The sequence below is a fragment of the Rhodopseudomonas faecalis genome (genome assembly GCF_003217325.1).
Classification (GTDB): domain Bacteria; phylum Pseudomonadota; class Alphaproteobacteria; order Rhizobiales; family Xanthobacteraceae; genus Rhodopseudomonas; species Rhodopseudomonas faecalis.
The window spans coordinates 1-52238 of sequence record NZ_QJTI01000027.1 but is presented as its reverse complement, the minus strand read 5'-3'; the positions used below and the strand labels follow the sequence as shown (position 1 = coordinate 52238).

The 52238-nt window shown below is 64.1% G+C and carries 52 protein-coding genes and 1 pseudogene; 19 read left to right on the top strand and 34 right to left on the bottom strand.

Going from position 1 to position 52238, the window contains the following annotated elements; genetic code table 11:
* Positions 1 to 176 (top strand): annotated as a pseudogene (locus BJ122_RS19690) (IS481 family transposase); the annotation flags it as partial.
* 45 nt (positions 177 to 221) lie between these two features.
* On the opposite strand, the gene recA reads toward BJ122_RS19690, so the two are convergent.
* The 3 genes from recA to BJ122_RS16915 form a co-directional block, all read right to left on the bottom strand.
* The gene (gene recA / locus BJ122_RS16925) at positions 222 to 1310 is read right to left on the bottom strand and encodes a recombinase RecA (protein WP_110782362.1); all 1089 of its coding nucleotides are present in this window, start codon (positions 1308 to 1310) and stop codon (positions 222 to 224) included.
* Between the two features lie 163 nt (positions 1311 to 1473).
* Entirely contained in the window at positions 1474 to 1911 is a 438-nt protein-coding gene (locus tag BJ122_RS16920; RefSeq protein ID WP_245407773.1) for a virulence factor, read from the bottom strand.
* A 402-nt stretch (positions 1912 to 2313) separates the two neighbouring features.
* Complete coding sequence (locus BJ122_RS16915) at positions 2314 to 2643, bottom strand: DMT family transporter (RefSeq protein ID WP_103012555.1); 330 nt, start codon at positions 2641 to 2643, stop codon at positions 2314 to 2316.
* 280 nt (positions 2644 to 2923) lie between these two features.
* Here BJ122_RS16915 and BJ122_RS16910 point away from each other — a divergent pair, with 280 nt between their 5' ends.
* The gene (locus BJ122_RS16910; RefSeq protein WP_110782360.1) at positions 2924 to 3124 is read left to right on the top strand and encodes a hypothetical protein; all 201 of its coding nucleotides are present in this window, start codon (positions 2924 to 2926) and stop codon (positions 3122 to 3124) included.
* A 57-nt stretch (positions 3125 to 3181) separates the two neighbouring features.
* Here the strand turns inward: BJ122_RS16910 and BJ122_RS16905 are convergent, their stop codons facing one another.
* Both BJ122_RS16905 and BJ122_RS16900 read right to left on the bottom strand, forming a co-directional pair.
* On the bottom strand, positions 3182 to 3364 hold the full coding sequence (locus BJ122_RS16905) for a hypothetical protein (RefSeq protein WP_110782359.1): 183 nt from the start codon (positions 3362 to 3364) through the stop codon (positions 3182 to 3184).
* Positions 3365 to 3473: 109 nt separating this feature from the next.
* A complete protein-coding gene (locus BJ122_RS16900; protein WP_110782358.1) occupies positions 3474 to 3662 on the bottom strand; it encodes a hypothetical protein in 189 nt (62 codons plus the stop codon).
* A 287-nt stretch (positions 3663 to 3949) separates the two neighbouring features.
* Between BJ122_RS16900 and BJ122_RS16895 the strand changes: the two genes are divergently transcribed.
* Positions 3950 to 4282, top strand: coding sequence for a hypothetical protein (locus BJ122_RS16895; protein WP_110782371.1), 333 nt, complete (start codon positions 3950 to 3952; stop codon positions 4280 to 4282).
* A gap of 198 nt (positions 4283 to 4480) precedes the next feature.
* Positions 4481 to 4831: a hypothetical protein gene (locus BJ122_RS16890; protein ID WP_110782357.1), complete on the top strand. Its 351-nt coding sequence runs from the start codon at positions 4481 to 4483 to the stop codon at positions 4829 to 4831.
* A 1093-nt stretch (positions 4832 to 5924) separates the two neighbouring features.
* Here BJ122_RS16890 and BJ122_RS19340 read toward each other — a convergent pair.
* From BJ122_RS19340 to BJ122_RS16865, 5 genes are all read right to left on the bottom strand, one after another.
* Positions 5925 to 6089 carry a hypothetical protein gene (locus BJ122_RS19340; protein WP_181418977.1) on the bottom strand — a complete coding sequence of 55 codons (165 nt, stop codon included), beginning with the start codon at positions 6087 to 6089 and terminating at the stop codon, positions 5925 to 5927.
* An 82-nt stretch (positions 6090 to 6171) separates the two neighbouring features.
* Positions 6172 to 6498, bottom strand: coding sequence for a hypothetical protein (locus tag BJ122_RS16880; RefSeq protein ID WP_347337815.1), 327 nt, complete (start codon positions 6496 to 6498; stop codon positions 6172 to 6174).
* An 808-nt stretch (positions 6499 to 7306) separates the two neighbouring features.
* Entirely contained in the window at positions 7307 to 7990 is a 684-nt protein-coding gene (locus tag BJ122_RS16875; RefSeq protein ID WP_110782355.1) for a DsbA family oxidoreductase, read from the bottom strand.
* Positions 7991 to 8202: 212 nt separating this feature from the next.
* Positions 8203 to 9135 (bottom strand): SET domain-containing protein, encoded by a 933-nt coding sequence (locus BJ122_RS16870; protein WP_110782354.1) that lies wholly within the window; start codon positions 9133 to 9135, stop codon positions 8203 to 8205.
* Positions 9136 to 9253: 118 nt separating this feature from the next.
* The gene (locus tag BJ122_RS16865) at positions 9254 to 10000 is read right to left on the bottom strand and encodes a TetR/AcrR family transcriptional regulator (protein WP_110782369.1); all 747 of its coding nucleotides are present in this window, start codon (positions 9998 to 10000) and stop codon (positions 9254 to 9256) included.
* Positions 10001 to 10173: 173 nt separating this feature from the next.
* On the opposite strand from BJ122_RS16865, the gene BJ122_RS16860 reads away from it, so the two are divergent.
* Both BJ122_RS16860 and BJ122_RS16855 read left to right on the top strand, forming a co-directional pair.
* Positions 10174 to 11580, top strand: coding sequence for a carotenoid oxygenase family protein (locus BJ122_RS16860; RefSeq protein WP_110782353.1), 1407 nt, complete (start codon positions 10174 to 10176; stop codon positions 11578 to 11580).
* A gap of 303 nt (positions 11581 to 11883) precedes the next feature.
* On the top strand, positions 11884 to 12180 hold the full coding sequence (locus BJ122_RS16855) for a hypothetical protein (protein WP_110782352.1): 297 nt from the start codon (positions 11884 to 11886) through the stop codon (positions 12178 to 12180).
* Positions 12181 to 12214: 34 nt separating this feature from the next.
* On the opposite strand, the gene BJ122_RS16850 is transcribed toward BJ122_RS16855, so the two are convergent.
* Both BJ122_RS16850 and BJ122_RS16845 read right to left on the bottom strand, forming a co-directional pair.
* Positions 12215 to 12937 (bottom strand): DUF429 domain-containing protein, encoded by a 723-nt coding sequence (locus BJ122_RS16850; protein WP_110782351.1) that lies wholly within the window; start codon positions 12935 to 12937, stop codon positions 12215 to 12217.
* 239 nt (positions 12938 to 13176) lie between these two features.
* Positions 13177 to 14829 carry a fumarate hydratase gene (locus BJ122_RS16845; protein ID WP_110782350.1) on the bottom strand — a complete coding sequence of 551 codons (1653 nt, stop codon included), beginning with the start codon at positions 14827 to 14829 and terminating at the stop codon, positions 13177 to 13179.
* A 397-nt stretch (positions 14830 to 15226) separates the two neighbouring features.
* On the opposite strand from BJ122_RS16845, the gene BJ122_RS16840 reads away from it, so the two are divergent.
* Both BJ122_RS16840 and BJ122_RS16835 read left to right on the top strand, forming a co-directional pair.
* Entirely contained in the window at positions 15227 to 15697 is a 471-nt protein-coding gene (locus BJ122_RS16840) for a hypothetical protein (protein ID WP_110782349.1), read from the top strand.
* 208 nt (positions 15698 to 15905) lie between these two features.
* Entirely contained in the window at positions 15906 to 16109 is a 204-nt protein-coding gene (locus tag BJ122_RS16835; protein WP_027278049.1) for a hypothetical protein, read from the top strand.
* A 222-nt stretch (positions 16110 to 16331) separates the two neighbouring features.
* On the opposite strand, the gene BJ122_RS16830 is transcribed toward BJ122_RS16835, so the two are convergent.
* The 8 genes from BJ122_RS16830 to flgB form a co-directional block, all read right to left on the bottom strand.
* A complete protein-coding gene (locus tag BJ122_RS16830; RefSeq protein WP_110782348.1) occupies positions 16332 to 17327 on the bottom strand; it encodes a Tim44 domain-containing protein in 996 nt (331 codons plus the stop codon).
* A 129-nt stretch (positions 17328 to 17456) separates the two neighbouring features.
* Positions 17457 to 20036, bottom strand: coding sequence for a cell cycle histidine kinase CckA (cckA, locus tag BJ122_RS16825; protein ID WP_110782347.1), 2580 nt, complete (start codon positions 20034 to 20036; stop codon positions 17457 to 17459).
* A gap of 139 nt (positions 20037 to 20175) precedes the next feature.
* Positions 20176 to 21246 (bottom strand): flagellar biosynthesis protein FlhB, encoded by a 1071-nt coding sequence (gene flhB, locus BJ122_RS16820; protein ID WP_110782346.1) that lies wholly within the window; start codon positions 21244 to 21246, stop codon positions 20176 to 20178.
* A gap of 11 nt (positions 21247 to 21257) precedes the next feature.
* Positions 21258 to 22028, bottom strand: coding sequence for a flagellar biosynthetic protein FliR (fliR, locus tag BJ122_RS16815; RefSeq protein WP_027278053.1), 771 nt, complete (start codon positions 22026 to 22028; stop codon positions 21258 to 21260).
* Between the two features lie 88 nt (positions 22029 to 22116).
* The gene (locus tag BJ122_RS16810; RefSeq protein ID WP_103012543.1) at positions 22117 to 22380 is read right to left on the bottom strand and encodes a flagellar biosynthetic protein FliQ; all 264 of its coding nucleotides are present in this window, start codon (positions 22378 to 22380) and stop codon (positions 22117 to 22119) included.
* Between the two features lie 61 nt (positions 22381 to 22441).
* Positions 22442 to 22771 carry a flagellar hook-basal body complex protein FliE gene (gene fliE, locus BJ122_RS16805; RefSeq protein WP_027278055.1) on the bottom strand — a complete coding sequence of 110 codons (330 nt, stop codon included), beginning with the start codon at positions 22769 to 22771 and terminating at the stop codon, positions 22442 to 22444.
* A 14-nt stretch (positions 22772 to 22785) separates the two neighbouring features.
* The gene (flgC, locus tag BJ122_RS16800; protein WP_110782345.1) at positions 22786 to 23211 is read right to left on the bottom strand and encodes a flagellar basal body rod protein FlgC; all 426 of its coding nucleotides are present in this window, start codon (positions 23209 to 23211) and stop codon (positions 22786 to 22788) included.
* A 30-nt stretch (positions 23212 to 23241) separates the two neighbouring features.
* Positions 23242 to 23649 (bottom strand): flagellar basal body rod protein FlgB, encoded by a 408-nt coding sequence (flgB, locus tag BJ122_RS16795; protein WP_110782368.1) that lies wholly within the window; start codon positions 23647 to 23649, stop codon positions 23242 to 23244.
* Positions 23650 to 24015: 366 nt separating this feature from the next.
* Here flgB and BJ122_RS16790 point away from each other — a divergent pair, with 366 nt between their 5' ends.
* Both BJ122_RS16790 and fliP read left to right on the top strand, forming a co-directional pair.
* Complete coding sequence (locus tag BJ122_RS16790) at positions 24016 to 25185, top strand: flagellar biosynthetic protein FliO (RefSeq protein ID WP_110782344.1); 1170 nt, start codon at positions 24016 to 24018, stop codon at positions 25183 to 25185.
* Complete coding sequence (gene fliP, locus BJ122_RS16785) at positions 25182 to 25943, top strand: flagellar type III secretion system pore protein FliP (RefSeq protein ID WP_110782343.1); 762 nt, start codon at positions 25182 to 25184, stop codon at positions 25941 to 25943. The genes BJ122_RS16790 and fliP overlap by 4 nt, the downstream gene beginning before the upstream one ends.
* Before the next feature lie 45 nt (positions 25944 to 25988).
* On the opposite strand, the gene BJ122_RS16780 is transcribed toward fliP, so the two are convergent.
* The 5 genes from BJ122_RS16780 to fliL form a co-directional block, all read right to left on the bottom strand.
* Positions 25989 to 29891, bottom strand: coding sequence for a tetratricopeptide repeat protein (locus tag BJ122_RS16780; RefSeq protein WP_430694795.1), 3903 nt, complete (start codon positions 29889 to 29891; stop codon positions 25989 to 25991).
* Between the two features lie 111 nt (positions 29892 to 30002).
* Entirely contained in the window at positions 30003 to 30749 is a 747-nt protein-coding gene (locus tag BJ122_RS16775) for a MotE family protein (protein WP_110782341.1), read from the bottom strand.
* Positions 30746 to 31282: a DUF6468 domain-containing protein gene (locus BJ122_RS16770; RefSeq protein WP_110782340.1), complete on the bottom strand. Its 537-nt coding sequence runs from the start codon at positions 31280 to 31282 to the stop codon at positions 30746 to 30748. The genes BJ122_RS16775 and BJ122_RS16770 overlap by 4 nt, the downstream gene beginning before the upstream one ends.
* Positions 31279 to 32484, bottom strand: a complete 1206-nt coding sequence (fliM, locus tag BJ122_RS16765) for a flagellar motor switch protein FliM (RefSeq protein ID WP_110782339.1) — start codon at positions 32482 to 32484, stop codon at positions 31279 to 31281. The genes BJ122_RS16770 and fliM overlap by 4 nt, the downstream gene beginning before the upstream one ends.
* Positions 32485 to 32499: 15 nt before the next feature.
* Positions 32500 to 33000 (bottom strand): flagellar basal body-associated protein FliL, encoded by a 501-nt coding sequence (gene fliL / locus BJ122_RS16760; protein WP_027278064.1) that lies wholly within the window; start codon positions 32998 to 33000, stop codon positions 32500 to 32502.
* Between the two features lie 350 nt (positions 33001 to 33350).
* On the opposite strand from fliL, the gene flgF reads away from it, so the two are divergent.
* From flgF to flgH, 4 genes are read left to right on the top strand one after another with little or no spacing between them, the layout of a single operon-like run.
* Positions 33351 to 34115, top strand: a complete 765-nt coding sequence (gene flgF, locus BJ122_RS16755) for a flagellar basal-body rod protein FlgF (RefSeq protein ID WP_110782338.1) — start codon at positions 33351 to 33353, stop codon at positions 34113 to 34115.
* Positions 34116 to 34135: 20 nt separating this feature from the next.
* Positions 34136 to 34924: a flagellar basal-body rod protein FlgG gene (gene flgG / locus BJ122_RS16750; protein WP_110782337.1), complete on the top strand. Its 789-nt coding sequence runs from the start codon at positions 34136 to 34138 to the stop codon at positions 34922 to 34924.
* Positions 34925 to 34932: 8 nt separating this feature from the next.
* Positions 34933 to 35967: a flagellar basal body P-ring formation chaperone FlgA gene (gene flgA / locus BJ122_RS16745; protein ID WP_430694794.1), complete on the top strand. Its 1035-nt coding sequence runs from the start codon at positions 34933 to 34935 to the stop codon at positions 35965 to 35967.
* Positions 35968 to 35972: 5 nt separating this feature from the next.
* Positions 35973 to 36731, top strand: a complete 759-nt coding sequence (gene flgH / locus BJ122_RS16740; RefSeq protein WP_110782366.1) for a flagellar basal body L-ring protein FlgH — start codon at positions 35973 to 35975, stop codon at positions 36729 to 36731.
* Between the two features lie 277 nt (positions 36732 to 37008).
* Here flgH and BJ122_RS16735 read toward each other — a convergent pair whose 3' ends face one another.
* The 3 genes from BJ122_RS16735 to BJ122_RS16725 all read right to left on the bottom strand — a co-directional run bounded on the left by BJ122_RS16735 (position 37009) and on the right by BJ122_RS16725 (position 42571).
* Positions 37009 to 38415 (bottom strand): methyl-accepting chemotaxis protein, encoded by a 1407-nt coding sequence (locus BJ122_RS16735; RefSeq protein ID WP_110782336.1) that lies wholly within the window; start codon positions 38413 to 38415, stop codon positions 37009 to 37011.
* A gap of 110 nt (positions 38416 to 38525) precedes the next feature.
* Positions 38526 to 40226, bottom strand: coding sequence for a methyl-accepting chemotaxis protein (locus BJ122_RS16730; RefSeq protein ID WP_110782365.1), 1701 nt, complete (start codon positions 40224 to 40226; stop codon positions 38526 to 38528).
* Between the two features lie 203 nt (positions 40227 to 40429).
* The gene (locus BJ122_RS16725; protein WP_110782364.1) at positions 40430 to 42571 is read right to left on the bottom strand and encodes a TonB-dependent receptor; all 2142 of its coding nucleotides are present in this window, start codon (positions 42569 to 42571) and stop codon (positions 40430 to 40432) included.
* Positions 42572 to 42974: 403 nt separating this feature from the next.
* Between BJ122_RS16725 and BJ122_RS16720 the strand changes: the two genes are divergently transcribed.
* Entirely contained in the window at positions 42975 to 44408 is a 1434-nt protein-coding gene (locus tag BJ122_RS16720) for a DUF1254 domain-containing protein (RefSeq protein ID WP_245407770.1), read from the top strand.
* A gap of 125 nt (positions 44409 to 44533) precedes the next feature.
* Here the strand turns inward: BJ122_RS16720 and dksA are convergent, their stop codons facing one another.
* Entirely contained in the window at positions 44534 to 44899 is a 366-nt protein-coding gene (dksA, locus tag BJ122_RS16715) for an RNA polymerase-binding protein DksA (protein WP_085979391.1), read from the bottom strand.
* Positions 44900 to 45111: 212 nt separating this feature from the next.
* Positions 45112 to 45525, bottom strand: coding sequence for a flagellar assembly protein FliX (locus BJ122_RS16710; protein WP_110782335.1), 414 nt, complete (start codon positions 45523 to 45525; stop codon positions 45112 to 45114).
* 307 nt (positions 45526 to 45832) lie between these two features.
* Between BJ122_RS16710 and BJ122_RS16705 the strand changes: the two genes are divergently transcribed.
* From BJ122_RS16705 to BJ122_RS16690, 4 genes are all read left to right on the top strand, one after another.
* A complete protein-coding gene (locus BJ122_RS16705) occupies positions 45833 to 46966 on the top strand; it encodes a flagellar basal body P-ring protein FlgI (protein ID WP_110782334.1) in 1134 nt (377 codons plus the stop codon).
* Entirely contained in the window at positions 46966 to 47310 is a 345-nt protein-coding gene (flgJ, locus tag BJ122_RS16700) for a flagellar assembly peptidoglycan hydrolase FlgJ (protein ID WP_110782333.1), read from the top strand. The genes BJ122_RS16705 and flgJ overlap by 1 nt, the downstream gene beginning before the upstream one ends.
* A 17-nt stretch (positions 47311 to 47327) precedes the next feature.
* The gene (locus BJ122_RS16695) at positions 47328 to 47822 is read left to right on the top strand and encodes a hypothetical protein (RefSeq protein ID WP_110782332.1); all 495 of its coding nucleotides are present in this window, start codon (positions 47328 to 47330) and stop codon (positions 47820 to 47822) included.
* Between the two features lie 194 nt (positions 47823 to 48016).
* A complete protein-coding gene (locus tag BJ122_RS16690; RefSeq protein ID WP_245407769.1) occupies positions 48017 to 48343 on the top strand; it encodes a hypothetical protein in 327 nt (108 codons plus the stop codon).
* Positions 48344 to 48490: 147 nt separating this feature from the next.
* Here the strand turns inward: BJ122_RS16690 and flaF are convergent, their stop codons facing one another.
* The 4 genes from flaF to BJ122_RS16670 all read right to left on the bottom strand — a co-directional run.
* Entirely contained in the window at positions 48491 to 48856 is a 366-nt protein-coding gene (gene flaF, locus BJ122_RS16685; RefSeq protein ID WP_110782330.1) for a flagellar biosynthesis regulator FlaF, read from the bottom strand.
* Positions 48857 to 48859: 3 nt separating this feature from the next.
* Positions 48860 to 49237 (bottom strand): flagellar biosynthesis repressor FlbT, encoded by a 378-nt coding sequence (gene flbT, locus BJ122_RS16680; protein WP_110782329.1) that lies wholly within the window; start codon positions 49235 to 49237, stop codon positions 48860 to 48862.
* 192 nt (positions 49238 to 49429) lie between these two features.
* Positions 49430 to 51685 carry a DUF1522 domain-containing protein gene (locus BJ122_RS16675; RefSeq protein ID WP_110782328.1) on the bottom strand — a complete coding sequence of 752 codons (2256 nt, stop codon included), beginning with the start codon at positions 51683 to 51685 and terminating at the stop codon, positions 49430 to 49432.
* Between the two features lie 415 nt (positions 51686 to 52100).
* A partial coding sequence (locus BJ122_RS16670) for a flagellin (RefSeq protein ID WP_146227215.1) occupies positions 52101 to 52238 on the bottom strand: 138 nt, incomplete at its 5' end.

Below are 52238 nucleotides of genomic sequence, written 5' to 3'. Positions count from 1 at the left end.
GCCTCTGGCAGGTGCCACGCGCCTTGCGCGGTGAACGCCTCGCCGTGCGGCCGCTCGACCAGGACGGTCGCTATGGAATCTTCTTCGGATCGTGGTCAGTCGCAACGATCGACTTGACCACGCCCAAAAGTGTCAGTGATGTCCCCGAACAGGTGTCCGACATGTCCCCGGGCTAAACAACAAGCGCGGGCATGACGAGTCAATGGCAGGAACCGTTGGTATTATTCGTCGACCGGCTCTTCGCCTTCGGCGTCGCGCTCGGGCAAACCGGCCAGAATCTGATCGGCAATCAGCCCGGAATTTTGCCGGATCGCGGCTTCGATCTTGGCGGTGACATCCGGATTGCTGCGCAGGAAGGTTTTGGCGTTCTCGCGGCCCTGGCCGAGCCGCTGGCTGTCATAGGAGAACCAGGCGCCGGACTTGTCGACAATGCCAGCCTTGACGCCGAGATCGAGGATCTCGCCCATCTTGGACACGCCTTCGCCGTACATGATGTCGAACTCGACCTGCTTGAACGGCGGCGCCAGCTTGTTCTTCACCACCTTGACGCGGGTCTGGTTGCCGATCACCTCGTCGCGCTCTTTGATCTGGCCGATCCGGCGGATATCGAGCCGCACCGAGGCGTAAAATTTTAGCGCGTTGCCGCCGGTGGTGGTTTCCGGCGAGCCATACATCACACCGATCTTCATCCGGATCTGGTTGATGAAGATCACCATGGTGTTGGACTTGTTGATCGAGGCGGTCAGCTTGCGCAGCGCCTGGCTCATCAGCCGCGCCTGCAGGCCGGGCAGCGCGTCGCCCATCTCGCCTTCCAGTTCCGCGCGCGGCACCAGGGCGGCGACCGAGTCGACGATCAGCACATCGACCGCGCCGGAGCGCACCAGCGTATCGGCGATTTCCAGCGCCTGCTCGCCGTGATCGGGCTGCGAGATCAAAAGCTCATCGACATTGACGCCGAGCTTGCGGGCATAGATCGGATCAAGCGCGTGCTCGGCGTCGATGAAGGCGCAAATGCCGCCCTTCTTCTGCGCCTCGGCGACGCAATGCAGCGCGAGCGTGGTCTTACCGGAGGATTCCGGGCCATAAATCTCGATGATCCGACCCCTGGGCAGACCGCCGACGCCGAGCGCAATGTCGAGCCCGAGCGAGCCGGACGACACCGTCTCGATCTCCATCGCCCGATCGTTCTTGCCAAGCTTCATGACCGAGCCCTTGCCGAACTGACGTTCGATCTGAGACAGCGCGGCGGCCAATGCCTTGGACTTATCCATAGAAGATCCTTCAACGATACGCAGGGCGGATGCGGACATTGGTCGTGCTCCTTTTGAACGGGATTCGCAACGGCCACGGCGGTGGCGCACAGATCTTTGGCTCGGGAGCAATGTACTCTATTTGTTCCCTGTTCGCAATATGTTCTTTTTGGAGAAGCGCCCAGCAACCGAGTTGGCGTTAAGTCACGGAAACCGGCCTGACCTAGCCGGTCTTCGTCGCTTTGGCGGCATCCAACTCCGGCTCCTGTTCCGCGATCGCTGGCAGGAGGTCGTTGTGCTCTTCAATGCGGAGCATCCGAATGTCGCGCACGGCCTTACCGAACCAGGCGTGTTGCTTCTGGAGGTCCTGAACCGCCAGCACGCAATTGACCGGCGTGACATGGTCGTTGCCGAAATAGACACTGCCTTGCTGGCGCGCAAAACCATGCGCCTCAAACACTTTGCGGATGTCTTCGTAGGCGTTGTTGTAGCTGTCGTTGTGGTAATGCGCCTTGAGCGTCTCAATATCGAGATCGAACGCGATCGCGTACATCCGTCCCCCCGCCGGCTTCCTGACACTGTCCCAGAAGCTGTTGTGGCCGAGGCCCGGAACAACCGACAGCTTTGCTTTCTGACCGGCACTCGGACGACGATACTTCATATCGCACTCCTGGGTTGCGGCGATCTTGGCCTAACGAACTGTGCGGCGCTGTTTCAGATTGGATATAGGCCGACGGATTGAAAAAGAAACCGTTGAGATCAAACGGGAATGCGGATCGCCGCGACGGCACATAGGCCACGGCACGCCTCGCCCTTCTCACTCCATTTGACCTCGCCTCGAAAAGTTCCACCTATTGGGACCATCCACCCGCAAGGAGCCCCCAATGGCGATCGATCTGAAAGACCTCGAGCAGCGGCTGAGGAAGCTCGAGCGCGACTAATACCAACGGAAATTGATACCAACCCATCCGCACGTCATGGCCGGGCTTCGTCCCAGCCATCCACGTCTTTGATCTTGCGGCGCTTTCAAGACGGCAGCGGCGGGATTGCTTACGATCGGTCTTCAATGCCCCGCGGCATTGGAGAACAGATTGATGACAATCACGCCGCCGATGATCATCGCGATGCCGCACAGCGCGGCGATGTCGAGCTTCTGCCCCATAAACGCCCAAGCCGCGCCGGCGATCAGCACCACGCCAACCCCGGACCAGATGGCGTAGGCGATCCCGGTCGGCAGCGTGCGCAGCGTCAGCGACAGGAAGTAGAACGACACACCATAGCCGACCACGGTCACCAGCGTCGGCCCGAGCTTGGTGAAGCCGTCCGACAGTTTCAGGAAAGTCGTCCCGATCACTTCGGCGATGATGGCGATCAGCAGAAAAACATAGGTCATCGGCGCTCGCTCGCGGTGTCCCAAAGGCGGTTCCGAGCCATCAGAACCGGTTTGCTTAGTTCAGACGGTAACGCTTTTTCATGACGCGAACCGGAAACGACGCAGCGTGACCACACGCGCTTCCGTGATGATCTTTAGCAGCACTGTTCCTGTAGAAAGCACTGGCATTCGCCCGCCACAGGTTCATACTCACGGCCTTACGGGAAAGCCGCCGCCGGCGATGACCGGCACAGCCAATACAACGCGCGCTCCCGCCACCCAGCAGGGGAGGACGTCGCGCATGACCCAATATCGGGTGCACGATCCTTTGTCATGGACCGCCGCCGAACTCGAGGCAGAGGCGATCCGGCTGCGCCAGGAAGCCAAGACGCTGCCGGGCGGCCTGGAGCGCAACAGCATGCTGATCGAAGCGCGGCATTTGGAAGCCGCCGCGCAGCTCGACGGCTGGCTCAATTCGCCAGGGCTGCAGCCGCCGCGCTGACCAGGGCCCGCTGCCATGGCAGGCGGGGCCCGATCATCACCGCGGCGACAGCGTCGGTCATTTCGCCTGCGGCAGGCTCCAGATGACCGCCAGCATCACCGGCACGGTGATCGCCGAGAACATCAGCCATTTCAGGATGCCCGCCCCGACGCTGCGCCGGAACGCGCGCAAGATCGGATAGGTGGTGATGATCCACGGCAGCACCAGGCCGATCACGACGGCATAGAGATAGAGATTCATCAGGCAGCCTCTCCGGCGTACGGTTCACACGGCGCCAGCTAGCTACAGTCCGCAGCCTCAGCGTCAATTGATCTTTCGCAGCGGCGACCAAACACCGCTGCCGCGGGCTTCACCCCTGTTCAAGCTCCAATTGATTGAGCGCCGTGGCCGGATAGCTGCGGCCATCGGGCGTGATGATCTCCACGTCCCAGCAACCGTCAGCGAGCAACTCGTTCGCCTTCTTGATCGCAGCGGCGACCGTCTCGCGATGCAGCGACAGCGCCCCGGAGGTGTCGATGGCGTTGATATGGAAGGTCATGTCGGCACTCCTCGTCCTTCGCTGGTGATCGGCACCGTTGCCGGCCCCACCCCCACGGTCGAACCGCCGACCGCAGGCCGCGGCGCCGGTCCAGCCTCGCGCCGCTCGGCCGATTTGACCACCAAGCGCGCGCGCAATCCCCATAGACTTTCTGGTGGTTCGAGACCGCCTTGTTCGCAGCGCGAGCATGTGCCCGGTCCCTCGTGATCACCCGAGGTCAACGGCCTCTTGCAATTTGCTCCGAACACGATTCTGCTGAGGCATCGCTTGCTTTGCGAGGAATGGCGATGGCCCAGCGCAATCAACAATCTGCAGCTCACAACTCGACGCCGCGTCACACCCTGTTTCGGCTGAAAGCGATCGCCAGCGAGCTACGGGCCAAGCAGGCCACCGACGCGACGGAGCGGCAGAATTGGGAAGAGCTGGCGATCGAATGGCACCTGCTCGCCAATCGCGCCCTTGAGACCCGCACGCGCGATCAGCAGCCCCAGGGTCAACCATCGCGCGCCGAACGCGCTGAGCCCGCCGACGAACCATCAACCGCGCGCGAGCCGCAAGGCATCGGTTACTACATCGACAGCCTGACCGGAGCGATGCACCAGGTCCAGCATCGACGCTAAGCCACCCTCTCCACCGCCTGCTCATTGCCTATGCCAGATGACGAATTGCCGCGTTAGCTGGCGGTCCCCGGCCAATAATGCGGCACCGTGATTTGAGCGAAATCAACGGTATTTCGAGCAATGTCAGATTAGCTGACACACCGGCGCATCCGTCGCTGGTGATCGGGTGGACGCTTACAGGTTGGAGGGGTCGAGAGGATGCGCGTTCCGACATTGATCGCAATACTTGCCGCTACGGTTGCGCTCGCGGGCTGCAATCAGAAATCCGGCGAGGTCGGCCCCAAGGGCGAGCCGGGTGTCGCCGGTCCTGTGGGCCCCGCTGGTCCTCCCGGCGTCTCCGGCAGCAGCATCCGCACCGTGACGTCCGAGAGCTGCGCCGCCAATGGCTGCCCGACCAAGTGCGCCGAGGATGAGACGCTGATCTCCGCCATCTGCGTCGGCCCGACCAGCGCGAAATTCAGCGACAATCTGCAGATCGAAAACGGCATTCTCACCGCTCGCTGCGGTCCCAACGCCGCCCGCACGATCGCAACCTGTGCCCGAAAATAATCGTAGTCCCACGATCGCCCAAGACCGCTCACAGCGGTTTTGGGCGTTCGAGGTCTGCATTTTTCAAAGGATAACAGTGTCCGGTTCTTGACGCCTCGCCACTACCCATGCACCAGTACTTGCAGCGAACGTCAGGAAAACCGGCCAATATTGCGGAGAATCTCGCACCATTTGATCTAGATCAAACGATCACGCTTCTGTCGGCGCCCTGTTCGCCGTCATGGCTCATTTCATCTACCGATGTCCGCGCACCCGCATGAACGTTCAGGCCTGGCGGCAGGATAACTGCCCCCCAGAACAGAGCGGCGAGTACGAGGCCTTCGAGTGTCCGGCTTGCACCCGACTGCACTTCATCAATTGTGCGACAGGCAAGCTGCTCGGCGATAGCGGCGATTGAAACGTGCGCGTCACCACCGGATCGGGAAGAAGATGACCAGGATGACAACACCCCAGCGGCACGCCGCTGGGAGCGGGAGCAGGCGCCACCAGGAGCCCGTCGGCCGATCATCACCGGATGACCTAGATCAATTTTTGCGCGATCGCTGCTAGCCTAGATAGAAGCAATGTGGCAATCAATCGAAAGCGCTCCTTACGATCAGGACCTTGAGCTGGCTGTCATCGACGATGACGGCCCTCACGCTTTGGTGTTCCCGTGTCGACGGACCAAACAAGGCTGGGCCGATTCGAAGAGCGGCAAACCCGTGGAAGTCCGCCCGACCCATTGGCGGGAATGGCGCCACCTGACCTACGGCTGATGCGCGGCCGGCTGACCTTCGGTCAGCCGCAGCCCTGATAGCTGAGCATTCTTAGCTCAGAGCCGGCCGGTTTCGACGCCGGCTGAGGTAGTATCCATTGGCTCACACAGCATCGGCCGATGCGGATTGGTCAATCTAACTAGCCGCTCCATGATGGCCGCGGCCGGATCCCAAGCCGAGCTCCCCCCTTAGAATTCCGGATCGCGGCAATTCATGTGGGCGTGTGCAAGCACGCTGGAAGTTTCGCCATCCAGAACTTCGCGATCAAAACGCGCGTCAGCACTCAAGGCAGACCGTCACAGCACGAACTCGGTTCTGAAAGCATCGGAACCAAAACGCTAGGTGCGGCTCTTCTCGGCCTTCTCGGATCTGATCAGGCTCGCCAGGGTGGCCTCTTCCTGGGCGAGCAATTTGATAATCGTCTGCCGCTTGCAGTCGTCGATATCTGTGGCGAGCAGCCTGCGGTAGTGCTCGATATTCAGCCTAGCCACGCTCTTGTCCATTGCGAACAACCTCGTCGCTGCACTCGGCCTCCGGCTCCGCGCAAAACCTGTGATGGCCGCGATGATCGCGCGCCACCCACTGTCAATTCGCGGCGTTACCGGTCTTGTTTTTCGGTTTAGCAGAGGCCCGAGCGGGCTCCGTGCCACGAACATCGCCCCAAGGGTCGGACGATGCCTTGCTGTCCGGGATCTTTCTCAGCGAGTCTCGGTAGGCTTTTTCCGCAATTCGTTCCTGTTCGATTTCCTCGGCGCTCTTGCTCTTGAGTTCAGGAATCAGATTGACGTTCGGCATCTGCGCGACGGCGGTGCTCGCCAGCATCGACCCGCCAACAAAACATCCCGCAACCAAGCCAAGCGCGGGCCGCAGCCATCGCTTCGGCATCGACGGGTCATGGGTTGACTGAGCCATTGCTGTTCTCCTCACGCCTCGCATCCGCAGCTCGCCGTGGCCGCTGCAGATTGGCTCGACCGTGGCACGATCTTCGCAACTACAGATCGGAATGACTGCTGTTGCAGATGGCTGCGGCAAGCCCGAGGACCATAGATCACTGTCGCGCTGGTTTTCAAGCTACGGAGAGTTGATGCAATTGGTCACGGCGTTACGCCGCAGGCATAGCTCGACTGTTAGCCAGCCCCCGCCGCGCCGCTGCCGATAGCGGCAGATTCGCCAGCCATGGTTAAGACCGCGAACCACGTTTGGCCAAACTGAACGCATTGCTCGGGTGTTTGGGCGCCGGCCGCGATGCGCTCAAGCGCATAAGTTCCGCGGTCCGCTATCCGCTCCGCTCACGAACCATTGATCAAGCGCCCTGCTCGGCACTGACCGCCTGATCGTTAGCGCTACTGAGCGCGCATGCGGCGCGACTAACTGATCCAGCAGTCCGCATAGGATGAGCGTCATACCAACGGCTCCTGCCATTGACTCGTAATGCCCGCGCTTGTCGCGGGCATCCACGTCTTGAAAGCGGCGCAAGATCAAGGACGCGGATGGCCGGGGCGGAGCCGGGCCATGACATGCAGATGGATTGGTATCAATTTCCGTTGGTATCATACACTTTGAGTATTCGTGACTTGAGTATTCGTGACGCTCACGCCGCCGCGCACACCCACCTTTGCCGCATGACCGGCATGGCACCGGTCACGCCGCACTGCATCGCATGATGTTGGCCATTGCATCGCGGCGGACTTGGCGCGGCTTGAACCGGCCGGGCGCCGTGTCAGATCCCCCAGGCGAGATCGTCCTCGGCGTTTTGTTCCGCCGCGACATGGCGGATGGCGCGCAGCAATTGTTCCGGCGGCTGCGCACCGGTCAGCGCGTAGCGGCGACCGAACACGAAGGTCGGCACGCCGGAAATGCCGCGCTCGGCGGCGTCCTTGGCCTGCGCGCTGATCAGCGCGACGTCGCGGTCGCTGTCGAGCCACGCGCCGATCTGGTCCGGCTCCAGCCCGCAATCGGTCGCAGCCTGCAGCAACACTTGGCGGTCGGTCAGGTCACCGCCATCGCGGAAATACAATTCCATCAGCCGCTGTTTCATGGCGGCTGCCGTTCTGGTGCCGCCGAATTCTTCGGCCCAATGGATCAGCCGATGGCAATCAAGCGTGTTCGGTTGGCGCCGCACCAGTTCCGGCCGGTAGTTCAGCCCTTCTGCCGCGGCTTCCTCGGCGATCCGGCCGGCGATCCGTTGATAGCCTTCGACCGAGCCGAATTTCGCGGTGAGATAGGCATCGCGGTCCATGCCCGCAGCCGGCACCCAGGGATTGAGAAAGTAAGGCCGCCAATGCACTGTCACCGGCACATCGCCGAGCTGCTGTAGCGCGCGGTCGAGCCGCCTTTTGCCGATATAGCACCACGGGCACACCACGTCGGACACGACGTCGATACGGAGTGGTTTGACGATCATCGCCTGTCCTCCCCTCAGCCAGCGCTATCTTCGTCGCATTGCCGGGCGCTGCGCAAGAGTTGCGCGGCCTGGATCGAGATCATTTGTGGGAAGCGATGATGAGCGCACCCAAGCCGCGCCGCCATCCAGAAGGGGCAAGGACGCAGCGCGCCAGCACGGCGCGCGCGGGAGCATTGATGCCGCTGTGCAGCAACGGCGCAGCGCGGCGGCCGTTACGCTTTGCGTGCGCGCTTGCTGGCGGGGCGCTTGGCCTGCTTCGCCTTGGTGGCGGGTTTGGTGGCCGCCTTCGCCTTGCTGGCGGTGGTGTGTGCTGACGCTGTGGCCTTCGACGAAGCCTTGGACGATGACTTGGCCTTGGACGAGGATTTGGACGAGGACTTAGACGAGGACTTAGACGAGGACTTGGCCTTGCTGACCGTGTTGGTCTTGGTGACAGCCTTGGTCTTGGTCGATGCCTTGCTGTTACCAGCCGCCTTGCCGTTGGCAGCTTTGGTCGTGGTGGTTTTGGTCTTGGTAGTTTTGGACTTGGTGGTTTTGGACTTGGTGGTTTTGGACTTGGTGGTTTTGGACTTGGCCTTGTCGGCAGCGGTCTTGGCCTTGGCCTTGGCCTTGGTCTTGACCTTGTTGGCCACGGCGCCCTTGGCCTTCTTGGTCTTGGCGCTGCTGGCCTTGCCGTTGTTCGATTTGGCCTTGTCGGCGGCGCGTTCGGCCTTGGCCTCGGCCGCCTTCTTGGCGCGCTTCTTCTCGCAGGCGTCGCATTTGCAGCCGATCGGCTTCAAGAACGCCTTAAAATATTCGGTGCCGTAGTCATAATTGATCTCGTCGCCCGGCTCGATCTTCTTGATCGCGCGGATGATCACCTTGCGCTTGCGGACATTGACGTCCGACTCCGCATTCGGCTTGCAGGAATGGTTGATGTAGCGCGCGATGTTCTTGCGGATCGAGCCGTCGATGGTCCAGCGCTTGTTGATCTGGAACAGATACTTGTTCTCGATCGCGTCGTGTTTCTCGTTATGCGCGTCCAGCAGCGGCCCAAAATAGCGGATGATCTTGGTGCCTTTTTTGATCGGCTTGGTGGCAAACAGGCCGAGCCCGGTGCGGGACCGGCCGATGCGATACGGCTTGGACTCTGGAATCGGGGGCATGTGCGGGACAAAGGCTTGGTGAGCAGAAAAGGCGGCGCGCGAACGCGCTGTTCTAGTGCGATTCCGCGCAAATGTCAGCGCATTCGCAAGGGGCCGCAGCGGCGACCTGCCGCCGCGCTCAGGCCGGGGGCCGCAATGGCGCGGTCAGCACCGCGCCAAACAGCGTTTCGGCATCTACGCCAGGCGGCAGCCGCTGCAGGATTTCCGCGAGCCGGCCATCGAGCAGCAGCGTGGTATAGCCATGCACCAGCGACCAAGCGCGCACGATGCCGGCGGCCTGATCGAGCGACAGCGACTGGCTGTCGACCGCCTCGCGGCGCAGATCGCCGATCGTGCCGGTCAGCCCGGCAAAGGCGGCGTTGGTGGCATCGCGCAGCGCCGGCCGATTGAGATCGAGCCGCTCGGTGCGAAACATCAGTAGATACATCGCCGGATGGGCGCGCGCATAAGCAAGATAAGCCCGCGCCCTTGCCGCGGCCTGTTCGAGCGGCGTGGCCGCGCCGGCCGCGGCCGCCACCATCGCCGCGTTGAACCGCGCAAAGCCGATCGCCGCCAGATCGCTGACCAGCCCGGTGAGATCGCCAAAATGATGGGTCGGCGCCGCGTGCGACACGCCGGCCTCGCGCGCGGTGGCGCGCAGCGTCAGCCCGGCAAGGCCGTCGCGCTCCAAAATCCGTTCGGCCGCGACCAGCAGCGTATCGCGCAGCGCGTGGTGATGATAACGCACCTCGGCACGCCGCGCGCTGCTGCGCACGCCAAGTGGCGACGTTTGCGGCGCCGACGTTTTCGACGCAGCTTTGGGTGCGGGGACCGCTTTGGGCGCGGCTTTGCGCGGCGCCTTCGTGGACGCCTTCTTGGGCGCCATTGCGGCTTTCTTGACCTTGGCCCGCGCCGCGGTTGCCTTGTCCCGTGCGGGTGAACGTAGCTTGGCCATTTCAGTTCCGGTTCACGATCATGACACTGTCAAGTTATTACCTTGACGGTGCGGAGGTCCATTCCTAGCCTAACTAGACAGCGTCAAGATGGCGAGGCCGCGCGATGTCGCAACGTCACAACCTGTCGTCGATCGACCGCAGCAATCTGGCACCCATTCAGATTGAATGCGACGCCGATTTTTTGCCCGTGTTCGGGGAACTGCCCCGCGAGCTGAACGGCACGCTGTATCGCAACGGCGCCAATCCGCAGTTTGAATCGCCGGGCGCGCATTGGTTCTTCGGCGACGGCATGCTCCATGCCTTCCGGATCGATAATGGCCGGGTGTCCTATCGCAATCGCTGGGTGCGCACGCCAAAATGGCTGGCGGAACACGACGCCGGCCGGCCGCTGTTCGGCGCCTTCAACCGCAAACTGCCGGACGCGCCGTCCTCGGTCACCGATGATGGCGGCGTCGCCAACACCAACGTGCTGTTTCATGGCGGCCGGCTATTGGCGCTGGAGGAAGGCCATCCGCCGACCGAGATCGATCCTGACACGCTGGCGACGCGCGGCTATCACGATTATGGCGGCGCCATCACCGGGCCGTTCACGGCGCATCCCAAAATCGATCCGGTGAGCGGCGAGATGCTGTTCTTCGGCTACAATGCCGGCGGACCGCTGACCGCGCGCATGAGTTTTGGCGTGATCGACCGCGATGGCAAAGTTGCACGTTTCGAGCATTTCAAGGCGCCGTTTGCGGCGATGGTGCACGACTTCATCGTCACCGCGCGCTATGTGCTGTTTCCGATCCTGCCGCTGACCGGCAGCCTGTGGCGCGCGTTTCGCGGCAAGCCGCCTTATGCCTGGGAACCCGGCAAAGGCGCTTATGTCGGCGTGATGCCGCGGGCCGGCTCGCCCAAAGACATTCGCTGGTTCCGCAGCGAAGCCTGCTTTGTCTTCCATGTGATGAATGCCTGGGACGATCGCGAGCGCATCATCGCCGACGTCATGCAATCCGAGCAGGCGCCGCTGTTTCCCGACGTCAACGGCCATCCGACCGATCCGGAGCGATCGCGCGCACGGCTGTGCCGCTGGACCTTCGACCTTGCCGCCAATAGCGATCGGTTCCAGCGCACCTATCTCGACGACACCACCGGCGAGTTCCCGCGCATTGATGATCGCTTCACCGGACTGAAAACCCGGCACGGCTGGTACGCCAGCGCCAACCCCGCTTCGCAGCTGCTTGGCGGCATGAGCGGGCTGGTGCATGTCGATCATCACACATCGACACGCGCGCACTACCGCCTGCCCCCCGGCGATACCACGTCCGAGCCGGTATTCGTGCCGCGCTCTGCCAATGCTGACGAAGGCGACGGCTGGCTGCTGGCGGTGCTATGGCGCGCACGCGACAAGCGCAGTGATCTGGCGGTGTTCAATGCCACCGATCTTGCCAGCGGACCGATCGCGCTGGTGCAGCTCGGCCACCGAATTCCCGATGGCTTTCACGGCAATTGGGTGGCCGCGCGCTAATCGCCGCGTGCGTCACATGATAAAGACAGCGCGGCCTCATAGCAGCGGTCGGCTGTCATGCGCTGTTAACAATCGCGTAGCAACGGCGCGCCGCGGCGGAGCAATCGCGGTCCTGCACTAGCTCATGGTTAGTCGTGGACTGATCGTCGCACGCTCTTGACGTTTGCCATTTCCATCGCGCGATACCGTTTCGGCTACGGCTTTCGCTGCGACCGCGAAATTTCCTTGTTGCCGAACCCTGCGATGTATTATGAGGGACGCCGATCCCGTGCCGGTCGCGCATGGGGCAATAGGGAGAGAGCAATGTCCGTGGATGGCAACTGGAATATCACGATGAGCACGCCGATGGGCGATCGGCAGGCGACGCTGTCGCTGCAGAGCTCGGGCGGCACCTTGACCGGCACGCAGGCCGCTGATGGCGATTCCGGCGAGATCTTCGACGGCACCGTGAATGGCAACGACGTGGCCTGGAAGCTGTCGATCACCAATCCGATGCCGCTGACGCTGGCCTTCACCGGCAAGGTGGACGGCGACAACATGGCGGGCGAAATGGGCATCGGCCCGATGGGCTCGTTCCCGTTCAAGGGCAGCCGCGCCTAAGCTGACCGGAGCGCGCTCTTAGCAGCGCGCCACTTCAGTACCAGATCTGCATCGGCAGACCATGATCGTCCCGAGGCGGCTCGCCTCGGGGCACACACCGCTCCGAACGATCGCCGCACCGCTCTGTTCGATCAAACGCGGCGAGATCACGCGCTGCCAGCGCACAGGCGCAGGCATCGAGCACATCATCGGCCTTGGCGCCGCTGCCGATCCGCGCGCTTGCTAACCAATCATCGATTTGCACGACACCTCTCCCGATCAACAGATCGCGGCGCAGCTTGAGGCCATCAGCCGAGTGCTTTGACGGCAATGGCCGCTCGCCATTGAGGCGGCGGAACACCAGCTCCGGGTGGCTCTCGCGCAGATCGAGATCGCGGTGGCTGCACACGAACCGATCGACCTCGATGATTTTGGGGCCGAGATGCCAGAGCTGCAGCGACACCCGCGCCTGGCCGCGCAGCGCTGCGGCTTGATTGGCTTTGGCAAAATCCTGCGGATAGGCGAAGTCGCGCCACAGCCAGCGCCGCGCGCCGGAAAATACCCGACTGCCATGGGGCCGCAGCAGCGCCCGCGCCTCACGATCGCAGGCGCGCTCGCCATCGTCACTAAGACCGATCGGAATATCGATCGCCGCAATGGTGAAGCGCTGCGATCGCAGCCAGGAAATGTCGGGAACAAAATCGATCGCGGCGCGGTCGCCATGAAGCGTGACGGCGACCCAGCCCTTGCGAAAACCATCAAGACCGATGGCGATCATCGCACCGCCCTCGCACTCAAGAGGCACGCCGTCTCATACCAGCAGCCCTCCATTGTGAGCCGTCATGCCCGCGCTTGGCGCGGGTATCCACGTCTTAAAATCGCAGCAAGGCGTGGATGGCCGGGACGAGCCCGGCCATGACGTGCGCAGTGGTTAGTATCATCCGTCATTCCGGGGCGCTCACGAAGTGAGCGAACCCGGAATCTGATCGCATCGATCTCAATAATTGAGATCGCGCCTCAACCCAGATTGAGTTCCTGGAAGAAGTCGTTGCCCTTGTCATCGACGATGATGAAGGCCGGGAAATCGACGACGTCGATCTTCCAGATCGCTTCCATGCCGAGCTCCGGATATTCCACCACCTCGACCTTCTTGATGCAGTGCTCGGCGAGATTGGCCGCGGCGCCGCCGATCGAGCCGAGATAGAAGCCGCCATACTTCTTGCAGGCTTCGCGCACTGCTGGCGCGCGGTTGCCCTTGGCGACCATCACCATCGAGCCGCCAGCGGCCTGGAACTGATCGACAAAGCTGTCCATGCGGCCTGCGGTGGTCGGGCCGAACGCACCGGAGGCATAGCCTTCCGGCGTCTTGGCCGGGCCGGCGTAGTACACCGGATGGTTCTTAAAATAGTCCGGCAGCGGCTCGCCGTTCTCCAGCCGCGCGCGCAGCTTGGCGTGGGCGGCGTCGCGCGCCACGATCATGGTGCCGGTCAGCGACAGCCGGGTCTTGATCGGATGCTTGGCCAGCGTCGCCAAAATGTCCTTCATTGGCTGGTTGAGGTCGATCTTCACCACCTCGCCGCCGAGTGCCTGCTCGACCTCCGGCAGATATTGCGCCGGGTTGTGCTCGAGCTGTTCGAGATAGACGCCGTCCTTGGTGATCTTGCCGACCATCTGCCGGTCGGCCGAGCACGACACGCCGATGCCGATCGGCAGGCTGGCGCCATGGCGCGGCAGCCGGATCACGCGCACGTCGTGGCAGAAATATTTGCCGCCGAACTGCGCGCCGACGCCGAGGCTTTGCGTGATCTTATGGATCTCGCGTTCCATCTCGAGGTCGCGGAACGCGTTGCCGAATTCCGAGCCCTGGGTCGGCAGCGCGTCGAGATATTTGGCCGACGCCAGTTTCACGGTCTTCATGGTGCTTTCGACCGAAGTGCCGCCGATCACGATCGCGAGGTGATAGGGCGGGCACGCCGCGGTGCCGAGCGTCAGCACCTTTTCCTTCAGGAACGCCACCAGCCGGTCCTTGGTGAGCAGCGACGGCGTTGCCTGGAACAGAAAGCTCTTGTTGGCCGAGCCTCCACCCTTGGCCATGAACATGAACTTATAGGCGTCGTCGCCCTCAGCGTAGATCTCGCACTGCGCCGGCATGTTGTTGGCGGTGTTCTTCTCCTCGAACATCGACAGCGGCGCGACCTGCGAATAGCGCAGATTGCGGCGCAGATAGGCGTCGCGCGCGCCTTCCGACAGCGCCGCCTCGTCATCGCCATCGGTGATGACGTTGGCACCCTTCTTGCCCATGATGATCGCGGTGCCAGTGTCCTGGCACATTGGCAGCACGCCGCCGGCCGAGATGTTGGCATTCTTCAGGAAATCGAGCGCCACGAACTTGTCGTTGGCGCTGGCTTCCGGATCATCGAGGATGGCGCGCAGCTGCTTGAGATGGCCCGGGCGCAGATAATGGTTGATCTCGCCGAATGCGGCCTCGGCCAGCGCGCGCAGCGCCTCGCGCTCCACCACCAGCATGTCGCGGCCGAGCACCTTCTCCACCCGCACCCCGGCGCTCGAAATCTTGCGATAGGGCGTCTCGTCCTTGCCGAGCGGAAACAGCGGGGTGTGCTTATAGGGCGGAACCGGCTTTTCGGACGGAATGGCGGTGGGAGCGTTCATCGGCGAGCCTCGGCGGTGGGGGAAATGCGGGCTCTGTCTAGGCCTTTTCGTCAGGATTTTGAAGGGTTCGAAACGGGAGCCGCCGGGCGAGCCCGTAGCCCGGTCGAAGCCCGTAGCCCGGATGGAGCGCAGCGCAATCCGGGACAACCGAGGGGACGGCTTTATGGCCCCGGATTTCGCTACGCTCCATCCGGGCTACAGATAACTCTGAGTACCCCCACCCCGGCCTCCGCTTCGCTCGGCCGACCCTCCCCGCAAGGGGGAGGGAAATCGCTGGCTCACATCGGAAAATCACTGACGTGACAGCTGGGGAGATCGTCGCGGCACCACGCCCCCGCCCCGCTTGCATTCTGCCGGGCCCCGGCTCAGTCTGCGGGAACCTTGAGGAGACCGCCCGATGTCGATCTGTGTGCCCCGCCTCAGCGCGGCGGCTTTGGTGCTCGCTGCCATGCTGGCCGCGCCCGGCAGCGCCCGTGCCGATCGCTGCGACGATACCGCCGCGCAGCTGAAAGGCCAGATCGAGGGGCTCACCATCGGCAAGACGGTCGCCAACACCATCTATCTCGACCATCCGGCCGCCAAGCAGCTGCGGCTCGGCTGCCCAAGCCGCACCATCAGCAACGAGCTGTTCGCCACCGCCGACAGCCGCAAGCCGCAGCCGGCGTTCTTTGAGCTGGTGGCGAGCGCCGCGGCGATCGTGTTCACCATCCCGAAACCCGACACGCTGCGCGGCGCCAAGCGCTGCATCGGCCGGCTCGGCCTGCTGCGCGGCGATGACGTCAAAACCAGGTTCCGCCGGCTCGACATCCGCTGCAACCGCACCAAGACCGAGGCGTCGATCTCGATCTCGCGCGGCAAGGACGAGTAGCGCACAGCTTTGGCGGCCGAGCCGCACAAACCTCGTGATGTTCCTGGGACTTACCGGCGATTGCGCGGCTTTTGAGCGAACCGCGCCATGCTTGGTTCAGCATCCAGCGACAATCGCCGCGATCCTTCAAATTGCCCCGAACGGATTCACGACTCGTTGGCTGGGCGGGCGCAGGGTCGTTGGGCGAGACCAACGAAGGATGTTCACGATGAGCGTTTCCAGCGTCACGGCGTCACCTCCCCCGCCTCCGCCGCCCCCGGCGCAGAAGCCGGCCGACGCCAAGGTGGACGAAGCGAAGGTGAACCAGGCCCAGGTGAAACCGCAAGCCGAGGCTTCCGATACGCGCGACCAGGCGCCCTCCAAGCCGCCGCTGCCGCCCGGCCAAGGCACCCGGGTCGACATGATCGCCTGAGCGGCGTTCAAGTCGGCACCATCAAAGGTTCGTCATGCCCGCGCTCGCGCGGGCATTTACGTTTGGGCGGTTGCGCTTTGGCCAAGCCCCACCGATCAGCCCCGCCTGGCGGGGCTTTTGCGTTGCTGGGGTCCGGTCCGCCTCCCCCAATCTGCCTCCCCCAACAAAAAAGGCGCCGCTGCGGGGGCAGCGACGCCTGAATTTGTGTGATGCAGCAGCCTGTTAGACCTGCTGGATCGCCGACAGCTCCCAATCCGAACCGCGGCGGCGCGCAAAGGTCCAGACCTCGGTCGCTTCGGTCGGCTGATCGCTGCCCTCGACGATCTTGCCCGAGGCGTCGACGGTCTTGTCGACCAGCGAGAACCGCATCGCCACGGTGGCGTAGTCGGTTTCGCCCTCGCGCCAGGCTTCGGCCAGGTCGCCCTGCAGCAGCTTGACGTCGGACACCTTGTTCTCGACGCCGCGCGACTTGTTGGCCGCGAGGTCGTTGCTGAAGTACGACACCATTTCCGGGGTCGCCAGCATGTGCAGGTGACCAATGTCGCCCTCCGACCAGGCGCTCTGCACGTCGCTGAGCAGGCGCTCGAACGCCTCGTAGTCGGCCGGGCCAATCTCCAGCGGCGCGCTGGACGAGCCGAAGCCGAAGCCGGCGGCGTTGCGGTAGTTGGCCTGCGGGCCGGGGCCGATTTCCGGACCGGCATTCGGGCCAGCGTTCGGGCCGGCATAGGCCGCGGCGTTGGCATTGGCATTGCGACGCTGCCACCACATCATTGCCAGCCGCACCACCACCACGATCAACACGATCTGCAGCAACAGACCGATGATCGAGGACAGGCTGCCGAGGCCGCTGAACAGCCCGCCGCCAAACAGCATGCCGAGCAGGCCGGCGCCGAGGAAGCCGGCGGCGAGGCCACCGAGCATGCCCATACCGGGCCGATTGAAGAACCCACCCTTATTGGGCTGGGCCGCCGCGGCCGGACCGCTCATGCCCGGGCTGCCAGGCTGCGCCATGGAACGGTTGAAAGGCTGCGCCGCGCTCGGCGCAGTGCTGGTGCTCGGCGGCGCCGAAAACGTGCGCGAGCCGCGAGATCCAGAGCTGGAGCCACCACCGACCCGAGCGTCGGCCGACGAGGCCGCAATAATCGATGCGGGCAGGGCCAGCGACAATGCGACGGCAATGGCACCGACCAATCCGCGGGTACGTTGCGTGAACTTCATGGATTCTCCCTCTAATCCCGGTATCGGGAAGTGCCATTTAGATGGGCGGAAGCCTTCTAAAAGGGAAGCCATCATAATGTCTCAGTGCTGCGGCGCTCGGTCGCGGTACCACCGATACCGGCCGACCGATCAGGCTTCCGCCATGGTCTCCTTGACCGCCGCCACCAGCTGGCTGAGCGTGAACGGCTTGGCCAGGAAGGCAAATTGCTGGTTTTCCGGCAGGCTCTTTTCAAAAGCGTCCTCGGCATAGCCCGACACGAAGATGATTTTCAGCTTCGGGTTGCGCTCGCGCATCGTTTTGAGCAGCGTCGGGCCGTCCATTTCCGGCATCACCACGTCCGACACCACCAGATCGATCACGCCGTTCTGTTCCTCGAGCGCTTCCAGCGCCTCGATGCCATTGCCGGCCTCGATCACGGTATAGCCGCGCGAGCGCAGGCCGCGGGCGTTCAGGGACCGCAGCCCCTCCTCGTCCTCGACCAGCAAAATGGTGCCCTGCCCGGTCAGATCCGGCGCGCGCGGCTTGCTCTCGGCCTTCGATTCGCCGTTTGAGGTTGCGGTAGCCGCGGCCGGCTCCTGCAGCGCGGCGTTCTCGGCTTCCTTCTCGACATTGTGGCGCGGCAGCAAGATGCGGAACGTGGTGCCCTTGCCGGGTTCGGAATCGACATAGACGAAACCGCCGGTCTGCTTGACGATGCCATAGACCGTGGACAGGCCAAGGCCGGTGCCCTTGCCAACTTCCTTGGTCGAGAAGAACGGCTCGAAAATCTTGTCCAAAATGTCGGGCGGAATGCCGGTGCCGGTATCGCTGACGTCGATCCGGACATAATCGGCCGGCGGCATGCCTTTATAAGACAGCCGTTCGGCTTCCTGCGCGGTGACATTGGCGGTGCGCACCGTCAGCCGGCCGCCATCGGGCATGGCGTCGCGGGCGTTGACCGCGAGATTGACGATCACCTGCTCGAATTGCGAGACGTCGACCTTCACCGGCCACAGATCACGGCCATGCACCAGATCGAGCTTGACCTTCTCGCCGATCAGCCGGCGCAGCAGCATGGTGAGATCGGACAGCGCATCGCCGAGATGCAGCACCTGCGGCCGCAGCGTCTGCCGGCGCGAGAACGCCAATAGCTGGCGCACCAGCGTCGCGGCGCGGGTGGCGTTCTGCTTGATCTGCATGATGTCCTGGAACGACGGATCGGTCGGCTTGTGCGCGTTCAGCAGGAAATCATTGGCCATCATGATGGCCGACAGCACGTTGTTGAAGTCGTGCGCGATGCCGCCGGCGAGCTGGCCGACGGTGTCCATCTTCTGCGCCTGGTTGATCTGGTTTTCCAGCGCGCGCCGCTCGGTGGTCTCCAGCAGATAGACGATCGCCGCTTCGGCGTCGCGCTCGTCTTCTTCGATCGCGGTGACGAAGAACTGGCCCCAGCGCTCGCGCTGGCTATCGAGCAGCGCCTCGACCGGCGCGATATCGCCCTGCCCTTCGGAAGCGAGCTTGATGGCATCGCTGAGCCGGCTGCGTTCGCGCTCATTGACCGCCGCCAGAATCGAGCGCGCCACCGCGCCGCTCGAACTGAGGCTCTGCGCCAGCTTGGCAAAGCGGGCATTGCCGCGCACCACCGCGCCGGTCTTGTCGACGGTGGCGATCGCCATCGGCGTATGATCGAAGAAACGCATGAAGCGCACTTCGGCGGAGCGCTGCGGATCGGAGCGTTCATCGCGCGCCCGGCTGATCACCAGCGTGCGCGACGGCCCGGCAATGCCGTCGGCGCCGAACGCCAGCTTGTGGAACAGCCGCGCCGGCATGGTGCGGCCGTTGCGCATGCGCAGATCGACGTCGAACACCTCGGTCTTGACCTCGCCCGGCGCCGCGATCAGCGAGGTCAGCAAGGCCGCTCCGTCGCCCGACATGATGTCGCCGAGCTTGAGGCCGCCCGAGCCGATCTCGGCGAGGTCATGGCCGAGCCAATCGGCCAGCGTGGCGTTGACATAGACCAGATCGCCCGCGGCATTGACCGAGAAGAACCCGGCCGGCGCGTGGTCGAGATATTCGATGGCGTGCTGCAGCTCCTGGAACACGTCTTCCTGGCGCTCGCGATCGCGGGTGATGTCGGCGAGCGACCAGACCGTGAATTTCGCATCGTTCTTGGAGGGGCCGAGCGGCCGCACCCGCATCCGCAGCCAGCGCCCGGCGGCGCCATCGGCACCGGCGACCCGCACCTCCTCGGAATGACGCTTGGCCTCGCGCGCCGCCTTGAGCAGCCGGAACACCGCCTCCGACACGTCGGGATTGCCGATAAACACCCGCTCAACCGGCCGCACATCCTGCGCGCTGGTGGCGCCGGTCAGGCTCAGATAGGCTTGGTTGGCATAGACGACATGGCCGCGGGCATCGGTGACCGCGAGGCCATCGAAGGCGTGCTCGGCCATCGGCCGCATGATCGGATCGTCGGCGACCCGGTCCGCGAAGCGCACGATCCCGGCCGCGAATGCGAACAGCATGAACAGCCCGACCATCGCCAAGAGCGCCAGCGAGCCGACGATATAGGGCTGGGCATGAGCGCGGCCGAGCGTCATGAACGCCAGCGCCGCCGCCACGATCGCGCCGGCGATCAGCAGCACCAAGGCAATGCTGCCGCCGCGCCGCGGCGGCTCCGCAGCGGCCTGCGGCTCGCCGGAACGACCCTGTGATGTCTCGGTGATCATCGGCGTTATCTATCCCGTCGAGCGGTCCTGCAGCACGGCATGTGATCCGAGTCTGAGTGCCTGAATCGGAGCCTTCCGCGCAAGCTGGTCATAAGCGCTTTACCGTCATTTTGCGGTTCCGGTCAGCCTTTTCATCCGCTCAGCGGCTAAACGGGCTGCGCTTGAGCCGCATCACATAGCCGATCACTTCCGCCACCGCCTGATAGTGCTCGACCGGGATCTCCTCGTCGATCTTGACGGTGGCATAGAGCGCCCGCGCCAGCGGCACGTTTTCCACGATCGGCACGTCATGCTGCTTGGCGACTTCGCGGATCCTGAACGCCACCTCGTCAACGCCCTTGGCGACGCAGACCGGCGCGGCCATGCCGCTCTTATAGGACAGCGCCACCGAATAGTGGGTCGGGTTGGTGATGACCACCGAGGCATCGGGCACCGCCGCCATCATGCGCTGGCGCATGCGCTGCTGGCGCAGCTGCCGCAGCTTGCCCTTGATGTGCGGGTCGCCTTCGGACTGCTTGTGTTCTTCCTTGATCTCCTGCAGCGACATCTTCTGCTTTTCGAACCACTGCCGATACTGGAAGAAGAAGTCGGCGATCGCGACCAGGGCCAGCATCGCCACCACCGCGCCCATCAGCTTCACGGTCAGCGACAGCGTGGTGCTGACCACGCTGTGGATGTCGAAATGGATCATGGCGTCGAGCCGGTCGCGCTCCGGCCACAACACCGCGACCATCACCACGCCGAGCGCGATCACCTTGAACAGGCCCTTGGCAAAATTCGCCCAGGCCTGCTTGCCGAACACGCGCTTGGCGCCTTCCATCGGCGAGATCTTGCTGAATTTCGGCTTGAGCGATTCCGCCGAAAACACCAGCCGATGCTGCAAAATGTTGCCGGCGATCGCCGCGATGGTCAGCATCAGCAGCGGAATGCCGATCGCGCCCATGGTGACGTACAGCAGCGTCTTGGTGAGCGCGAGCAGCCCATGGCCGTCGGTGCTGATCATCCAGGAGTTCTCGATCAGATTGCGCATCGGATTTTCCAATCCGCCGCCGATCGAGCCCGCAAATGTCGACAGCACCAGCGTGCCGCCCGCCATCATGAACCAGGTGTTGACCTCCTGGCTTTTGGCGACATCGCCGCGTTTATGAGCGTCGTCTAATTTTTTTTGTGTCGGGTCTTCTGTTTTTTCTTCTGATGCGTCATCGGCCATGGGTCAGCACCTCATGTCCGTGGCATCAGCTGATGGAGCACCCCGATAAAGTATTCCATAAAGGTGCCCATCATGGTGGTCAGCACCGCCGCCAGCACCATCAAGCCGGCGACGATCGAAAGCGGCACGCCGATAAAATAGACCTGCATCTGCGGCATCAGCCGCGCCAGCACGCCCAGCCCGATGTTGAACACCAGGCCGAACACCAGAAACGGCGCCGACAGTTGCAGCCCGATCTTGAACGCGCCGGTGAAGGCCCGCGTCGCCAGCGCCGCGACGTCGCCGCTCGGCAGCATCTGCCCCGGCGCAAACACCTTGTAGCTCTCGTTGAGCGCGGCAATCACCAGATGATGGCTGTCGGTGGCAAACAGCAGCGCCAGCCCGAGCAGCGTCAGAAAATTGCCGACCAACAGGCCCTGCTGGCCTTGGGTCGGATCGACCGCCGTCACGAAGCCGAGCCCGAGCTGCTGCGCGATCACGGTGCCGGCAACCTGCAGCGCCGACAGCGTCACCCGCGCGGTCGCGCCGAGCACAATGCCGATCACCACCTCGTGCAGCATCAGCACGATCAGCGGCGCGAGCGATTGCATGTCGATCTGATAGGCCGAGCGGTGCAGCGGCAGGATGATCAGGGTCAGCGCCAGCGCGATCGACAGCTTGATGCGGGTCGGGATGTTGGTTTCGCCAAACCCCGGCATCAGCATCATCATGGAGCCGATCCGCGCGAAGGTCAGCAGGAATGCGGCGGCCAGTGTCGGCAGAAAGGAGATGTCGATGGTCATCGCGGCCCGGCGCGAGAAACTCGCGTCGCCCTTGGCTGTGCTGGGAGGCCCGGTCCGGCGTGCCGGCGAAGGCCAAGCCGATCATGCGTCAGCCCCCGATGATTCGCGACGAAATCCGCATCATGTAGCTGTGCATCGCATCCGCGATGAATGGCAATGCCAGCACGAAGGTCACGAAGATCGATAAAATCTTCGGCACGAACACCAGCGATTGTTCCTGGATCTGGGTCAGCGCCTGCACCAGCGAGATCACCACGCCGACCACCAGGCCCACCGTCATCAGCGGCGCCGACACCACCACCATGGTCCACACCGCGTCGCGGGCAATATCGATAACTTCCAAGCCGGTCATCGTCGTATCCTTGTCATTGCAACCGGCGCGTCTTCGACAGCACGCCACGTGACCAGCATGGTCAGATCGTCATCCGCATGATTTCTTCGTAGGACTGGATCACCCGGTCGCGCACCGAGACCAGCGTCGACACCGCCACGTCGGTCTCGGCCACCGCCGTCACCACATCCATCACGTTCGATTTGCCGGACGCCATCGCCATGGTCTGGGCATCGGACTTGCGGCCGGCATCGAGCACGTCGCCCGCGGCGTTCTTCAGCAGTTCGCCAAAGGACGGGCCGGTGGCATCGACCGGCTTGACGCCGGCGACCGGACCGCCGCCCCCGCTGCCGGAACCGATGATCCGGGCGAGGCTGGCATAGGCATTGGCGGCGACAGTGGGGCTGGCCATGGGCGGCTCCTAGATCACGCCTTGAGGATGTCGAGCGTGCGTTGAATCATCCGCCGCGTGGCGCTGATGATGTTGAGATTGGCCTCGTAGGACCGCTGCGCTTCGCGCATGTCGGTCATTTCGACCAGCGAGTTCACGTTCGGATATTTGACGTTGCCGGCCGCGTCGGCAGCCGGATTGTTCGGCTCGTATTTGATGCGGAACGCAGATTGGTCCGGTTTGATCCTGCCGAGCGACACCACGCGGGCGTCGAGCTCGCGGTCGAGCGTGGTGGTGAAGGTCGGCACCTTGCGGCGATAGGGATCGGCGCCCGGGGTCTGCGCGGTCGACTCGGCGTTGGCGATGTTTTCCGAGATCACCCGCATGCGCCCGGCCTGGGCGCGCAGGCCCGAGGTGGCGATCGCCATCGACCGCGAGAAGTCCATTGCGTTGTCGGTCATCGCTACGGCTCCTTAAGTGTTCGGTAACGATCAGCGCTTGCCGATCGCGGTCTTGAGCAGACCGAGGCTACGGCTGTAGAGCGAGGTCGCGGCGGCGTAATCCATCTGGTTCGACGACACTTTCAGCATCTCGTCCTCGAGATTGACGGCATTGCCCGCCGGGCGGGTCTGGAAGCCGCCCTTGCGATCCGCAAAACTCGTGGTGCCGCCGGTGGCAGCCAGATGCTGCGAACTGGTGCGCACCATCGGCAGCGACCCGATCGGCGAGCCGACCGGCGGCTGACCGTTGCGATCGAATTTCGGCTCGACCAGATCGCTCGGCTTAAAATTCGGCGTATCCGAATTGGAGATGTTGTTGGCGAGCACACGCTGCCGCTCCTGATGCCACTGCATCTTGGTGCGTAGCGCCGCGAGCGTGGGAAGATCGTTGATCGGCATGGCGTGCTCCATCTGAGTTCCTGAACCGGGCTCAGATGGGCAGAATTTGCCGCCCTCATGGTTAACAGCTGGTTAAGATTTGCCATATCCGCAGCGCTGCATAATAGTGGCGCCGAACCAGCCGGGGCGGGGCGAGGTCCAGCTGCGCCGTGGAGAGCACGTTAACCGCGTCTTAATGATGCGCGTTCGGCGTCAGAAGTCGTTTTGGTTCAACCGATTCCTGGTCTATTAGGAAAAGGGGCGGAGAACGCCGCCAATCGTTGGTGTTGGCAAGAGCCGAGTTGGTCGTCGTCCGAAAGCATCGCAGCATCGATAGATGCCAGCGCGCGCGGGCACGGATCATGTGTGAATTGCCGGGGATGAGGCATGCAGTCGCCAGTTGCTTTCTTTTTTGCATTTGTCGCCGTTTTGGCGCTGATCGGCTTGGCCGCCTGGCTGGTCCGCCGTTTTGGCGGTAGCCGGCTGGGCACAAACGCCAATCGCGGCCGCATGCCGCGGCTGGCGGTGATCGACGCCGCAGCGGTGGACGGACGCCGGCGGCTGGTGCTGGTGCGCCGCGACAATGTCGAACACCTGCTGATGATCGGCGGGCCCTCCGACATCGTGATCGAGCCCAATATCGTGCGCGCCACCCAATCGCGCGATCAGTTGCCGCAGCGCCCGGTCGGCGCCGAGACCGCGCCGCGGGTCGCCCCGCTGGAAGCCAATTGGGAGCCGGAGGCGGCCGAGCCGTTCGAGCCGCAGTTGCCCGAGCCGCCGCCGCCCTTGATGCCGCCCGCGCCGATGCCGTCCGCCCCCGCGCCGATGGCGTCCGCCCCGATGCCGCCGGCGCCGCCGCCGATGCCTCCGGTGCCGCCGCGCATGCAGCGCCCGTCGCGCCCGCCGTTCGCGGAAGAACCGCGCCGGCCGATGCCGCCCGCGCCCGAGCCGCGCGTCAGCGACTCGATCGCCGCCATTCATCCCGAGCCGATCCCCCGTCCCGAGGAGCCGCGCCGTCCCGAGCCGATGCTGCGCCCCGATCCGGTGCTGCGGCCGGAGCCGCCGCTGCGTCCCGAATTGTCGGTGCGCGTCGAGCCGGCGCCCCGCCCCGAGCCGCAAGTCCGCCCCGAGCCGCGCCTCGACAACACCCCCTCGCGCCAGGCTCGTCCTGAACAGATGATGCCGCGCCCGCCGCGCGAGCCCGCCTTCAAGGGCCTGCGCGCCTCCGAGCGCCAGTCCCAGCCGCCGGTAGCGCCGGCCGCCGCGGCTGCGGCCGCTGCTGCTGCGCCCACGCTGTCCTCGGCCGACCAGAACCTCGCCGACATGGCACAGCGGCTGGAAGCTGCGCTGCGTCGCCCGATGGAAAGCGCACGCCCGGCCGAGACCGCCGCAGAGCCGCGGGTCGGCGCGCCCTCGGTCGCCCCTGAGGCACCGGCCCGCACCCAGCCCGACAACGCGCCGCAGCCGCCGGCAGCAGACCCCTCGATCAAGGCCGGTTTCGAGAGCCTTGAGGACGAGATGGCCTCGCTGCTTGGGCGCACGAAGACGCCTTCGTGAGCCCCGCCAAAACACCGCGTAGAGTTTTTGCAGTCCTAATCACCCTCGCCGCCGCCGGATCGCTGATCGATCCGGCGAGCGCGCAGGATATCAGCATCAATCTCGGCGGGCCGGGCAACGGCAGCGTCACCGAGCGCGCGATCCAGTTGATCGCGATGCTGACGGTGCTGTCGATCGCGCCGTCGATCCTGGTGATGATGACCTCGTTCACCCGGATCGTGGTGGTGCTGTCGCTGCTGCGCACCGCGCTCGGCACCGCGACCGCGCCGCCCAATGCGGTGATCCTGGCGCTGGCGCTGTTTTTGACTGGCTTTGTGATGGGGCCGGTGCTGCAGAAATCCTACGACGAAGGCATCCGGCCGCTGGTCGCCAATCAGATCACCGTCGAGCAGGCCTTTGAGCGTGCGGTCGAACCCTTGCGCGGTTTCATGCAGAAGAACGTGCGCGAGAAGGATCTCAAGCTGTTCATCGACCTGTCGGGCGAACCGCCGCCGCCGACCCCGGACGCGATGTCGCTGCGTATTCTGGTGCCGGCCTTCATGATCTCGGAGCTGAAGCGCGCTTTTGAGATCGGCTTTCTGTTGTTCCTGCCGTTCCTGATCATCGACCTGGTGGTCGCCTCGGTGCTGATGTCGATGGGCATGATGATGCTGCCGCCGGTGGTGGTGTCACTGCCGTTCAAGCTGATCTTCTTCGTGCTGGTCGACGGCTGGTCGCTGGTGGCAGGCAGTCTGGTGCAGAGCTACGGCAACACGTAGCTCTCATTGAGCACTGCCGCGCGCCGTCTCGGCCGGGCGACACGGTCAGCGCGTCAGCTTGATCTCGCGGATCGGCGGAATTTCCGGCAGCGAGCCGGTGGCCTGCGGGTCGGTGCCCGGCTTCTGTGGCTGCGCCTTGGCGCTCGCTTCCGGGAAGCGCGCGCGCATCTCGCGCAAGAACCCTTCCAGCGTATCGACGCCGGCCGCCATCTTGGCGATCGCGGAGAACTCGGCATTGCTGCCGGTCGCGGGCGAGCTTGCGGTATCGAACGCCACCTTGTCGGTGCCGGTCATCAGCGGCGCGTATTTTTCGCGAAACCGCGCTAGCCCGAGACTGTCATCGGCCAGCGAATAGCCGATGGTGGCACGGATCACGTCGCTTTTCTCCGTGCTGTCGAGCGGCCGGAAATCGCGCCAGCGGTCGCCGAGATAGAGTTCGAGCTGTTCGGACGCTTCGCGCCAGCGCCGGCTGGCCCAATAGATATCGGCACGCAGCCGGATCGCTTCGCGGCCCGGCACATTCGAGATGATATCAAGCCCCAGATCGTGCCGGCCGATGTCGCTCTGCGCGCGCGCCTCCAGCAAGAGCCGCTGCTGGCGCAGCTCGCCGGACAGATCGGCGATGCGCGTCGAATGCAGCGCGGTGATGGCGCGCGCTGGCTTGCGGTTCATCAGATAGATCATCGCCAGCCGCGCCGCGACCTGGGCGCGCGCCGCGCCCTCGACCCGGCGATCGACTTGGTATTGCAACAGTTCGGCGGCCTGATCGAGCAGATCGACCGCCACCAGCCGGTCGGCAAGCCGGCGGATCATCTCATCGCCCTTGCGCCCGATCGGCGTCAGCTCGCGATGATCATAGAACATCGCCAAGGCGTCGATCGGCGGCAGGTCATCGCCCTTTGAGGTGAGGAACACCTGCGAGAACAGCGCGGCGGCTTCGTCCTGGGTCTGGCGCGCTTCTTCCGATTTCGGTTGCAGCTTGGTGGCGACCTTGGCCGCGGTCAGCGATTCCGGATAGCGGCCGAGTTCGGCATACATCTTCGCCATCATCTGCTGCACGCGGATTTCCAGACTGTCGCCGCGCCAGGTCAGCGCCAGCCGTTCCAGCTCCGGCAGCATATCGGTCGGCGAGATCTCGCCGCGGCGCTGGCGCAGCGTCAGCTCGCGCAGCTTGGCCTCGCTCTCGGCGCTGCGGTCGGTGGAATTGACCGCCTGCTGATAGAAATCGAGCGCCTCCATATCGCGGCCGATGCCTTCGTGCAGGCGGCCACGATACAGCGCCACCGTCGGCTGCAGCTCCGGCGGAATGCCGACATGTTCCAGCTCGCTGCTATAGGCGCTGGCGCCGGCAAAATCCTTGGTTTCCAGCGCCGCGCGCATCGCCTCACTAAGCGCGACGCGCTGCAGATCGAGCGGCTGGCTGTCGATCACGAACTCAAAATTCTTGAGCTTCTCGCGCGCTTCGGACCATTTGCCCTTCCGCGCCATCGCGACCGCGCGCCACAATTGCGACTCGTAGTTCGGGCCGATCACCGGATTGCCGAGGTCCTTGAGCGCCTCGTCCGGGCGATACAGCATGATGTTGCAGACCGCGCGCATCACCAAACCGATCGGGTCCTCGCTTTTCTCGGCGAGATTGAGATCGAGCAGCCCCTTGGCCTCGGCATAGAGCCCGCGCGCCATGTAGAACCGCGCCAGTTCCATGCGCGGCTGCAAGCGGCCATCGCCGGTGGCGGTGGCATCGGAGTTCATCAGCGGTTCGAGCTTTTCGAAGAACAAGCCCTGCTGATACTTCTGCCATTCGTTGGGATCAAAGATCGGGCGGCCGCGCGCGGCGCTGCGCTCACCGCCGCCAAAACTGGCCGATGACAGTGTGAGGCCGCCGGGCCGGCTGAACATCACCTGGCCATCGCCAATCGAGGCGGTGAGATCGTCGGAATTGGGCTGCACCACGACGCCGTGCTGCGATTCCAGCAGCGTCATCTCGACAAAGTCCTGACGCTTCAGGAAACCGCGCGACGGCGGCGCGGCGGTCACCACCAGCAGCGTGTCGCCGGCTTCCGGGTCCGACAAGCGGTGCACCGCGCCGGCGCCTGGCAGCGCTACTTTCAGGCTGGCCTGGGTCGGGTTGCTGATGTCGCGCGTCAGCTGCAACGGCTGCGACGGCGTCTTCTGCACATCGGCGAACACCACCGCCCAGCCCTGCGCATCGCCGGTCAGCGAAGCCAGTTGCGGCCGGCTCATCCTGATCTGCACCGCCTGCCCGGTCGGCATCGGCACCCCCTTGATCTCGGCGATATTGGCGCCGCCCTGGCGGCGCACCGGATCGAGATCGATCGGCGTGTTGCTATCAAATACCAGCCACAGCGAGTCAGCGCGGCGGAACAAGGCGGCCGGCACCGAGCTGCCGAACGGAAAACCGAGCCGCAGCCCGTCGGGACTGCGGCCGATCTCGACCGCGATGCCGGGCTTGGCGGCGCTGGCGGCAGCCGGCGCGGCGCTCTTGGATTCAGGCGCGGCAGCAGCAGGTTCAGTGGCCGCAGGCGCGGTGACTGCCGGCGCGGTGGTCTCGGGCTTGGACGGCGGCGCCATCGCCAGCTCGCTGGCCGCGCTCGGCGCGGCTGGCGGCGGCTGATCGGCCGTCACCTCAGCCTTCATCTCAGGCTTGGCTTCAGGCTTGGCTTCAGGCTTTGGTTCGACCTTGGCTTCAACCTTCGGCTCAACCTTCGGTTCAGTCTTGGGCTCAGCTTTGGCTTCAACCGGCGCGATCGGCTTCAGCTCCGGTTTGGTCTCAGCTTTCAGCTCCGGTTTGGTCTCAGCCTTCGCGGGCGGCTTGGACTCGGGCGCGCCGCCCTCGCCCTTGATCTGCTGCGACAGGGTATCGGAGGTCGGCGGCACGATCTCGCGCGCCGGCTCGGCCGGCCGGGCGTTCGGCACCGGAACGCTCCTCTGACCACCCGCCTGGCCGTTGATCAGCTTGCTGATCGCGGCCGGCAGATCGCGCGGCTGCTCAGGCTGCTGGAAGCCGATATCGACGATGTAGTTCTTCTCTTCGCGGAACGAATGGACGTCGACATTGCCGATCAGGCCGATATCGATCGACGAGCGCTCGCTATCCAGTTTCTGCGTGATACCCGAAATAATCGGCGGCGCCGCCAGCTTGGCGTCGGCCAGATCGAAGGTCAGCGGCGCGGTGAACAGCAGCGACAGCTTCTGATCGCTGAGCGTCGAGTTGACGCCGACGCCGTCGGGCATCTCGAACACGTAGCGCACAAAGGTCGGCTGCACCGCGGCACGCACCCGGATCGGCGTGCGCGCTTTCGCGGCCATGGAGGCGCGTTGCTGGCGCAGCGCGCGCTCGGCGGCGCGCGCCCGATCGGACAGCTCTTTCAGCACTTCTTGAGGCAGGCCGGGCGGCGAGCCCTTCCAGCCGTCGGGCATCAGATCGACATAGAGCCGCTCGCCGGCGGTCATGGAATTGACGGTGACCTTGCGCTGCAAAGCGAGGCGAATGGCGCTGCCATCGGGATCGCGGCGCGCCGAGCCGACATAATCCGGCACCGCATCGGCGATCTTATCGACCGGGACATCGACCGGGCGCTTGAAGCGGATCACCATCACGCTGCCCGCAAGCAGCACTTCGGAATCGACGTCTTCCTCGAGCTTGATCACCAGCCGGGCATAGCCGCCTTCGGCCGACAGCACCGCCTCGCCACGTATCGGCCGGTTGTTCTGGCTGGTGGCCGGCGCCAGGGTGCCGAGCAGCAGCGCGCCGGTCAGCAGCAGCACGCCCGAAAACCGGGCGAAGCGTCGCCAATTCACGGCCAACGCCGCGACCGAACAGGAGGCAAGAGGACTCAAAACCCGGGGACTGCAGGCCCAAGGCTGCCCTGCCCGCGGCGCTGCGCGGGTCTGGGACCCTATCGACCTGACAGCCCTGTGTGCCATCTCGGCAGTATCTTCCAGCTCGCGCGCACAGCTCCGCAACCACGCGGCGGAGCCATTCCAATGCGTCCGAACAGTAGAATTTCGGGTTTAAACGTCTGTTAAATATCCTCGCTAATTGCGACTAGGCTTGCCCTCAATCTTGGGCAATTCGGCCGTGGTCGCGCGATCGCCACCGCTGGCGCGGCGGGCGAGTTCCACCGTCAGCTTTTCCGCGGCTTCCGGCGTCATCTGCCCGAGAATGTCGGACATTTTGCGCGGCGCGATCTGCGAGGCGATCTCGATCAGCACCGGCATTTCCAGCCGGTCGAACACCTTGGCCGCGTCCTTGGGACGCATGCCCTCATACATGGTGACGATGCTCTTGAACTTGGTGGCTTCGCTCTCGGCGCGCTGACCGGTCGCCGACGTAATCCGCGACTCCACGCCCTTCAGCTCCTCGACCCGTTCGTCGAGACGCTTTTCGGCGGCTTTCAGCAGGCTTTCGCGGATATCGACCTCGCGGGCGCGCGCTTCGATCTCCTGGCGGCGCGCCTGCAGCCGTTCAAGAATGGCGCGCTCCGAGGGCGACATCGCCGGCGGCTCGGGCGGCGGCGGTTCGGTGGAGGTGGCCACCTCAGGCGCCGCCACTTCGGGCTTGGCGTCCTTCTTCGGCGCCGGGGTCGATCCGGTGACGTCGTCGAAGTTGCGGCCGGTCGGGAAATTCAGGTTCTCCTCCGCCCACGACCGCTTGGTCGAATTGGGCTGGTAGTCGAACACGTATCCGCCATCCAGCACCAGACCGGCGATCTTCAGCACAGCAAGGCCGCAGATCGCGATCAGCGCGATGGGGATAACCCTGATTTCCCGAAACAGCTTCATGCAGCGAGGCCATCAATCCTTCGGCGTTCAGCAAAAGCCTGGGCCGCGGCCGCCACCGCCTTCGCCGGCGACAGCGGAGCAGCCGAGAGCGGCGCAGCCGACAGCGGGGCGACGGACAGCGGCACAGCGGCGTGCGGCGCAACCGACAGCGGCGACGATACCACCGGGGCCGGCGCCAGCGAAGTCAGGTCGCTTTCCGTGACCGGCCGCGCGGCGGTGACGATCTTCGACAGCCGTCGGATGACATTGTCGCCTTCCGCGAGCTGCTTGCCAAGCTCGTCAGACAACTCATTGGCGGCGGCAATCTGGGTGCGCAGATTGTCGTTGACGTCGCGCACCGTGATCTTCAGGCCGCCGATCGCGCGCTCGGCGATCTCGGTGGCGGTGATCAGCTCGGCGATGGTCGCCTTCAGCGAATGTTCGTCGGCCTTGAGCCGCTTCAGCCGCTTGTTGAGCACCATGCAGTAACCAATGGTCAGCACCAGCAGCGCGGCGACCAGGCTTTCAATCGCGATCCCGAATGAATGGCTCATTGTGACTCCATGAGTTTGGTCTGCTCGTCGGCCTTCTCGAACATCGCGTAGGTGGTGTTCGGCTTGCGGAGCTGCTTGGTGACCCGGATCGCGACGCGGTCAGCGACCCGTCCCATCCGGCCTTCAGTGAGAGTGACGTTGCCGCAGCGCACCGCCACCAGCGCATCGGGGCGCATCTCCAGCGGCAGCGTGTCGCCGACCTTGAGGCTCATCAGCTGGCGCAGCGGCAGATCGGCTTCATAGAGCACGGCATCGACCGAGATTTCCGCCTGGGCGATCTCGGTGGCGAGATGGCCTTCCCAGATCGGATCGCGACCGAACTTTTCGCCCATGAACATCTGCATGAGCACGGCGCGGATCGGTTCGATGGTCGCGTAAGGCAGCAGCAATTCGATATTGCCGCCGCGGTCTTCCATATCGATGTGCAGCCGCACCAGGATCGCCGCGTTGGCGGGCCGGGTGATGGCGGCAAAGCGCGGGTTGGTCTCGAGCCGGTCGATGGTGAAGGTCACCGGCGACAACGGCCGGAACGCCTGTTCGGCGTCGGCGAGCACCACTTCGACCAGCCGCTTGACGAGGTTGGTTTCGATCGTGGTGTAGGGCCGGCCTTCGACCCGCAGCGAGGTCTGGCCGCGGCGGCCACCGAGCAGCACGTCGATCATCGAATAGATCAGCGAGGAGTCGACGGTGGCGAGACCAAAATTCTCCCACTCCTCCGCCTTGAACACCGACAGCACCGCCGGCAGCGGAATCGAGTTCATGTAGTCGCTGAAGCGCACTGAGGTGATGCGGTCGAGCGAGACTTCGACGTTGTCGGAGGTGAAATTGCGCAGGGACGTCGTCATCAACCGCACCAGGCGGTCGAATACGATTTCCAGCATCGGCAGACGTTCGTACGACACCATCGCCGAGTCGATGATGGCGCGAATGCCGGAGTGGTCGTCGAGATTGACCTCGCCGACCGAGAAGCCGAGCAGATTGTCGATTTCTTCCTGGGTGAGGACCCGCTCGCCGCCGCTCTTGCCACTGCCGCTGAGGTCGCGACTGCCGTCCTCGACCATCGCGGCCCATTGCTCGGCCATGGCGCCAGTGAGCTCGTTGGCTGCCGCGGCTTTCGCGGCCTCCTCCGGGTCCTCCATCGCCATCTGCGCTTCCCATTGCGCAGCAATTGCGTCCTGGTCGACGGGGTCGTTACCAGCCATGGGCAAGGTCCCACATCATTGGATGATGATCTCTCTGAACAGCACGGTGTTCACTTGTCCGGGCGCGACGGCGACGTTGACCCGGCGCAGCATTTCCTCTTTCAGCCGGAACAGGCCGGCCGACCCGGAAATGTCGCTGGAGCGCAGCTCGCGCAGATAGGTCTGAAACAGGTCGGTGACGCGCGGCAAATTCGGCTTGATGGTCTCGACCATCTTGTCGTCCTTGACCTCAAGCACGGCTTTGACGCGCAGATATTGGATGCGCTCGCCCGGCGCGCCGGCGAGGTTGATGGTCATTTCCGGCACATCGATGAACACCGGCTTCGGCGGCGGCGGCGCCTCCGCATGCTGCTCTTTGTGCTCATCATGGCCGCGCAGGAACATGAACCAGACGCCACCGCCGATCAGCAGCACCAGCGCAGCGGCCCCGGCGATGATGATCAGCTTCATCTTGCTCTTAGGAGCAGCTGCTGCGCCTTCTTCGCCTTTTGCGCCTTCTTCGACTTCGTCAGCCATGCTTGCGGTCCGAAACTGCTGCCAGCAAGAGGCGACGCGATACAACTGCCTCCGGCGCCCGAGCGCCCCCGTTAAAACTTATTTTGCAATGGTTAACGGAACCTTTCTTTGGGCCCCTGACTGGGAAGATTTTGCCGGGCAAAGTTGGTAAACGCGCGGTTATTGCCGCCCTGCCCGGCCCGGGCAAAACCACCAAGCCACTGATCCACCAACACTTTCATGCTTGGCACGGCTTTCGCTAGCAAGACTGGTGAGGCGCGGGCTTGGGAGAGCCGCAGCGTCGCACAGCAGCCGGGGATGACCTTTGGGAGAGGGTCTTGTCCGGCTCGGATCAGGGGAGATCGTGGCCGATGGAGAATGCGTCCCTCATCGGACTATCGCGGCAGATGACGTTGCGGCGGCATATGGATGTCGTTGCCAACAACATGGCCAATATGAACACCGCCGGCTTCAAGGCCGAGCGGATGCGTTTTGAGGAATATCTGTCGCCGGGCGCCCACGAGGACAATTTCGTCGGCCGCGACCGCCGCGTCAGCTATGTGCACGACCGCGCCACTTTTCACGATTTCTCGTCGGGCCCGCTGGAGCAGACCAAGGCGCCGCTCGACGTCGCCATCGACGGCAACGCTTTCTTCGTGGTGCAGACCGCGGCCGGCGAACGCTACACCCGCGACGGTTCGTTTCAGATCAACAACCTCGGTCAGCTCGTGACGGCGAGCGGCGATCAGGTGCTCGGCGCCAACGGCCCGATCGTGTTCCAGCCGACCGACCGCGAAATCAACATCGCCGCCGACGGCAATATCAGCGTGCTGGAAGGCACCGCCACCATCGACTCGCTGCGCGGCAAGCTGCGCCTGGTGTCGTTCGCCAATCCGCAGCGGCTGATCAAGGAAGGATCGAACCTGTTTACCGCCGGCGACGGCGCGGCCCAGCAGCCGGCGGTCAACGTCCAGGTGCGGCAGGGTTTTATCGAGAAGTCGAACGTCAATTCCGTGGCCGAGATGACCCAGATGCTGGACGTCTCCCGGGCCTACACCCAGCTGTCCACCCTGCTTCAGCAGCAAGGCGATCTGCGCAAAGCCGCGATCGAAAAGCTTGCTGAAGTCCCGGCGTAAGTCTCGAGGAGTCCTAAGTCATGCGTGCTCTCTACACCGCCGCGACCGGGATGGCCGCCCAGGAACTGAACGTTCAGGTGATCTCGAACAACATCGCCAATATGCGCACCACTGCTTTCAAAAAGCAGCGCGCCGCATTTCAGGACCTGATCTACGACCATATCAAGCGCGTCGGCGCGCAGGCCTCCGACCAGGGCACCATCCAGCCGGTTGGTGTCGATATCGGCGGCGGCGTCAAGACCGTCGGCACGCCGCGCATCATGACGCAGGGCACGCTGTCGACCACCGGCAACGATCTCGACATCGCGATCCGCGGCGAAGGGTTCTTCAAGATCCAGATGCCGGATGGCACCTACGCCTACACCCGCGACGGCTCGTTCACGACCGACAACACCGGCCGCATCGTCACCGCCAACGGCAATCCGGTGCAGCCGACCATCACCATTCCGCAGGGTTCGTCCGGCCTGAGCATCAACGCCCAGGGCCAGGTCACCGTGATCGTGCAGGGCCAGACCACCCCGACCCTGCTCGGCCAGATCGGCCTGACGCGCTTCATCAACAAGACCGGCCTGCAGCCGATCGGCGACAACCTGTTTACCGAAACGCCGGCGTCCGGCCCGCCGCAGGACGGCACCGCCAACACCGACGGCTATGGCGACATGCAGCAGCACACGCTGGAGCAGTCCAACGTCGAAGCGGTGACCGAGATCTCCGACCTGATCTCGGCGCAGCGCGCTTACGAGATGAACGCCAAGGTGGTCAGCGCCGCTGACCAGATGTTGCAGTCGACCTCCAACATGCTGCGCTGAGGAGAGCGATGATGGCTCGCCGTTCCACTTACATCCTGTTGATCGCCGGTCTCGCCGCGCTGTGCGGCAGCGCCGGCCATGCCGAGCAGCCCGCCGAGATCGCCCGGCCGGTGCTGCGCCCGAGCGTCACCGTGAACAGCGATCTGGTGCTGATCGGCGACATGGTCGAGAACGCCGGCGCCGCCGCCGGCATCGCGATCTATCGCGCGCCCGACATCGGCACCACCGGCTCGCTGCCGACCGCCAAGGTGCTGGCGGCGCTGCGCGCCCATCGGGTGATCGGCGTCGATACCCGCGATATCCGCGAAGTCACCGTGTCGCGGCTATCGCGCGCAATCGACGGCCATGAGATCGAAAGCGAAGTGATCCGCGCGCTGGCCCGCCAGAACGGCCGCTCCGACCACGCCACCTTCAATCTGAAATTCGACCGCGAGCCGCAGGACGTGCAGCTCGACCCCTCCAATGTCGGCGCGCTGGAAGCGGTGGCGGTGCGGCACGACAGCCGCACCGGCCGTTTCGACGTGACCTTCGAGGTCGCGCACGAGACCGGCGGCACGCCGGTCAAGCTGCGCTACACCGGTAACGCGATCGAGACCGTGGAGACCGCGGTGCTGGCGCGCAGCGTGGAACGCAACGAAGTGGTGAAAGCATCCGACGTGATGATGGAACGGCGGCCGCGCTCCGAAGTCGGCCCCGATGCGCTCGACCGCAGCAGCGTGGTCGGCATGCAGGCGCGCCGCGCGTTGCGTCCCGGTCAGCCGCTGCGCTCCGCCGATCTCGCCAAGCCCGATCTGGTGCAGCGCGACCAGGGCGTCACCCTGATCTACGAGCTGCCCGGCATCTATCTGACCATGCGCGGCAAGGCGATGGAAAACGGCGCCGAAGGTGACGTCGTCAACGTACTCAACATCCAATCGAAGCGCACCATCTCCGGCATCGTGATCGGCCGCGGCCAGGTCTCGATTTCCGCCGGACAACCGCGTCAGATCGCTTACGCCGAACAGCCCGCCGCAGCTCCTGCCGACGCCGCCAAGCCCGAGTAATGATCATGTCCCAGTCAGTGCCGTTCAACCGCATCGTTCTCGCCGGCGTGCTGCTGGCCACCGGCGGCCTTGCGGGCGGGTGCTCGTCGATCGATCGGCTGTCGCAGATCGGCGAACAGCCCAAGCTCGCGGCGATCGAAAATCCGACGGCGCAGCCCGGCTACAAGCCGGTGTCGATGCCGATGCCCTCGCCGCAGCCGGCGTCCTACAATCCCAATTCGCTGTGGCGCAACGGATCGCGCGCGTTCTTCCGCGATCAGCGCGCCCATCAGGTCGGCGATATTCTGACCGTCACCGTCAACATCACCGACAAGGCCAATATCGCCAACCAGACGCAGCGCAGCCGAAACAACTCCGAGGATTCCGGCGTCACCGATTTCATCGGCAGCAAGACCATCGGCAACCCCGGCACCGCGATCCTGCCCGGCCGCATCCTGACCGCCGATGGCACCTCGTCATCCGACGGCAAGGGCTCGGTGCAGCGCCAGGAAGCGTTGCAGACCACGGTGGCCGCGGTGGTGACGCAGCTGCTGCCGAACGGCAATCTGGTGGTTGAAGGCAAGCAGGAGATCAGGGTCAATTTTGAAATCCGCGAACTGATTGTCGCCGGCATCGTTCGTCCCGAGGACATTCAGAGCGACAACACCATCGACAGCGCCAAGATTGCACAAGCGCGTATCGCCTATGGCGGCCGTGGCCAGATCACCGATGTGCAGCAGCCGCGCTATGGCCAGCAGGTGATGGACGTGCTGCTGCCGTTCTGATCCATCGGCTCTCCGATCGCGGTGCTTCTCCCGGCGCCGCGATCGATCTCCCAACGAACTCTCCCAAAAATCTCCCACCAGCTCCCACACGAAGCGGCGAACCTAGGCGCAGCTTGGTGTTCTACGCGGCCTTCGCCATCTCCCCTGGCGGAGGCCGCACTCCCCCTTCCCGCAACGTGCCGCAGGCTCCAGCGCATGGCAGCCGCACGGCAGCCCGACACCGAGGTGCCGCGACCACGTCAGCACAGACAGTACAGACCGCCGCGCCAGGGCGTGATCAGCTCTTGCCGTCACGGTTGGCGAGCAGCTGCGACATCTCATTGAGCGCCGCAAACACCTGCTGGGAGGCGGATTCCATCTCAGCGGCGGCCGACACCGCGCCCTCCAGATCGCCAGCCTGAAACTTGTCCAGCGCCTCCTTGCCATAGGCGTGCACCTGCAGATGCGGCTCGGCGATGCAGCGATAGGCGGAGCTGGCCTTGATCTCCTGGTCCTGCAGGCTGTCGTACCACTTGCCGAACCGGCAACCGTGATGGTCCGGCAGATCGCAGGCCTTGGCATGGGCGCGGCCGACCAGGGTATCGATCACGCGCTTCTTGAAGGTGGCGTGGTCGGAGCGCGCCAGCTGCACCAGGCTGCGGTCGTTGATGTTCTTGGTGAACTCCTGCAGCCGCGGCTGCACCACTTCGCCAACCCGATCGACCGCAAGCGCGAGCCGCTCGATCGCGGTCAGGGCGTCGCTGGACATGGTGGCGGTGGCGCTGACACTGGCCTCCACTTCATTGGTGGCGGCCATCTGCTGCTGCACCACCTCGGCAACCGTCGCCATGTTGCGGGTGACGGCATCCACAGTGGCATTGATAGTCTTGATCATGTTGCCGGCGTCACGCACCGAAACCGAGCCGGCCTCCACGGTTTCCCCGCTTTGCCGCATCGCGACCACGATGTCCTGCATGCCCTCCTGCAGACTGGCGATGCGCTGGCGGATGTCATCGGTAGCCTGCGCGGTCTGGTTCGACAGCGCCTTGACCTCGCCCGCGACCACGGCAAAGCCGCGGCCTGCTTCGCCCGCACGCGCCGCCTCGATGGTGGCGTTGAGCGCCAAAAGATTGGTCTGGCGGGCGATTGCCTCGATGTCTTTCACAATCCCTGAGATCTGCTCGATCGATGAACTGAGCGCATCGACCTTGTGGCCGAGATCGCCGACCGCTTCCGCGGACTTGCCGATCGACGCCACCGCCTGATCGGCGGCATTGGCGCTATCGGCGACCTTGTCGTGCACCTCGACCGCCTCGCGCGCCACCTCGTCGGTCGCCCGTCCGATCTCGCCGATCGACGACGTCAATTCACTGACCGCATCGGCCACCGACTGGGTTCGCTCGCCGAGCGCGTGCATGTCGGCCTTCATATTGGCGACGGCAAGCAGCGGCACGGTCTGCTCGACCCAGATATCGGCCAGCATGGTCAGGGCGGCGACGGTCTTGCCGCGCATATGCTGAACCAGCGGTGCAAAACTGCGCGCCACCTCGTCATCACCGGCCAGGGCGTCGTCATAACGGTCCTGAATCAGGCAGGACACCAGCTCCTGAACCCGCGCCAGCGTGGCGTCATGGCCAGGCTGGTCGAAAGACTCGGTCGGCGCGGGGCTGCGTGCGGCTTTGAGGTTTTTCAGTGCACCCAACATGATTGGTGTTCGCTATCAATGACGGTTGACAAGGTTTGAAACGAAGACCCCCCGGGCGGTGACCGCTCGGGGGGTACAATTTCATCCGACAGAAATTGTCGCCAGAGGCATCATGCGGCCCGAACCGTGTCGAGGAAGTTACCAACCTCGCTGCGCAACCGGCTGCTATCACGCGATAGCGACTGTGCCGCCGACAACACCCGCGCCGAAGCGGTGCCGGTCTCGTTGGCGCCCTGCTGCACATCGGTGATGCTGTTGCTGACTTGCGAAGTACCCTTCGCCGCCTCTTGGACGTTGCGGGCGATCTCCTGGGTGGCCGCGCCCTGCTCTTCCACGGCCGAGGCGATGCTGGAGGAAATCTCCGACATGCGCTCGATGGTGCTGCCGATTTCGCGAATGGCGGTCACCGATTCCTGGGTGGCCGACTGCATGCCAGCGATCTGCTGGCTGATTTCGTCGGTCGCCTTGCCGGTCTGCTCCGCCAGCGCCTTGACCTCGGACGCCACCACGGCGAAGCCGCGACCGGCATCGCCAGCGCGCGCCGCCTCGATGGTGGCGTTCAGCGCCAGCAGGTTGGTCTGACCCGCGATGTTGTTGATCAGATCGATGATGTCGCCGATCCGGCCGGCGGCGGTTGCCAGCGCACCGATCCGGTCGTTGGTCTGCTTGGCCTGATCGACCGCCTGATGGGCGATATTGGCCGACTCCTGGACCCGGCGCGAGATCTCGTTGACCGACGAGGTCATCTGCTCGGTGGCCGAGGCAACCGACTGCACATTGGCGGTGGCCTGTTCGGACGCAGCCGCCACGGTGCTGGCGAGGTGTTCTTCGCGCTCGGCGGTCGAGGTCAGCGAGCGGGCCGCGGATTCGAGTTCGGCCGCGGCGGTGGTGACGGTCTGGATCACTTCGCCGACCGACGCCTCGAAGTTGTTGGCCAGCCGTTCCATGTCGGCCTTGCGCTCGGCAGCGGCACGCTCCTCGATCGCAAGCTGCTGCTGCTTCAGGCGTTCGACCTCGATCGCATTGTTCTTGAACACTTCCACGGTGCGGGCCATGTCGCCGATCTCGTCACGCGACTCCTTGCCCGGCACGTCGACCGACAGATCGTTCTGGGCCAGCGCCTGCATCGCCTTCTTCAGCCGATCGATCGGGTGCGACAGGCCGGCAATGCCGATCCACATCGCGAACGCCAGATTGAGCAGCAAGCCGATCGCGGCGGTGACATAGGTGGTGAAAATCGTGGACTCGGTCTGAGCGGTCAGCGCGTCGGCAGCCTTGGCCGCGGCCACCGACAGGTCGGCGATCAGCTGATGCTGGGTCGCCAGCGCGTCCTGCAGCGGCGGCACGCATTCTTCCTTCAGGCGCATCGACGCCTTGATGCTGTCATCCGGAGACGCCGCCTTGGCAGCGAAGCCGATCGCCGGATCGCAAGCCACGAACGCCTTCTTCACCTTGCCGACAACCGGCTCGATCGCGGCCGCATGTTCCGGCAGGTTCTTGAGGACCTCGGCCATCTGGGTTTCGTAGGTGCGCCGGTCATCAGCGATCTTGGTGACGTATTTTGCCGCACCCTGTGCATTGCCTTCGGCAGCCAGCTGGAAGGCGTTGGCAATGTATTCCTCAGCGCTGCCGGCAGCGCGGGCGTTGATCAGAGCGAATTTGTCGAGTCGGCGCACCACGTCGGCATAGGACTCGTCAATCTTCTCCATGCGGATCGATGCGAACCAGATCTGGCCCGCCATCTGCAAGGCCAGCGACGCCACGATCAAGCCGACCTTGAAGACGATTTTGAAGTTCCCAAGCAGTGACATCATTGTCTCCCCAATGATCTGAGATGCGCGCTGAGCCCATCGCTCAAACGTAGTCGGCAGCATCCCATAGAGAAATTCTTTGGCGATCGCCCAAGGCGCTCATCCATCCCACGCAGACATTGGCCAGAAACCCATTCCGGGATGTTAATGCGCGCGCATAAACCGCTAATTATTTCGTCTGCGATGCGCGCTGATGCACTATTTCAAAACGAACCCGCGAGAGTTGCCCGCAAAGCGAGTGGTTCGACGGCGTGGACGTGCCGATCGCCGACGCCCGTAGGCTCGCCGGCCAAGCGCGACATATAATAGTACTCAATCTGATTGGTCTTCGCGTCGAACAGATTGAGCGCGTCGAGCTGCAGCCGAATGCCGTTATCGAAGCGGTAACCGAGTCGGGCGTTGAAGATCAGCGACGCCTGCGAATGCACCCAGCCATCCTCAGTGAGCGGCCGCGCCCCAAAATACCGGCCGCGTAGCGCGCCGAACCAGCCTGTTTCCCGACCGAACGTCACGCTACCGCTCGCCACCCAGCCCGGCGAGCCTGGAATATAGTTTCCGGCGGGATCCGGATTGGTGAAGCGCGCATGGCTGTAAGCAAGGTCGAGATCGACGCCGAGCCAGGGCTGCGGCTGGTAGTGATTGGTCCATTCCATGCCGACCCGCCGGCTCGGCCGGCTCGGCTCGGTGGTGCCGGCGTCGCCGACGAACAGTAGTTCGGAATCGAAATCAAGAATGAATACTGCTAGCGCGCTGGTCAGCCCCGGGACGCTCTTATTCCGCACGCCGATTTCCGCGCCCTTGGAACGCACCAGCAGCGGCACCCGATCGAGGAGCGTGGTCTTGTCGATCGGATCGACGGTGATGGTGGTGCCGCGGATATCATTGCTGTGCAGGCCATAGCCGGCATTGCCGAACAATTCGGTCCCCAACCACGGGCCGAGCACGATGCCGGCCTTGGGGCTGGTCAGCGAGGCCGACGTGGTGCCGGAATTGGCCGGGGTGTCGCTCCTCACCTGGCCGCCGAACACGTCCTCGCGCACACCAACCATGGTGCGCAGCCAGTCGGTCCAGCGCACCGTGGTGTCGGTCCACAGCCCGATGCTCTGCTGCTCAACATCGTCGGCGCGCACCGTGGATAGATAGGAGCGTTGCAGCGTCTTATTGAGCGCGACATTGATGCTGTCGGCGCGGCCCTGCACCCCGATCCTTGTTTCGACCGGCAGCCCGGCGAAGCGATAATCAAAACGCTGGCTGGCGTTCAGACCATAGACCATGCGGCGATCATATTGCGCGAACTGATCGCCATTGATCGGATCGTCCAGGAAATAGGTGAAGTTGTTGTAGAGCTGTAGTGCCGAGTTGATCACATAGGCATTGACGTCGGTCTGGCCAAAATCGCTGGTCTTGGCGTAGCGGCCGGACAGGCTGAACCGGCTCGACACGCCGCCATCAGTCGGGTCGAGCGATCCGAACCGGGTGATCCGGCCCTGCTCGATCGCGCGCAGCGCCACCTGGTCGGTCGAGATCCAGCGATTGGCGTAGCCCATCGCGGTGACGCTAAAACCGTCGGTCAAAGTGCCTTCGCTATAGCGCAGCACGCCGTTCAGCTTGCGTATCTTATCCGGGACCTCCCACGGCCCGTTGGAGTGGTTGGCCTCGAACGCCGCCAGCACGGTGCCGCGGTCGAGCTTGGTCGAACCGGCCGACAGCAGCCGGCGATAGCCAAAACTGCCGACCGTCGCTTCGGCCAGGTTTTTGGGCATGGCGCGCAGGTAGTCGATGCTGACCGCACCCGCCGAGCCGAAATCGCCGACATCGGCGAAATACGGGCCTTTGCGCAGGTTCATCACGCTGATCAGTTCGGGGATCATGAAGTTGATATCGGCATAGCCCTGGCCATGGCCGTGGGTCGGCATATTGACCGGCATGCCATCGACGGTGATGGCAAGGTCAGTGCCGTGATCGAGATTAAAACCGCGCAAAAAATACTGATTGGCTTTGCCTTCGCCGGAATGCTGGGTGACGATCAGCCCGGGCACCGCCTCCAGCACTTCTCCAACGCGCGACACCGGCAGCGCATTGATCTCGGCGCCGCTGACACTGCTGGCGCTGGCGGACAGATTGACCGGCGCGCTCATCGCGGGCGTCGCCGGTTCCTGCGCCGGAACCGCGGCCGATGCCGCCGGCGATGCGGGACTGGAGGCGGGCTGATGCCGTGAGGTCTGGCGGCGCCGCGGCCGCTCCGGCTCGGCGGCCGGCGCTTCGACCACGATCTGCGGCAATGAATGCGGCGCGGTCTGCGCCCGAGCGGCGGTTGGCGACACGATCAGCGCGGTGCCGATCATCGTGCCCATCAGCAGCACGGCGCGCGCCTTTGGCGCTGCAGCGGAACGGAAGCCCCCATCACTCATCGAAACGCCTTGCGTCCACGGCACTGGCCGCGAACGTCCCCCCTGGTGTCGGTGTCACGCTGTTATGACGTCACGGTCATTCGCCGTGTTAGCAGCAGCGTGACACGCACAGTATGATATTGTCAACGAAACATCATACTGATCGCACCAGCCGTGATCGCATGCCGAACGCGCTCGCGCCGGCAACTGATAACCCGCTGACCATAAGTAATCGCGCTATCCAGTCACACGCCGGGTGCACAAGGCCCGCGCCTGACCGAGTTGACCAAAGTCAACTTCGTTGTCCGGTCGCCGTTCACCATCACCGACGCGGGTTCATCGGATCGAGGAGGACGAAATGGTTCTTCGTGGGTTGAGCAAGCTGATCGCCGCGCTGACGGCGGCGGTGCTGATAGCCATGGCACCGACGCGATCGCAGGCGGCATTGTCGGACGACGAGGCGCTCGCGATCGGGGTCGAGGCTTATCTCTATTTCTATCCGCTGGTGACGATGGACATCACCCGCAAGCAAGCGATCGCCGAGCCGGGCAAGGAACTCGGCAAGGGGCCGATGAATACATTCGTCAATATTCCGGCCTACCCGCCCGCGGATTTCAAAATCGTGGTGCGCCCCAATTTCGATACGCTGTATTCCAGTGCCTGGCTCGATCTCACCAAAGAGCCGATGGTGATCACCGTGCCCGAAACGTCCGGGCGTTATTACTTGCTGCCGATGCTGGACATGTGGAGCGACGTATTTGCCTCCCCCGGCTGGCGTACCACGGGCACGCAGGCCGCGACCTTCCTGATCACCCCGCCCGGCTGGCAAGGACAGGTTCCGAGCGGCATGCAGCCGATCGCGGCGCCGACGCCGATGGTGTGGATCATCGGACGCACCAAGACCGACGGCCCGTCGGACTACGCCGCCGTGCACAAGATACAGGCTGGCCTCGCCATCACGCCGCTATCGCAATGGGGCAAGCCGCCCGGCCCGCCGCCGCGCGTCGTGATCGACCCCAGCGTCGATACCAGAACGCCGCCGAAAGTACAGGTCGATACCATGACGGCCGGCGCCTATTTCAGCTACGCCGCCGAACTGCTCAAAATCATTCCGCCGCACGCCACCGATCAGCCGATGATCGCGCGGCTCAGCCAGATCGGCATCGTGCCCGGGCAAAGCTTCGATGTGAGCAAAGCGCCACCTGCGGTGCGCAAGGCGCTGGAGGCCGCGCCCGCGCAAAGCCAGCGCCTGATGGCGTGGAAGCTACCGACACTGGCGCGCGTGGCCAACGGCTGGACCATGAACACCGACACCATGGGCGTCTACGGCAATTACTACTTGAAACGCGCCATCGTCGCCCAGGCCGGGCTTGGCGCCAATGTGCCCGAGGACGCGATCTATCCGATGAACATCGCCGACGACACCGGCAAGCCGCTCGATGGCAGCCAGCCCTACGTGCTGCATTTCGAGAAGCATGAACTGCCGCCGGTGAAAGCGTTCTGGTCGGTGACGCTGTACGATTCCGATGGGTTCCAGGTCGCCAACACGCTCAACCGTTTTGCGCTCAGCAGTTGGATGCCGCTGCAAACCAACGCCGATGGCTCGCTCGATCTATTGATTCAGAACGACAGCCCGGGCGCGGCCAAGGAAGCTAACTGGCTGCCGGCCCCAAAGGGAGCGTTCAACCTGGTGATGCGGCTATATGCGCCGCAGGCGGAAGTCTTGATCGGGAAATGGTCGCCGCCGCCGGTGACACGGCTGCAGCGTAGCGCGCCATTGAGCTCGCAGTAACAGGATGCAGCGATGGCGGGCTGGTGCGAAACGCCGGCGAACACGCCTGCAACAAGCCGCCGCTGCGCACTCAGCGACCTGTGAAAACAAAAGCGCGGCGGTGAGAACCGCCGCGCGAAAGGGGCCTACTCGTCGCGATAGACCTTTTCGCGCTTTTCGTGACGCTCCTGGGCTTCCACCGAGAGAGTCGCGATCGGGCGTGCCTCGAGCCGTTTGAGTGCAATTGGCTCGCCGGTCTCTTCACAATATCCGTAGGTATTATCTTCAATACGCTGCAGCGCTGCGTCGATCTTAGAGATCAATTTGCGCTGGCGATCCCGGGCGCGCAGTTCGATCGCGCGGTCGGTTTCCGAAGCGGCACGGTCGGCCAAATCGGGGTGATTGACGTTTTCTTCCTGCAACGTCTGCAGTGTGATCCTGGATTCTTTCAGGATCTCGTCCTTCCACGCTAACAGCTTGGCGCGAAAATACTCGCGCTGCCGATCGTTCATGAAAGGCTCTTTCTCAGAGGGTCGGTAGCTCTTCAGTTTTTCCAAGGCCGTTCCATCTGTCCAAGAGGCCGGTATAAATACCCGGTCGCGCGGCCGCTTATATAGCGGTGCAGTGTGACAGACAACATTGTCCTCGCCGACCGAATGGACAGGTGGCGGTGGATATTCGTTTCTGAACAGGAACTAAGCTGATCGAGAATCAGGCAATAGCCCTAGAACTGGCCGGCTTTGGCGAGTTCGACTTCGACCCGCAGCTCAATTTCAGCCAGCACGGCATCAAGCCCGGGATCGCCCGAGGAAGCCTTCAGATCAGCGGCGGCGGCCCGCAGCCGGGCCACCATGGCGTTGTCGAGCTTGCCCGACAACAACCCGAGCTTCAACTCGTCGAGCGCATCGAGCGCGCCCCGGCCGCGCCTCACCGAGCGGCGGCGCCGTTCGGTCGGGTCATCCTCGATGCTCTGCATCGCCAGCAGCGCGTCCAGGCTGGCCGCGGCCTTGGGCGCAGCGGCCTGCCGGCTCTCGGACGGCGCGGCGGTATCAGGGAGCGTAAAGGACGAGCCGCTGGTGCGGCGGCTGCTGGCAGCCGGCGTTCCGATCGTGGTCCCGTTGGGTCCATAGATGCGCATCGTGCTGGTTCCGCTGTTGCCTTGTCTGTCAAATGGGAGCGCTGAGGGTATTTGCGCAGCCGTGAACGACGGGACCTCACCGCCAAACTCGGCAATTATGGTTAATGGCGGGTAAACGGATCGGCAAATTTTGCCGCGATCGGCAGTTTCGCCCGCCATCCCGCACCGCCGGGTTCCCGGCCGCGCAATTTTTATCAAATAAAATCAGAGAGGTATCCGTAAGACACTGGTGGCACGGCGCTGGCATAGAAAGCTGCGGCGAGCCGCGACGATTTCGGCGGTCTCGCGCAAGCTCGGGGAGCACGGGATGCGGAGCGCGGGTGTGAGTTTGGTGCAGCGGTTCTGGCAGGCGATCGGCGTCGTGGCGCTGGCGCTGGCCGTGAGCTGCACATCCGCCGCGGCGACCTCGCGCATCAAGGACCTCGCCAATATCGAAGGCGTGCGCCAGAACCAGCTGATCGGCTACGGCCTGGTGGTCGGCCTTAATGGCACCGGCGATACCCTTAACAACATACCGTTCACCAAGCAGTCGCTGCAGGCCATGCTCGAGCGCATGGGCGTCAACATCCGCGGCGCCACCATCCGTACCGGCAACGTCGCGGCGGTGATGGTCACCGGCAACCTGCCGGCCTTCGCCACCCAGGGCACGCGCATGGACGTCACCGTGTCGGCGATGGGCGATGCCAAGAACCTGCAAGGCGGCACCCTGCTGGTGACGCCGCTGCTCGGCGCCGACGGCAACGTCTATGCGGTCGCGCAGGGCTCGCTGGCGATCGGCGGCTTCCAGGCCGAGGGCGATGCCGCCAAAATTACCCGCGGCGTGCCGACCGTCGGCCGAATCGCCAATGGCGCGATTGTCGAGCGCGAGATCGAATTCGCCCTGAACCGGATGCCGAACGCCCGACTGGCGCTGCGCAATGCCGATTTCACCACCGCCAAGCGCATCGCCGCGGCGATCAACGACTATCTCGGCAGCAAGACCGCCGAGCCGATCGACCCCTCGACCGTGCAGCTGTCGATCCCCAAGGAATTCAAAGGTAACGTGGTGGCGCTGCTGACCGAAATCGAGCAGCTGCAGATCGAGCCCGACCTCGCCGCCAAGATCATCATCGACGAGCGCAGCGGCATCATCGTCATGGGCCGCGACGTGCGAGTCGCGACCGTGGCGGTGGCCCAGGGCAATCTGACGGTCACCATTTCCGAAAGCCCGCAGGTCAGCCAGCCCAATCCGCTGTCGCGCGGCCGCACCGCGGTGACCCCGAACTCACGGATTGGCGTCACCGAGGACGGCAAAAAGCTCGCGGTGGTCAAGGACGGCGTGTCGCTGCAGCAGCTGGTCGATGGCCTGAACGCGCTCGGCATCGGCCCGCGCGACCTGATCGGCATTTTGCAGGCGATCAAGGCGGCCGGCGCCATCCAAGCCGACATTGAGGTGATGTAATGATGTCCCCCGCGATCAGCGCTGCGCTCGAAGCCGGCGTGCCGGTGCGCAACGGCCGCCCGGACTACACGCTCGCCGCGGCGCTGAAGAAGGTGTCGCCGGAGACCCAGGCCAAGGCCAAGACCCAGGCCACCGAGTTCGAGGCGATGTTCCTGAACGCGATGGTATCGCAGATGAGCACCGGCATCGAAGGCGAAGGCCCGTTCGGCGGCACCGTCGGAACCGGCGCCTGGCGCTCGATGTTGACCGACCAATACACCCGCTCGATCGCCAAGGCCGGTGGCCTCGGCATTTCCACCGATGTCTACCGCGCATTGATCCTGAGACAAGCCGGCGCCAGCTAATTTGTGAGGACGTTCCCATGCAGCAGCAATTCGCCCAGCAAGCCGCCGCGTCACGCGCCGTCCCGCCGATTCAGACTGCGGCCGAAGCGCGCAAATTCGCCGAAGAGCTGATGGAGGTCATGACCTCGCTGCTCACGGTGATCGAAGCCGAGACCGAACTGGTTCGCGCCGGCAAGATCCGTGAAGGCATGGAACTCGAGCCGCGCAAGACCGAGCTGTCGCGCCGCTATGTCAGCGCCATCCTGCTGTTCAAGGCCAGCGAGAAGTACATCTCGCTCGCTACTCCGGACCTGCTGGCCGCGCTGCATCGCCATCACGACGTGTTCCGCGCCATGCTGCAGGTCAACCTCACGGTGCTCGCCACCGCCCATGCCGTCTCGGAAGGGATCGTGCGCGGCGTCAACAGCGAGATGCAGCGCCGCAACGCGCCGCAGACCTACACCGCGTCCGGCTATCGCGCCGCGCCCTCGCCGCGCGCGATCTCGCCGATTGCTGTCAGCCGCTCGCTGTAATCAGCAAGCCGGCCGGTTATTAGGACTGCAAACCTTTCGCAGTTGAATTAAATGAGCGCTCGCGCTTGAGGGGCAAGTTTAAACACTAGGCGTATGAACCAAACTGGGATGGGTTGGATTCTTCTTGATGGAGCCAGGAGGCTGCCATGGGAACTGATTTCAACGTCAAGCCGATCGGGACGCCTGTTGCTAACTTGATCAAGCCCGCGCCGGAAGCCGCGCGGACGGCGGTTCAAACCGATCTGCCGCCGGACAAGAGCGTCACGGCCACGGAGAGCAGCTCGGCAACGACGACCGGTTCGAATTATCGTCCGCCGCCGCCCGCGACCGATCAGTACGCGCGCAGCATGTTCGTCGATCGCGCCGCCGCTCAGATCGTGTTTGTCACCATCGACAAGGCCACCAATCTGGTTGTCAGCCAATACCCTGAGGAATCGAAGCTGCGCGCACGCGCTTATCTTCGAGCCCAGGAGAGCGCCAAGCAGGAAGTTCGCCCGCTCGAAACCGACCGCTCGGCCTGACGTCCGATCGTCATTGTCGCGTCGATTCGTTGTTAATAACCGCCGGCCCCACCGCGCGGCGATTTGGCATGCTTGGGCTCAGGCATGAAGCTGCCAATGCCGCATCCTGCACATAATTGCCCGGTCACTCCGTGACGTGCTGCGCGCTTACGGACGTCCGCTCAGACCAGCGGCGATTTGCAGATTGATATCGATCAGGGCTTGGATCTTGTCGCGCTCGGGCTTGAGCTGCAATGCGGCCGACTGGCTGAGCACGAAGATGCCGAGATTAGCGACGTTCTGCCGGGTCTCGATCTTTTCCGGATTGCGATCATTGACCGCATCGCCGACGAAGATCGACCACAGTTTGCGATTGAACATCAGCGCCCGTTGGATGCCGGAATCGATCTCGTCCAAACGGGCCATCGCGTCCTGCAGCATCCGCGCCGCCTTCAGCAGCGCCTGAGCTTCAGTTTCGCGGGGAGATGACGTCTGCTGCGCGGTACGAGCATAAGCCTGAGCAGCATACGACATGGTCTACCTCAACAGCTCTTCTTCGCGCTTGATCAATGCACGAAGCTCCTTCAACGCTTTGTACAGATTGCCGCTTAAGATAAGCTTACTGGCCTCCTCGATCGCGCCGCGGAAGCTCGGCACGGCTTCGAGTAAGTCCTTGATAAATCCCATGAACAAATCCTGATACTTCGGGATGTCGTTCTCGAGATACATCATTTGGACGCACAGATAGACGCGCTTCACCGGGGTGTCGGCGGTCTCGGCGGTCAGGATATCTTTCTCACGCAGAATCGGAGCGTCGCCGTCGATCAGGAATGCCGTCCTGGTATCGGAATTAGTGATGACGCTCTGACCGATGATGATCCGCTCAAACGGCTTCAACTCGACACGCAAGGGCATAGGGGGCTCCTGTTCGACGCGCTCTGTCCGCCGCCAGCGCTGGCCTGATTAGCAGTGATCGTCGTGCGGGAAAGCCGGTCTGACGGTGAAATCTGCGCAGGCCACCACAGATATCCACCGATTCGGCGGCATGGCCGAGACGGTGGGGGCGGACCCTGCCCGGTCCCCTTGGTTCCGGCTCAGCCCTCAGGATCAGCGCAGCAGCTGCAGCACGCTCTGCTGTGACTGGTTGGCGAGCGACAGCGCCGACACCGCGATCGACTGCCGGGTCGACAGCGCCTGGCTGTTGGCGGCCTCTTCGTTGGTGTCGGCCAGCGTCAGGTTCGACGAGCCGGTCTGCAGCACGTTGATCAGGTTTTTGGCGAAGTCCTGGCGGATCTGCACGATCGACAGGTTTGAGCCGTAGGATGACGCCTGCGAGCGCAGCGTGGTCGAGGCGGTGTTGAGCGCGGCCAGCGTGCGGTTGGTCGCCGCGTTGTCGATGAAGTCCACACCAGCCACCAGGGTTGGCAGGCCGAGGCCGGCCGGCGTCAGCGCGGTGCCGATGATGTTCAGCGTCGACTTGCCGGTTTCGTTGAACACCAGCTTCAGCGTGTCGCCGTTCAGCAGATTGACGCCGTTGAACGAGGCGTCCTGCGAGGTCGTGGTGATCTGATTGATGACGTTATTATACTGCTCGACCAGCTTGGCGCGCGCCGCCTGCGAGTTGGCATCGGGCACCGGCGGATACGGCGTGGTGAAGGTCAGCGCCGCGGTGATGGTGCCGCCCATCACGCCGCCATCGACGCTCGAGCCCATGGTCGCCGACGCGTAGTCGTTGCCGGCCGAAATGGTCAGCACGCCATTGGCGTCGATCTGCGCGATCAGGTTGTTGGGCGCCAGCTTGGCGTTGAGCTGCGCCAGCGACTTCACGGTGCCGTTGGTGCCATCGCCGAAGGTGATGCTGACCGGGGTGCCCCCCTTGAACGAGGTGAAGGTCATGGTCTTGCCGCTGACGCCGCCGATGCCGGCCGAGCGCGTCGCGGTGAAGGTGGTAGCGGTGCCGGTGTTGCCGGCCAGGCCCAGCGCCACCAGCGCATTGCCGGTGCCGGAAATGGTCAAATCCGAGGCGGTGCCGGTCGAAATCTTCAGCGCGCCGGCCACAACTTGCGAGGCAACGCCGGTACCGGGCTTCAGCGACAGCACGCCGCCAGCCGAATTCGAGAAGCCCTGCGCGCCGGTGGCGATGTCGATCGCGTTCAGCGCGTCAGCGATGGTGGCGCCCTGCAGATAGACGGTGGAGTTGCCATAGGCATCAGCGACCACGCCATTGAGGACGCCCGAACCGACCGGCACATTCGCAGCATCGGGCGGCAGGGCATTCTTGAAGGTGATGGTCTTGCCGTTGACGTTCAGCGTCGAGCCGTCCTGGACCGGCATGCCGAGCGACGCCGCGGTGATCTGACGCGACTGGGTGATGGTGACATCGCCCGAGCCGAGCGAGGTGGTCAGACCAAGGCCGTTGAGCAGATCGGCGTGACCCGTGATGCTGAGATCGGCGCCGGTGCCGGTGGTCAGGGTCAGCACGCCGCTCGCGATCGTCGCGTCGGTGCCCGAGGAATGCGAAATGGTCGCCCCGCCGTTGCTGATCAGCGCCTTCTTGACGCCGCTGGCGAGATCGATGGCGTCGGCGAGGTCCTTCACGGTCGCCGCGGGCGAAGCGTTGCTGCCGAGATAGACGGTGGTGTTGCCGTTGCCGTCGGTGATCAGATTACCGCTGATGCCGGAGCCGGCCGGCAGCACGGCCGAGGCGGCCGTACCGGACCGGAACGTGATGGTCTTGCCATTGACGGTCAGGGTGTCGCCATCGACCGGCGCCGCGGTGCCCTTGATGGTGGAAGCGCCCGGGGTGCCGATCAGGGTCAGACCCATCGCCAGCGAGGCGGCGGTACCGGCGCCGTCCGGCGCGGCACTGCCGACCAGCGACACCGAGGTCGCGCCGAGCGTGGTGGTGGAGGTGATCGGATGGGCGCCGCCAGCGGTGCCGTCGACGATCACTTTCGAAAGCGCGTTGGCGCTGGTGTAGCTGGTGGTGCCGCGCAGATCGTCCGGCGTCGCGCCGGTGATGGTGGCCGAGACGTTGGACTTGGTGGCGTAGCCGACGTTGGATTGCAGCGCCTGGTTGGCGATCGACTTGGCGGTGTCGATCAACTTGTTCAGCGAAGTGATGCCGTTGCTGGCCTGCTGCAGGATCTGCACACCGTTGCTGATCCCGTCGAGCAGATTGTTGATGTCACTGGAGCGGGCGTCGAGCCCCGCGGCAGTGAAGAAGTTCGTCGGGTTGTCCAGCGCGGTGTTGACCTTCTTGCCTGAGGCAAGTCGGTTCTGGGTAGTCGCAAGCAAATCGGCAGTCGACTGCAAAGAGAGCAGGTTCTGGCGAACCGATGCCGAGAGAACGACGTTGGACATGTTGATACCTTCCTGATCCGCGCTGGCGCTGACCCTTCAGGTCAGCGGCTGCCCCCACCCCGAACGACCGCATTGGCCGCCGCGATGGATGCCGGTTGTGCTTCGACGCCTTCTGGAAGTGGGACCTCAGTCGCACATACACGGGTGCGCACCGGATCGACGCGGCCGATTCTCGGCCTACCTGCTTCCTGAATACCGGAACTATGACGGAGCACTTTTTAAAATATGGTTAACAGCGCCTTAAGCGCGCGGGCGGAAAGCAAACCCGCGTGAAAACAATATGTTAACCATACGGCGTCGGGAGGCAAAAAAAGAGCGGCGGATGGTGCCGCCGCTGATTCGCGAAAAAGGCAGGGTCAAAAAGAAAACGGCGGGGTTGCCCCCGCCGCCTTCCAAGTCGTGCTGAGAACGTCTGTTAGCGCAGCAGCTGCAGCACGCTCTGCTGGGACGAGTTGGCCAGCGACAGCGCGGACACCGCGATCGACTGGCGGGTCGACAGCGCCTGGCTGTTGGCCGCTTCCTCGTTGGTGTCGGCCAGCGTCAGGTTCGACGA

What these genes read in the sequence shown, in the direction of transcription:
- flgG (WP_110782337.1), top strand. Translation starts at nt 34,136, where the DNA reads ATGCGTGCTCTCTACACCGCCGCGACCGGGATGGCCGCCCAGGAACTG.
- BJ122_RS16860 (WP_110782353.1), top strand. Translation starts at nt 10,174, where the DNA reads ATGTCGCAACGTCACAACCTGTCGTCGATCGACCGCAGCAATCTGGCA.
- BJ122_RS16830 (WP_110782348.1), bottom strand. Translation starts at nt 17,327, where the DNA reads ATGAAGTTCACGCAACGTACCCGCGGATTGGTCGGTGCCATTGCCGTC.
- BJ122_RS16810 (WP_103012543.1), bottom strand. Translation starts at nt 22,380, where the DNA reads ATGACCGGCTTGGAAGTTATCGATATTGCCCGCGACGCGGTGTGGACC.
- cckA (WP_110782347.1), bottom strand. Translation starts at nt 20,036, where the DNA reads ATGATCACCGAGACATCACAGGGTCGTTCCGGCGAGCCGCAGGCCGCT.
- fliR (WP_027278053.1), bottom strand. Translation starts at nt 22,028, where the DNA reads ATGACCATCGACATCTCCTTTCTGCCGACACTGGCCGCCGCATTCCTG.
- BJ122_RS16735 (WP_110782336.1), bottom strand. Translation starts at nt 38,415, where the DNA reads ATGTTGGGTGCACTGAAAAACCTCAAAGCCGCACGCAGCCCCGCGCCG.
- BJ122_RS16905 (WP_110782359.1), bottom strand. Translation starts at nt 3,364, where the DNA reads ATGAATCTCTATCTCTATGCCGTCGTGATCGGCCTGGTGCTGCCGTGG.
- BJ122_RS16920 (WP_245407773.1), bottom strand. Translation starts at nt 1,911, where the DNA reads ATGAAGTATCGTCGTCCGAGTGCCGGTCAGAAAGCAAAGCTGTCGGTT.
- BJ122_RS16850 (WP_110782351.1), bottom strand. Translation starts at nt 12,937, where the DNA reads ATGATCGCCATCGGTCTTGATGGTTTTCGCAAGGGCTGGGTCGCCGTC.
- BJ122_RS16840 (WP_110782349.1), top strand. Translation starts at nt 15,227, where the DNA reads ATGTCGATCTGTGTGCCCCGCCTCAGCGCGGCGGCTTTGGTGCTCGCT.
- BJ122_RS16865 (WP_110782369.1), bottom strand. Translation starts at nt 10,000, where the DNA reads ATGGCGCCCAAGAAGGCGTCCACGAAGGCGCCGCGCAAAGCCGCGCCC.
- BJ122_RS16890 (WP_110782357.1), top strand. Translation starts at nt 4,481, where the DNA reads ATGCGCGTTCCGACATTGATCGCAATACTTGCCGCTACGGTTGCGCTC.
- BJ122_RS19340 (WP_181418977.1), bottom strand. Translation starts at nt 6,089, where the DNA reads ATGGACAAGAGCGTGGCTAGGCTGAATATCGAGCACTACCGCAGGCTG.
- flhB (WP_110782346.1), bottom strand. Translation starts at nt 21,246, where the DNA reads ATGGCCGATGACGCATCAGAAGAAAAAACAGAAGACCCGACACAAAAA.
- BJ122_RS16790 (WP_110782344.1), top strand. Translation starts at nt 24,016, where the DNA reads ATGCAGTCGCCAGTTGCTTTCTTTTTTGCATTTGTCGCCGTTTTGGCG.
- recA (WP_110782362.1), bottom strand. Translation starts at nt 1,310, where the DNA reads ATGTCCGCATCCGCCCTGCGTATCGTTGAAGGATCTTCTATGGATAAG.
- BJ122_RS16705 (WP_110782334.1), top strand. Translation starts at nt 45,833, where the DNA reads ATGCGGAGCGCGGGTGTGAGTTTGGTGCAGCGGTTCTGGCAGGCGATC.
- flgF (WP_110782338.1), top strand. Translation starts at nt 33,351, where the DNA reads ATGGAGAATGCGTCCCTCATCGGACTATCGCGGCAGATGACGTTGCGG.
- flbT (WP_110782329.1), bottom strand. Translation starts at nt 49,237, where the DNA reads ATGCCCTTGCGTGTCGAGTTGAAGCCGTTTGAGCGGATCATCATCGGT.
- BJ122_RS16900 (WP_110782358.1), bottom strand. Translation starts at nt 3,662, where the DNA reads ATGACCTTCCATATCAACGCCATCGACACCTCCGGGGCGCTGTCGCTG.
- BJ122_RS16730 (WP_110782365.1), bottom strand. Translation starts at nt 40,226, where the DNA reads ATGTCACTGCTTGGGAACTTCAAAATCGTCTTCAAGGTCGGCTTGATC.
- BJ122_RS16895 (WP_110782371.1), top strand. Translation starts at nt 3,950, where the DNA reads ATGGCCCAGCGCAATCAACAATCTGCAGCTCACAACTCGACGCCGCGT.
- flgC (WP_110782345.1), bottom strand. Translation starts at nt 23,211, where the DNA reads ATGACCGACAACGCAATGGACTTCTCGCGGTCGATGGCGATCGCCACC.
- BJ122_RS16855 (WP_110782352.1), top strand. Translation starts at nt 11,884, where the DNA reads ATGTCCGTGGATGGCAACTGGAATATCACGATGAGCACGCCGATGGGC.
- fliM (WP_110782339.1), bottom strand. Translation starts at nt 32,484, where the DNA reads ATGGCTGGTAACGACCCCGTCGACCAGGACGCAATTGCTGCGCAATGG.
- BJ122_RS16695 (WP_110782332.1), top strand. Translation starts at nt 47,328, where the DNA reads ATGCAGCAGCAATTCGCCCAGCAAGCCGCCGCGTCACGCGCCGTCCCG.
- flaF (WP_110782330.1), bottom strand. Translation starts at nt 48,856, where the DNA reads ATGTCGTATGCTGCTCAGGCTTATGCTCGTACCGCGCAGCAGACGTCA.
- flgJ (WP_110782333.1), top strand. Translation starts at nt 46,966, where the DNA reads ATGATGTCCCCCGCGATCAGCGCTGCGCTCGAAGCCGGCGTGCCGGTG.
- flgA (WP_430694794.1), top strand. Translation starts at nt 34,933, where the DNA reads ATGATGGCTCGCCGTTCCACTTACATCCTGTTGATCGCCGGTCTCGCC.
- BJ122_RS16770 (WP_110782340.1), bottom strand. Translation starts at nt 31,282, where the DNA reads ATGAGCCATTCATTCGGGATCGCGATTGAAAGCCTGGTCGCCGCGCTG.
- BJ122_RS16845 (WP_110782350.1), bottom strand. Translation starts at nt 14,829, where the DNA reads ATGAACGCTCCCACCGCCATTCCGTCCGAAAAGCCGGTTCCGCCCTAT.
- BJ122_RS16880 (WP_347337815.1), bottom strand. Translation starts at nt 6,498, where the DNA reads ATGGCTCAGTCAACCCATGACCCGTCGATGCCGAAGCGATGGCTGCGG.
- BJ122_RS16725 (WP_110782364.1), bottom strand. Translation starts at nt 42,571, where the DNA reads ATGATCGGCACCGCGCTGATCGTGTCGCCAACCGCCGCTCGGGCGCAG.
- fliL (WP_027278064.1), bottom strand. Translation starts at nt 33,000, where the DNA reads ATGGCTGACGAAGTCGAAGAAGGCGCAAAAGGCGAAGAAGGCGCAGCA.
- BJ122_RS16870 (WP_110782354.1), bottom strand. Translation starts at nt 9,135, where the DNA reads ATGCCCCCGATTCCAGAGTCCAAGCCGTATCGCATCGGCCGGTCCCGC.
- BJ122_RS16875 (WP_110782355.1), bottom strand. Translation starts at nt 7,990, where the DNA reads ATGATCGTCAAACCACTCCGTATCGACGTCGTGTCCGACGTGGTGTGC.
- flgH (WP_110782366.1), top strand. Translation starts at nt 35,973, where the DNA reads ATGTCCCAGTCAGTGCCGTTCAACCGCATCGTTCTCGCCGGCGTGCTG.
- BJ122_RS16780 (WP_430694795.1), bottom strand. Translation starts at nt 29,891, where the DNA reads ATGGCACACAGGGCTGTCAGGTCGATAGGGTCCCAGACCCGCGCAGCG.
- BJ122_RS16720 (WP_245407770.1), top strand. Translation starts at nt 42,975, where the DNA reads ATGGTTCTTCGTGGGTTGAGCAAGCTGATCGCCGCGCTGACGGCGGCG.
- BJ122_RS16710 (WP_110782335.1), bottom strand. Translation starts at nt 45,525, where the DNA reads ATGCGCATCTATGGACCCAACGGGACCACGATCGGAACGCCGGCTGCC.
- BJ122_RS16910 (WP_110782360.1), top strand. Translation starts at nt 2,924, where the DNA reads ATGACCCAATATCGGGTGCACGATCCTTTGTCATGGACCGCCGCCGAA.
- BJ122_RS16835 (WP_027278049.1), top strand. Translation starts at nt 15,906, where the DNA reads ATGAGCGTTTCCAGCGTCACGGCGTCACCTCCCCCGCCTCCGCCGCCC.
- BJ122_RS16915 (WP_103012555.1), bottom strand. Translation starts at nt 2,643, where the DNA reads ATGACCTATGTTTTTCTGCTGATCGCCATCATCGCCGAAGTGATCGGG.
- flgB (WP_110782368.1), bottom strand. Translation starts at nt 23,649, where the DNA reads ATGCCGATCAACGATCTTCCCACGCTCGCGGCGCTACGCACCAAGATG.
- BJ122_RS16675 (WP_110782328.1), bottom strand. Translation starts at nt 51,685, where the DNA reads ATGTCCAACGTCGTTCTCTCGGCATCGGTTCGCCAGAACCTGCTCTCT.
- BJ122_RS16775 (WP_110782341.1), bottom strand. Translation starts at nt 30,749, where the DNA reads ATGAAGCTGTTTCGGGAAATCAGGGTTATCCCCATCGCGCTGATCGCG.
- dksA (WP_085979391.1), bottom strand. Translation starts at nt 44,899, where the DNA reads ATGAACGATCGGCAGCGCGAGTATTTTCGCGCCAAGCTGTTAGCGTGG.
- fliE (WP_027278055.1), bottom strand. Translation starts at nt 22,771, where the DNA reads ATGGCCAGCCCCACTGTCGCCGCCAATGCCTATGCCAGCCTCGCCCGG.